Origin of the sequence: Actinomadura formosensis NBRC 14204 (assembly GCF_001552155.1) — a bacterium.
In the GTDB taxonomy this organism is placed as follows: Bacteria; Actinomycetota; Actinomycetes; order Streptosporangiales; family Streptosporangiaceae; genus Spirillospora; species Spirillospora formosensis.
Genome location: NZ_BCQQ01000054.1, coordinates 1 through 42,023, shown reverse-complemented (window position 1 = coordinate 42,023; position 42,023 = coordinate 1). Strand labels below are relative to the sequence as shown.

35 protein-coding genes, 1 tRNA gene, 2 pseudogenes and 1 riboswitch are annotated in these 42,023 nt (G+C 71.8%); of the genes and pseudogenes, 13 read left to right on the top strand and 25 right to left on the bottom strand.

Annotated features, from left to right (window positions below):
* The 3 genes and pseudogenes from AF1_RS35160 to AF1_RS16150 form a co-directional block, all read left to right on the top strand.
* Positions 1 to 547, top strand: a pseudogene (locus tag AF1_RS35160) (hypothetical protein); the annotation flags it as partial.
* Between the two features lie 7 nt (positions 548 to 554).
* Positions 555 to 2,027: a hypothetical protein gene (locus tag AF1_RS16155; RefSeq protein ID WP_067799108.1), complete on the top strand. Its 1,473-nt coding sequence runs from the start codon at positions 555 to 557 to the stop codon at positions 2,025 to 2,027.
* Positions 2,024 to 3,367, top strand: coding sequence for an AAA family ATPase (locus AF1_RS16150; RefSeq protein WP_242608749.1), 1,344 nt, complete (start codon positions 2,024 to 2,026; stop codon positions 3,365 to 3,367). Before AF1_RS16155 ends, AF1_RS16150 begins: the two co-directional genes overlap by 4 nt.
* Here AF1_RS16150 and AF1_RS16145 read toward each other — a convergent pair.
* A complete protein-coding gene (locus tag AF1_RS16145) occupies positions 3,364 to 4,152 on the bottom strand; it encodes an ABC transporter ATP-binding protein (RefSeq protein ID WP_242608750.1) in 789 nt (262 codons plus the stop codon). The genes AF1_RS16150 and AF1_RS16145 overlap by 4 nt on opposite strands.
* A gap of 192 nt (positions 4,153 to 4,344) precedes the next feature.
* Here AF1_RS16145 and AF1_RS16140 point away from each other — a divergent pair, with 192 nt between their 5' ends.
* The 3 genes from AF1_RS16140 to AF1_RS16130 all read left to right on the top strand — a co-directional run bounded on the left by AF1_RS16140 (position 4,345) and on the right by AF1_RS16130 (position 6,062).
* Entirely contained in the window at positions 4,345 to 4,860 is a 516-nt protein-coding gene (locus AF1_RS16140; RefSeq protein WP_067799105.1) for a hypothetical protein, read from the top strand.
* Positions 4,861 to 5,038: 178 nt separating this feature from the next.
* Positions 5,039 to 5,728 carry a hypothetical protein gene (locus AF1_RS16135; RefSeq protein WP_067799102.1) on the top strand — a complete coding sequence of 230 codons (690 nt, stop codon included), beginning with the start codon at positions 5,039 to 5,041 and terminating at the stop codon, positions 5,726 to 5,728.
* A gap of 118 nt (positions 5,729 to 5,846) precedes the next feature.
* Positions 5,847 to 6,062, top strand: a complete 216-nt coding sequence (locus AF1_RS16130; RefSeq protein ID WP_067799100.1) for a hypothetical protein — start codon at positions 5,847 to 5,849, stop codon at positions 6,060 to 6,062.
* Positions 6,063 to 6,096: 34 nt separating this feature from the next.
* On the opposite strand, the gene AF1_RS16125 is transcribed toward AF1_RS16130, so the two are convergent.
* The 5 genes from AF1_RS16125 to AF1_RS16105 form a co-directional block, all read right to left on the bottom strand.
* Entirely contained in the window at positions 6,097 to 7,605 is a 1,509-nt protein-coding gene (locus AF1_RS16125) for a coiled-coil domain-containing protein (RefSeq protein WP_067799095.1), read from the bottom strand.
* Positions 7,606 to 7,680: 75 nt separating this feature from the next.
* Positions 7,681 to 8,634: a prolyl aminopeptidase gene (pip, locus tag AF1_RS16120; protein ID WP_067799092.1), complete on the bottom strand. Its 954-nt coding sequence runs from the start codon at positions 8,632 to 8,634 to the stop codon at positions 7,681 to 7,683.
* Positions 8,635 to 8,679: 45 nt separating this feature from the next.
* Complete coding sequence (gene hrpA, locus AF1_RS16115; protein ID WP_067799089.1) at positions 8,680 to 12,612, bottom strand: ATP-dependent RNA helicase HrpA; 3,933 nt, start codon at positions 12,610 to 12,612, stop codon at positions 8,680 to 8,682.
* 188 nt (positions 12,613 to 12,800) lie between these two features.
* A complete protein-coding gene (locus tag AF1_RS16110; RefSeq protein ID WP_067799086.1) occupies positions 12,801 to 13,709 on the bottom strand; it encodes an SDR family oxidoreductase in 909 nt (302 codons plus the stop codon).
* Positions 13,706 to 14,479 carry an SDR family oxidoreductase gene (locus tag AF1_RS16105; protein WP_067799084.1) on the bottom strand — a complete coding sequence of 258 codons (774 nt, stop codon included), beginning with the start codon at positions 14,477 to 14,479 and terminating at the stop codon, positions 13,706 to 13,708. The genes AF1_RS16110 and AF1_RS16105 overlap by 4 nt, the downstream gene beginning before the upstream one ends.
* Positions 14,480 to 14,543: 64 nt before the next feature.
* On the opposite strand from AF1_RS16105, the gene AF1_RS16100 reads away from it, so the two are divergent.
* On the top strand, positions 14,544 to 15,290 hold the full coding sequence (locus AF1_RS16100; protein ID WP_067799081.1) for an enoyl-CoA hydratase family protein: 747 nt from the start codon (positions 14,544 to 14,546) through the stop codon (positions 15,288 to 15,290).
* Positions 15,291 to 15,301: 11 nt separating this feature from the next.
* Here the strand turns inward: AF1_RS16100 and AF1_RS16095 are convergent.
* A pseudogene (locus AF1_RS16095) lies at positions 15,302 to 16,000 on the bottom strand (RNA-guided endonuclease InsQ/TnpB family protein); the annotation flags it as partial.
* Positions 16,001 to 16,125: 125 nt separating this feature from the next.
* Here AF1_RS16095 and AF1_RS16090 point away from each other — a divergent pair.
* From AF1_RS16090 to AF1_RS16080, 3 genes are read left to right on the top strand one after another with little or no spacing between them, the layout of a single operon-like run.
* Positions 16,126 to 16,995, top strand: coding sequence for a CoA transferase subunit A (locus tag AF1_RS16090; protein WP_067799078.1), 870 nt, complete (start codon positions 16,126 to 16,128; stop codon positions 16,993 to 16,995).
* A complete protein-coding gene (locus AF1_RS16085; RefSeq protein WP_067799075.1) occupies positions 16,992 to 17,723 on the top strand; it encodes a CoA-transferase subunit beta in 732 nt (243 codons plus the stop codon). Before AF1_RS16090 ends, AF1_RS16085 begins: the two co-directional genes overlap by 4 nt.
* Positions 17,723 to 18,784 carry an NAD(P)H-dependent flavin oxidoreductase gene (locus AF1_RS16080; protein ID WP_067799072.1) on the top strand — a complete coding sequence of 354 codons (1,062 nt, stop codon included), beginning with the start codon at positions 17,723 to 17,725 and terminating at the stop codon, positions 18,782 to 18,784. The genes AF1_RS16085 and AF1_RS16080 overlap by 1 nt, the downstream gene beginning before the upstream one ends.
* Here AF1_RS16080 and AF1_RS16075 read toward each other — a convergent pair.
* Complete coding sequence (locus tag AF1_RS16075; RefSeq protein ID WP_067799069.1) at positions 18,781 to 19,401, bottom strand: TetR/AcrR family transcriptional regulator; 621 nt, start codon at positions 19,399 to 19,401, stop codon at positions 18,781 to 18,783. The two genes, AF1_RS16080 and AF1_RS16075, sit on opposite strands and share 4 nt — an antisense overlap.
* Positions 19,402 to 19,468: 67 nt before the next feature.
* Here AF1_RS16075 and AF1_RS16070 point away from each other — a divergent pair, with 67 nt between their 5' ends.
* Positions 19,469 to 20,044 carry a peroxiredoxin-like family protein gene (locus tag AF1_RS16070; protein ID WP_067799066.1) on the top strand — a complete coding sequence of 192 codons (576 nt, stop codon included), beginning with the start codon at positions 19,469 to 19,471 and terminating at the stop codon, positions 20,042 to 20,044.
* A 10-nt stretch (positions 20,045 to 20,054) separates the two neighbouring features.
* On the opposite strand, the gene AF1_RS16065 is transcribed toward AF1_RS16070, so the two are convergent.
* The 4 genes from AF1_RS16065 to AF1_RS16050 all read right to left on the bottom strand — a co-directional run bounded on the left by AF1_RS16065 (position 20,055) and on the right by AF1_RS16050 (position 23,862).
* Positions 20,055 to 21,065: an aldo/keto reductase gene (locus tag AF1_RS16065; protein ID WP_067799063.1), complete on the bottom strand. Its 1,011-nt coding sequence runs from the start codon at positions 21,063 to 21,065 to the stop codon at positions 20,055 to 20,057.
* Positions 21,066 to 21,151: 86 nt separating this feature from the next.
* The gene (locus AF1_RS16060; protein WP_067799061.1) at positions 21,152 to 22,327 is read right to left on the bottom strand and encodes an acyl-CoA dehydrogenase family protein; all 1,176 of its coding nucleotides are present in this window, start codon (positions 22,325 to 22,327) and stop codon (positions 21,152 to 21,154) included.
* Positions 22,328 to 22,346: 19 nt separating this feature from the next.
* Positions 22,347 to 23,123, bottom strand: coding sequence for an enoyl-CoA hydratase/isomerase family protein (locus AF1_RS16055; RefSeq protein ID WP_067799057.1), 777 nt, complete (start codon positions 23,121 to 23,123; stop codon positions 22,347 to 22,349).
* 43 nt (positions 23,124 to 23,166) lie between these two features.
* Positions 23,167 to 23,862 (bottom strand): GntR family transcriptional regulator, encoded by a 696-nt coding sequence (locus AF1_RS16050; RefSeq protein ID WP_067799044.1) that lies wholly within the window; start codon positions 23,860 to 23,862, stop codon positions 23,167 to 23,169.
* Positions 23,863 to 23,949: 87 nt separating this feature from the next.
* Between AF1_RS16050 and AF1_RS16045 the strand changes: the two genes are divergently transcribed.
* Positions 23,950 to 25,101, top strand: coding sequence for an acyl-CoA dehydrogenase family protein (locus tag AF1_RS16045; RefSeq protein ID WP_067799042.1), 1,152 nt, complete (start codon positions 23,950 to 23,952; stop codon positions 25,099 to 25,101).
* A 158-nt stretch (positions 25,102 to 25,259) separates the two neighbouring features.
* On the opposite strand, the gene AF1_RS16040 is transcribed toward AF1_RS16045, so the two are convergent.
* The 9 genes from AF1_RS16040 to AF1_RS16000 form a co-directional block, all read right to left on the bottom strand.
* Positions 25,260 to 26,414 carry an NADH:flavin oxidoreductase gene (locus AF1_RS16040; protein ID WP_275938303.1) on the bottom strand — a complete coding sequence of 385 codons (1,155 nt, stop codon included), beginning with the start codon at positions 26,412 to 26,414 and terminating at the stop codon, positions 25,260 to 25,262.
* A gap of 95 nt (positions 26,415 to 26,509) precedes the next feature.
* A complete protein-coding gene (locus tag AF1_RS16035) occupies positions 26,510 to 27,664 on the bottom strand; it encodes an acetyl-CoA C-acetyltransferase (protein ID WP_067799037.1) in 1,155 nt (384 codons plus the stop codon).
* A 25-nt stretch (positions 27,665 to 27,689) separates the two neighbouring features.
* The gene (locus tag AF1_RS16030) at positions 27,690 to 28,307 is read right to left on the bottom strand and encodes a TetR/AcrR family transcriptional regulator (RefSeq protein ID WP_067799035.1); all 618 of its coding nucleotides are present in this window, start codon (positions 28,305 to 28,307) and stop codon (positions 27,690 to 27,692) included.
* Positions 28,308 to 28,315: 8 nt separating this feature from the next.
* Positions 28,316 to 29,095 carry an SDR family oxidoreductase gene (locus AF1_RS16025; RefSeq protein WP_067799032.1) on the bottom strand — a complete coding sequence of 260 codons (780 nt, stop codon included), beginning with the start codon at positions 29,093 to 29,095 and terminating at the stop codon, positions 28,316 to 28,318.
* The gene (locus tag AF1_RS16020; RefSeq protein ID WP_067799111.1) at positions 29,092 to 30,291 is read right to left on the bottom strand and encodes an acyl-CoA dehydrogenase family protein; all 1,200 of its coding nucleotides are present in this window, start codon (positions 30,289 to 30,291) and stop codon (positions 29,092 to 29,094) included. Before AF1_RS16020 ends, AF1_RS16025 begins: the two co-directional genes overlap by 4 nt.
* Positions 30,292 to 30,315: 24 nt before the next feature.
* Positions 30,316 to 31,605, bottom strand: coding sequence for a glycosyltransferase (locus tag AF1_RS16015; protein WP_084262994.1), 1,290 nt, complete (start codon positions 31,603 to 31,605; stop codon positions 30,316 to 30,318).
* The gene (locus tag AF1_RS16010; RefSeq protein WP_067799029.1) at positions 31,589 to 34,483 is read right to left on the bottom strand and encodes a bifunctional glycosyltransferase/CDP-glycerol:glycerophosphate glycerophosphotransferase; all 2,895 of its coding nucleotides are present in this window, start codon (positions 34,481 to 34,483) and stop codon (positions 31,589 to 31,591) included. Before AF1_RS16010 ends, AF1_RS16015 begins: the two co-directional genes overlap by 17 nt.
* Positions 34,484 to 34,702: 219 nt before the next feature.
* Entirely contained in the window at positions 34,703 to 35,488 is a 786-nt protein-coding gene (locus AF1_RS16005; protein WP_067799026.1) for a CHAP domain-containing protein, read from the bottom strand.
* Between the two features lie 11 nt (positions 35,489 to 35,499).
* A riboswitch (cyclic di-AMP (ydaO/yuaA leader) is annotated at positions 35,500 to 35,639 on the bottom strand.
* A gap of 465 nt (positions 35,640 to 36,104) precedes the next feature.
* Entirely contained in the window at positions 36,105 to 37,958 is a 1,854-nt protein-coding gene (locus AF1_RS16000) for a PP2C family protein-serine/threonine phosphatase (RefSeq protein WP_067799023.1), read from the bottom strand.
* Between the two features lie 365 nt (positions 37,959 to 38,323).
* On the opposite strand from AF1_RS16000, the gene AF1_RS15995 reads away from it, so the two are divergent.
* A tRNA-Pro gene (locus AF1_RS15995) sits at positions 38,324 to 38,400 on the top strand.
* On the opposite strand, the gene AF1_RS33355 is transcribed toward AF1_RS15995, so the two are convergent.
* From AF1_RS33355 to AF1_RS15975, 4 genes are all read right to left on the bottom strand, one after another.
* A complete protein-coding gene (locus tag AF1_RS33355; protein WP_165488358.1) occupies positions 38,363 to 40,186 on the bottom strand; it encodes a recombinase family protein in 1,824 nt (607 codons plus the stop codon). The two genes, AF1_RS15995 and AF1_RS33355, sit on opposite strands and share 38 nt — an antisense overlap.
* A gap of 16 nt (positions 40,187 to 40,202) precedes the next feature.
* Positions 40,203 to 40,634: a recombinase family protein gene (locus AF1_RS15985; RefSeq protein ID WP_084262992.1), complete on the bottom strand. Its 432-nt coding sequence runs from the start codon at positions 40,632 to 40,634 to the stop codon at positions 40,203 to 40,205.
* 25 nt (positions 40,635 to 40,659) lie between these two features.
* A complete protein-coding gene (locus AF1_RS15980) occupies positions 40,660 to 41,313 on the bottom strand; it encodes an ImmA/IrrE family metallo-endopeptidase (protein WP_165488359.1) in 654 nt (217 codons plus the stop codon).
* A gap of 111 nt (positions 41,314 to 41,424) precedes the next feature.
* Positions 41,425 to 42,023: replication-relaxation family protein (locus AF1_RS15975; protein ID WP_067799011.1), on the bottom strand; the 599-nt coding region annotated here is incomplete at its 5' end.

Genomic DNA, 42,023 nt, shown 5'->3' with positions numbered 1-42,023 from the left:
GGAGCAGGTCGCCGCGGCGGCCCGCCAGTCGGCGGTGTACGTGCTGGCGCTGCGCCGGCTGGCGGCGGAGCTGGGGCACGACCCGGCGCGGGTGTCGCACGAGGTGTTCCTGGTCTGCCCGGAGAACTTCTCCAACCGTCCGACGGCGACGCCGCTGGACGTGCGGCCGCAGCTCGCCGTCCTCGAACGGCAGCTCGCCCGCCTCACCCGCGTGGACGCGCTGCTGGCGGAGCTGCCGGGCGGCCTGACGTTCGCGCCGGGCGAGACGCTCGCGGCATCCGTACGCGCGGTCGAGGCACGGTACGCGCCCGAGTGCATGTCGGGCTGCGAGATGGCGCTGTTCTGCCGGGACGAGGCGCGGTCCTGCGGCGCCACGGGCGCGCTGGGCCGGTCCGTCCGCGACGACCTGGGCGGCATCGACACGATCGCGACCGCGCTGGCGCTGGCGGACGGCTCGCTGACGCCGTCCGACGACCTCGCCGAGACGGCCGAGCGGCTGCGCGCCGCCGGCCGCCTGCGCGCCGAGGCCCTGCACGGGGCCGCGTGAGCCGTCGATGAGCGCACTGTCCTCGCTCGCGCGGCTGCAGGCGGCGGCCGCCGGGATCGCGCAGCCGCTCGCGACCGTACGGCACTGTCACCTCGCGGACGCGCCGCTGGTGCTCGTCCCGTTGAAGCTCGCCGGAGAAGCGGCGGCACCGCTGGCCGTCATGGCCGGGAGCACACCGGACGATCCCGCACTGCTGGTCGTGCCGCAGCCGCGCAACCGGGATCTGCGGTTCGCGTTCGCCGCCGCCTTCGCCAAGCTCGTCCTCAACCACATCGAGACGAGCCGGGGCGCGGTGGAGGAGCTGCCGCCCGGCAAGGAGGGCGAGGAGCGGATCCGGTACGGGGACGCGCCGCAGCTGCTCGTCCCGAACCGGGGCGGCGTCGCGTTCCTGCGGCTGATGGGGCGGTCGACGCGGTTCCGCAGCACCGAGGGCCCGTACGCGGTCGGCCCCGCGGTGCCGGTGCTCGGCCGGTGGCTGACCTGGTTCACCGAACGGCACGACCACCCCGGCTCGTCGCTGCTGCAGGCGATGACGGAGACGCTGCGGCTGCACTGGGCGACGGGCCAGAGTTCGCTGGAGGACGGCAACCTCGCGGCGCTGCTGGGCTGGATCGACCCGCCGGACGGCATGGACGGCCCCGCCGCGGCGGCCCGTGCCGAGGACCCGGTGATCTGCCCGCCGGCGGGCCCCGCGACCGACCCGACGTTCGACAACGAGGTCCTCGCGCCCGCGATCGCCGCCTACGACCGGTCGGGGCCGGGCTCCCGCGCCGAGGAGCGCCTCCGGAGCGTCCTCGCCGACCAGCTCACCCCGACGTGGGACCTGATGTGGCGGGCCGTCGCGCTGCTCCGCACGCTGCCGGAGGGCGCGAGCGTGCCGCGCCGCTGGGAACGCGACCGGGACGCCTTCACCTACTACCACCAGACGTTCGGTGAGGCGTATCCGCAGGCGCGCCGCGACCCGCCGGTCCGGGCGGCGCGGCGGCTGCACGACCTCGAACGCGCGCAGGACGCCTACGACGCGCAGCGCGCGTTCGACGACCCGCTGGTCATGGCCGAGCACCGGCTGGCCGGCCAGGCGTTCGGCGGGACGGTCACCGAGTGCGACCCCACCCGCCTGGACGAGACGGGCCGGCGCCCGAAGCTGCGCCCCCTGCTGCGGGTCGGCACGCGGGACCCGGTGCGGCTGGACATCGGGACGGCCGTCTGCGACGCGGCACGGCCCGCGCTCAAGGGGAGGATCGTGGAGATCGGTGACGGGTCGGTGCTGCTGGAGCTGACCGGCGGGATGGGCCGCAGGCTCACCCCCGAGCCGGGTGTCGTCCCGGCGGCGGGCGACCGGGTGTGCTTCACCTCGCTGACCGAGGGCTCGTTCGGCGCGGCGCGGTTCCCCGACCGCGAGGACACGCCGTGGACGCACGGCGGGCCGCCCGGCGAGTACGTGCCGACCGACGAGGACGCCGCGGAGGAATGGTCGTGACCCGGCACGCGGGCCGCCATCTGGTGGCGGCGGAGGCTCCCGGCCCGGCGGAGGCGGCCTCGCGGGTCGTCGGCGACGTCCTCGCCGATCTCGGCGGCGGGCATCGCGGGGTGGTGGTCGACTCGCCGCCGGGCGCGGGCAAGTCGACGCTGGTCGTGCGCGCGGCCGCGCACCTGGCCGGGGCCGGTGAGCGGCTGATGATCGTGGCGCAGACGAACGAGCAGGTCGACGACCTCATCGAGCGGATCGCCGGGAAGCACCCGCGGCTCACCCTCGGGCGGCTGTCGGCGTCGGGGTACGTCCCGTCCGAGCGGGTCCTGGCGCATCCGGCGGTGCGGGTCGCGCAGCAGGCCGGCGACCTGGCCGAGCACGCCATCGTGATCGCGACGGCCGCGAAGTGGGCGACGCTGCAGGACGGGTCGTGGCCGTGGGCGATCGTCGACGAGGCGTACCAGATGCGCTCGGACATGCTGCTGCGGATCGCCGCGCGGTTCGAGCGGGCGCTGTTCGTCGGCGACCCCGGCCAGCTCGACCCGTTCTCCACGGTCGAGGTCGAACGCTGGGCGGGCCTCACCTGGGACCCGATGCGCAGCGCCGTGTCGGTCCTGCTGGCGCACAACCCGGAGCTGCCCGTGCACCGGCTGCCGGTGTCGTGGCGGCTGCCCGCGTCGGCCGCGCCCGTCGTGTCGGACGCGTTCTACCCGTTCACCGGGTTCCGCGCCGGGACGGGGCCGGGCGACCGGCGGCTGGAGTTCGGGGCGCGCGGCATGGGCACCGCCTACGACCACGCGCTCGAAGAGGCCGCCGCCACCGGCTGGGCCCTCTACGAGCTTCCGGCCCGGCACACGCTGCGGACCGACGCCGAAGCCGTCCGCGCGACCGCGGCGCTCGCCGTCCGGCTGCTGCAGCGCGGGCCCGTCGCGCACTCCGAGCAGGGCTCGGCGCCGGTGGACGCGGCACGCGTCGCGATCGGCGCCGCACACCGCGACCAGGTCGCCGCGATCCGCGCCGCGCTCGGCCCGCACGGCGCCGGGATCACCGTCGACACCGCGAACCGGCTGCAGGGCCGCGAGTACGACGTGACGGTCGTCCTGCACCCGCTGTCGGGGCGCCGCGACGCGACCGCCTTCCACCTGGAGTCGGGGCGGCTGTGCGTGCTCACGTCACGGCACCGGCACGCGTGCGTGGTGGTGGCGCGGGCGGGCATTCCCGAACTTCTGGACGCGCACCCGTCCGCCGAGCCGGTGCACCTCGGCGTACCGGTGAAGTTCCCGGACGGGTGGGAGGCGAACCAGTCGGTCCTCGCCCGTCTCGCCGGGCACCGGGTGGCGGCCGGCTAGGCCGGTCCGGCGGTCGCGGCCCAGCGGCCGTTGTGCCGGGTGATCGTGATCGGGTGGTCGAAGCACGCGCTGACGAGCCCGGTCGTGAGGACCTCGCCGGCCGGGCCCGCCGCGAGCACCCGCCCCTCCCGCAGCAGCAGCGCGTGGCTGGTGCTGACCGGCAGCTCCTCCAGATGGTGCGTGACCAGCACGGTCGTCAGATCGGGACGGTCGGTGCGCAGCCGGTCGAGGCTCGCCAGCAGCCGTTCGCGGGCGGCGAGATCCAGGCCGGTCGCGGGCTCGTCGAGCAGCAGCAGCGGCGGATCGGGCATCAGCGCCCGCGCGATCAGCGTCCGTCCCCGCTCCCCCTGCGACAGCGTCGGCCAGCGGGCGTCCGCCCGCGCCGTCAACCCCAGCAGGTCGATCAGCTCGCCGGCGCGGCGCAGGTCGCCGCCGGTGGGCGTCCAGCGCGGGACCAGTTCGATCGTGCCCGTCACGCCCGTCAGGACGATCTCCCGGACGGTCCGCGCCGACTCCAGCGGATGCCGCGGGTTGACCTGCCCGATCAGCGTGCGCAGGTGGTGGACGTCCACCCGGCCGAGCCGCCGCCCGAGGATCTCCGCCGTCCCGCGGGTCGGATGGACGTACGCGCCGAGGATGCCGAGCAGTGTGCTCTTCCCGGCGCCGTTCGGGCCGATCAGCGCCCAGTGCTCGCCGCGCAGCACCGTCATCGTGACGCGGTCGAGCAGGAGCCGCCGCGCACGGACCAGATCGATCTTGTCGGCGTTCAGCACGATGTCGGACACGGGGCCTCCCGTTCGAGAACTCGGCTTGGGGCACGCGGGAGGGTGCGGCATGCGGGGACGCGGAGAACCGGGATCGCCGGGACGGATGCGCCTGTGACGATCTTCAACGTACCGGAGGGCCGGCACCGGGTTCGAGTGCGGCATCCGGACGGATACTGTGAGATCCGGTGCCTCAGCGATCAGGGGAGAGACATGGAGGACATCGGCCTCATGTGCGCTCGCTGCGGCGGCGAGGTGCACGACGTGACGCACAACCGCGAAGGGTCCCTCGACGGCGTCGGCTACCGCCACAACCGGCGGGTGGAGCCGTGGGACCACGAGCTGGAACTGGCGATCGGCGAGCCCGCCCCGCACGAACCGGGCTGCGACTTCTGCGGTGCGACCGGGCCGAGCTGGCTCTACTACCCCACGCTCGACCCCGACGACACCGACATGTTCGAGGTCGAACTCGACACCACCGACCTCTCGGACGACGACACCGCCGTGGCCGTCCTCAACATGCTCTATCCGTGGTACGCGTGCGACACGTGCTCCGTCCTCGTCGCCGACCGCAACATCGACCTCCTCATCACCCGTGCCCTGGCCCACACCCCTGTCCCGGCGGACGGCCCCGTCGACGAGGACACCGCCCGCGCCCGCCTCCAGGGCTCCCTCTCGGTCTTCTTCACCACCCGCCCCGGCCGCCCCCAGCCCTCCCGGGCAGTGTGAGCCCAGGGGGAAGTGTCAGCCCAGGGCTACCCCGCAACTCCCTCCGGACGCCTGGCCCGTGACCGTGGCCGGGCTTTGAACCGTCGGGGGCGGACTACCCCCCGGGGGCAGGATGTCAGTGCGGGTCATTAGGATCGGTCCCGTTTTGTGTGGTGAGTGGGATTACGGGGGAACGCAGGTGATCGTTGACAGACGGTTCCACGGCCCGGACGGGTCGGGGAACGGGGGTTATGTGGCGGGGCGCCTCGCGGGGCGGGTGCCGATCGACACGGTGACGGTGACGCTGCGGCAGCCGCCGCCGCTGGAGACCGAGCTGGTCGTCACGGTGGAGGACGAGCGCGGGCACAGCGTGCGGCTCTGGGACGGGGAACGGCTGATCGCGGAGGCGATCGCGGGGGCGATCGTCGTGCCGCCGATCGCGCCGGTCCCGTTCGAGCGGGCGCTGGAGGCGGCGGAGAAGTACCGGGCGGCGGAGAACCATCCGTTCCCGGGCTGCTTCGTGTGCGGACTCGACCGTGAGCCGGGCGACGGGCTGCGGCTCGAACCGGGGCCGGTCGCCGATGGCACCGTTGCGGCGCCGTGGGTGCCCGAGCAGGTACCCGAGCGGGAGCTGGTGTGGGCGGCGCTCGACTGCCCGGGCGGGTGGTCGTTCGACATAGCGGGCCGCCCGGCGGTGCTCGGCACCATGACCGCGCAGGTCATGGACGTGCCGGAGGCCGGCGAGCAGTGCGTCGTGACGGGGTTCGCGCGCAGCCGCGAAGGTCGCAAGATGCATGCGGCGACGGCCTTGTACGGGGCGGACGGGCGGCTGCTGGGCCGCGCCGAGCAGATCTGGATCGAGGTCGACCCCGCGGCGTTCGGGCGCTGAACCCGGCCGGGCGGCCGTTCCGGCTCCGGGTGGATCGCGGAAATGTGTCGCCCGACGCTGTCGCCCCGGCCGAATCCGCTGTTGAATCTGAGCTTCCGCGAATACGGAGGCAGAACTCATGAGCGGAGACGGATTACTCATCCTCGCGCTCGCGGCCCTCGCGATCTACACGGGGATGCACTGGGAGCGGGCGCGCCGCAACGTCACGGATCTGCGGCTCGGCCGCCGGCGGATCGCCACGCTGCGGCGCGCGGCGGTGCGGGAACGCGGCCACATGCTGGTGGTCACCGGGACGGCGGCGCTGGCGTTCTTCCTGGCCGTCAGGTACGGCTGAGCCCGGGCGGGCGGCCCGCCCGGGCGCGCGGCGATCAGGGGCCGGCGAAGAGGGGGTCCTCCCGGTCCACGCCGTTCACCGGGCGGTCGTGGTTCTGCGCGTCGCCGCCCGGCATGCCCGGCATCTGGTGGCCGCCCGTACCGGAGCCCTGCTTCCCGTTCGGGAGGGGCACTCCGAGCGGCATCGGCGAACCGGGCGGGGCCGGGGCCAGGCCGCCGATCGGCGGCGGTCCGGGGGGCATGCCGGCGGGCTGGGGGCCCGTGCCGTGCGGCATGCCCGGCGGGGGCACCGGGGTGCCACCGCCCGCCATCCGGCCGCCCGGCGGAATGTGGGACGCCAGCGTGTTGTGCGTGAACTGGTCGATCTGGCGGCGGGCGCGGTCGGCTTCGGCGCGGGCGGCGTCGCGCTCCTCGGCGAGGGCTTTGAGCGCGGCCTGCTGCTCGGCGACCGACTGCGCCAGCTGCCGCAGCTGCACCGCCTGATCGCTGAGCTTGCCGGTCAGCTCGTCCCGCTCCGCGGTCGCGGCCTTGGCCTGCACCTGGGCGGCGTCGCGCTCCTTGGCGGCCTCCTCGGCGCGCGCGTTGCCGCGCACGACCTCCGCCTCCGCCTCGGACTGGGCGCGCAGCGCGGCGGTGCGCTCGGCCTCGGCCTTGCTGGCGGCCTGCATGGCGCGCTGCCGCTGCGCCTCGGCGTCGCGCATGGCGTTGCGGAGATCCTCGGCACCCTGCTTGGCGACGGCGGCCTCCACGCGCTGCGCCTCGGCGGCGCCTTCGGCCTCGGCGAGCTTGGCGTGCAGGGCGACGAGCTCGGCCCGCGCCGCCTCCAGCGCGGCGAGCAGCTCGGTCTCGCGCGCGGCGACGCGGTCGCGTTCGCTCTCGGCGGCGAGCTTCGCCGTCATCGACTGCTGCGCGACCTGGTGCGCCTCCTCCCACGCCTGCTGCGCGGCGTCGCGCTTGGCGGTGGCGAGATTGGCCTCCTCCCGGGCGCGGGCGGCGTCCCGCTCGGCGTCCGCCGCGCGTTTGCGGGCCGTGGACGCCTCCTGCCACGCCTCCTCGGCCCGGCGCTGCGAGGCGTCGCGCTCGCTCTGCGCGATGGCGAGCTCACGGGCGGCCTCCGCGCGGACCTCGGCGACGCGCCGCTCGACGCCGGCGACGCTCAGCTCGGAGGTCAGCGAGTCGGCGAGCGCGTCGGCGGCCTTCTCCAGCCGCTCGACCATCTCCCAGGCCGAGGCGACCTGCCCGGTGAGGCCCGGCGCGTCCCGGCCCCGGTCGCGGCGCTCGCGGGCCTCGCGGGCGCAGGCGCCGTCGTTGTCCTGGCAGTACCGGATGGCGCGGACCGCCCCCACGGGCTGCGGGACGGGTCGTCCGCAGTTCGCGCACGGCCACACCGTGACCGGGTCTCCCATGCGGGCGACGGCCGTCTCCCCCGGCCCCGTCCCGCTGTCCCCCGTGATGCCGGCGACCGCGCCCTCGACGACCGCGCCCCCTGGAGCCGCGGCCGTCCCCTCGGGGCCGCTGTTGTCGCGCTCTTCGCTGTTAGGCATGGAATGAACCATACGCACTAGTCCACGTCACTGCAGTGAATTGGGAGGCAGATGTGGGGGTGCCCACGTCGTCGTTCAGCGGGCGGCGAAGCGGTCGGTGGCCTCGATGAGCCGGTCGCGGTTGCCCGGCTCGGAGCCGCCGTGCCCGGCGTCCTCAGCGATGTGGAACTCCGCTTCGGGCCACGCCCGGTGCAGATCCCACGCCTGGTCCGGCGGCGTCTTGATGTCGTAGCGGCCGTTGACGATCACGGCGGGGATGTGGCGGATGCGGTCGACGCCCGCGAGCAGCCCCTCCTCGGGAAGGAAGCCGCGGTTGGAGATGTAGTGGTACGTGATGCGGGCGAACGTGAGGACCGTGGCGTCGTCCAGATCCGGCGGCGGGACGGGCCGGAGCGTGTTCGCGGCCAGCTCCCAGGCGACCCAGGCGCGGGCCGCCGGCATGTGCACCGCCGGGTCGGGGTCCTCGATCCGGCGGCCGTAGGCGGTGAGCAGGTCGTCCTGCTCGGCGGGCGGGATCGCGTCCCGGAACGCCGCCCACTCGGCCGGGAACAGGTGCGCCGCGCCGGCCGGCGTGAACGCCCATGCCTCGTCGGGCGGGCGGACGAGGTAGACGCCGCGCAGCACGATCTCGGTGACACGGTCCGGATGTGCCTGCGCGTAGGCGAGCGCGAGGGTGCTGCCCCAGCTTCCGCCGAACACCAGCCACCGTTCGATGCCGAGGTGCTCGCGCAGCCGCTCGATGTCGTCCACCAGACGCGGGGTGACGTTGTGCTCCAGTGACACCGACGGGTCGCCCGCGTGCGGGAGGCTCCGCCCACAGCCCCGCTGGTCGAACAGCACGATCCGGTACCCGGACGGGTCGAAGAACCGCCGGTTGTCGGGGAGCAGCCCGCCGCCGGGGCCGCCGTGCAGGAACACCGCGGGCTTGCCGTCCGGGTTCCCGCAGGTCTCCCAGTAGATCCGGTTCCCGTCGCCCACGTCGAGCAGGCCGGAGTCGTACGGCTCGATCGGCGGGTAGTACTCCCTCAATGTCATGATCCAGTCATACCAGGCGGCTGATCATGCATTCTCCGGTCAGAGCTGGGCCATCGCCTTGCGAATGCGCTTGTCGGAGACGGGGAAGCGGGTTCCGAGCTGCTGGGCGAAGAGGCTGACGCGCAGCTCCTCCAGCATCCAGCGGATCTGCCGGGCCGGCTCCTCCTCCCGGCGGGCCGGGTGCAGGCGGCGCAGCGTCTGCTCGTACTCCTGCGCCAGGACGTCGACCTGGTGCGCGAGCATCCGGTCACGTCCCGGATTCTCGGGGAGCTTGTCGAGCCTGACCCGCAGGGCGCGCAGGTAGCGGGGCAGGTCGGGCAGCCGCGCCCAGCCCGTCGCGGTGACGAACCCCGGATGGATCAGCGCCGCGAGCCGGCCGCGGATGTCGGTCAGCGCCGGGACGAGCGTGAGGCTCGTGGTGCCGCGCAGCCGCCGGTCGGCCTCGTGCGCCTCGGCCAGGATGCGCTCGACGAGCCCGACGATCTGGGCCGTCGCGTCGTGCAGGTCGGCGCGGACGCGATCATAGAGGGCGCGGAAGCCGTCCTCGTCCCACGCGGGCCCGCCCGCCTCGGCGATGAGCCGGTCGGCGGCGGCGGTGACGCAGTCGTCGAACAGCGCCGCGACGGAGCCGTGCGGGTTGTGGCTGAGCGCGAGCTTGCCCTTGTTGGTCAGGCGGCCCTGGATGAGCTTCACCGGGGACGGCGCGTTCAGCAGGATCAGCCGGCGGGTGCCGAGCCACATGGCGCGGCGCTGCTCGGCCTCCGTCTCGTACATGCGCACGGCGACCGTGTCGCCCTCGTCGGTGAGCGCCGGGTACGCCTTGACGTCGTAGCCGTTCTGCTTCCGCTCATAGGTGCGGGGCAGCTCCCCGACCGTCCACTCGGTGAGGCCGGAGCGTTCGATCGTGGACGCGGCCTTCGCCAGCGTGCCGCGCACCTTGCCGGCGAGGCGGCGTTTCAGCTCGTCCAGGCCGGTGCCCTCGCCGAGGGTGCGGCCCCGGTCGTCCACGACGCGGAACGTGATGCGCAGATGGGCGGGCAGCCGGGACGGGTCCCACGCCTCCCGCGCGACGGGCACGCCGGTCATCGCGGTCAGCTCGCGTTCCAGGGCGTCCAGCAGCGGCTCGGTGCGCGGCGCGACCCGGTCGAGGACCTTGCGGGCGTAGTCGGGCGCCGGGACGAAGTTGACGCGCAGCTGCTTGGGCAGCGACCGGATCAGCTCGGTGACCAGCTCGGCGCGCAGGCCCGGGACCTGCCACTCGAACCCGTCCGGCCGCACCTGGTTGAGGACCTGGACGGGGATGTGCACGGTCACGCCGTCGGCGTCGGCGCCGGGCTCGAACTGGTAGGTGAGGCGCAGGCGCAGCGGGCCCTGCTTCCACACGTCCGGGTAGTCGGACTCGCTGACCCCGCCCGCGGTCTCGTTGATGAGCATCGACTTCTCGAACCCGAGCAGGTCGGGGTCGGTGCGCTGGGCCTTCTTCCACCACGAGTCGAAATGCCGCCCGGACACGACGTCCTCGGGGACACGCTCGTCGTAGAAGTCGAAGAGGGTCTCGTCGTCGACGAGGATGTCGCGGCGCCGGGCGCGGTGCTCCAGCTCCTCCACCTCGTCCAGCAGGGCGCGGTTGTCGTGGAAGAACCGGTGACGGGTCTCCCAGTCGCCCTCGACCAGCGCGTGCCGGATGAACAGCTCGCGGGACAGGACGGGGTCGATGCGGCCGTAGTTGACGCGGCGGTCGGCGACGATCGGCACCCCGTAGAGGGTGACCTTCTCGCGCGCCATGACGGCCGCCTGCTTCTTCGACCAGTGCGGCTCGCTGTAGTTGCGCTTCACCAGGTGCTGCGCCAGCGGCTCGATCCACTCCGGCTCGATCCTGGCGTTGACACGTCCCCACAGCCGGGACGTCTCGACCAGCTCCGCCGACATCACCCAGCGCGGCGGCTTGCGGAACAGTGACGACCCCGGGAACACGGCGAACTTCGCACCTCGCGCGCCCAGGTACTCCTGGCCCCGGCGCTGCCTGTCCTTCTTCTCTGCGTCGATGAGCCCGATGTGGGAGAGAAGGCCGGCGAGCAGCGAGGCGTGGATGCGGTCGGGCGGCGCGTCGGCGGTGTTGAGCGTGACGCCGAGCGACTTGGCGACCTGCTTGAGCTGGCCGTGCAGGTCCTGCCATTCGCGGACGCGCAGGAAGTGCAGGAACTCGTTCTTGCACATGCGGCGGAACGCGCTGCCCGACAGCTCCTGCTGCCGCTCGCGCAGGTAGTTCCACAGGTTCAGGTAGGCCAGGAAGTCGGAGGTGGGGTCGGCGAACCGGCGGTGCTTTTCGTCGGCGGCCTGCTGGTGCTCGGCGGGGCGTTCGCGCGGGTCCTGGATGGACAGCGCCGAGGCGATGATCAGGACCTCGCGCACGCAGCCGTTCTTGTCGGCCTCCAGCACCATGCGGGCCAGCCGCGGGTCGACGGGGAGCTGGGCGAGGCTGCGGCCGAGCGGGGTGAGGCGCTTGCGCGGGTCCTTCTCCACCGGATCGATGGCGCCCAGCTCGTGCAGCAGGTCGACGCCGGCCTTGACGTTGCGGCGGTCCGGCGGCTCCACGAACGGGAACGCGGCGATGTCGCCGAGGCCGAGCGAGGTCATCTGCAGGATGACGGAGGCGAGGTTGGTGCGCAGGATCTCCGGGTCGGTGAACTCGGGGCGGGCCTGGAAGTCCTCCTCGGAGTACAGCCGGACGCAGACCCCCTCCGACACGCGCCCGCAGCGTCCCTTGCGCTGGTTCGCCGACGCCTGAGACACCGGCTCGATCGGGAGCCGCTGCACCTTCAGCCGGTGGCTGTAGCGGGAGATGCGGGCGGTGCCCGGGTCGACGACGTACTTGATGCCGGGGACGGTCAGCGACGTCTCGGCGACGTTGGTCGCAAGGACGATCCGGCGCCCGCGATGCGGCTGGAACACCCGGTGCTGCTCGGCCGACGACAGCCGCGCGTACAGCGGCAGGACATCGGTGGCCTCCCCGCGCCGGGTGAAGTGCTTGGTGAGCGCCTCGGCGGTGTCGCGGATCTCCCGCTCACCGCTGAGGAACACCAGCACGTCGCCGGGCCCCTCGCGGCCCAGCTCGTCCACCGCGTCGAGGATGGCCTGGATCTGGTCGCGGTCGGGGTCGGCGGACGGGTCGTCCGGGTCGACGACGGGCCGGTACCGCACCTCCACCGGATACGTCCGTCCCGACACCTCCACGATGGGCGCGTCGCCGAAGTGCGCGGAGAACCGCTCGGGATCGATCGTCGCCGAGGTGATGATCACTTTGAGGTCGGGCCGGCGCGGCAGGATCTCCTTGACGTACCCGAGCAGGAAGTCGATGTTGAGGCTGCGCTCGTGCGCCTCGTCGATGATCAGCGTGTCGTACCGGCGCAGCAGCCGGTCGGTCTGGATCTCGGCGAGCAGGATGCCGTCGGTCATCAGCTTGACGAGCGTGTCGTCGCCGGAGCGGTCGGTGAAGCGCACCTTGTAGCCGACGGCGTCGCCGAGCTCGGTGCCGAGCTCCTCGGCGATGCGGTCGGCGACCGTCCGCGCCGCCAGCCGCCGCGGCTGGGTGTGCCCGATGGACCCGAGGACGCCACGGCCCAGCTCCAGGCAGATCTTGGGGATCTGGGTGGTCTTGCCGGAGCCCGTCTCCCCCGCGACGATCACGACCTGGTGGTCGCGGACCGCGGCGAGGATGTCGTCCTTCTTCTGCGACACCGGCAGCTCGGCCGGGTACGTGATCGCGGGCACGGCGAGCCGCCGCCGCTCGACCCGCCGCTCGGCGGCCTCGATCTCGGCGGCGATCTCCTCGGCGACCTCGGCCCGGCGGCGGGCGTCGCGCATCTTCTGGACGCCGTCGATCCGGCGGCGCAGCCGGTGCCCGTCACGCAGCATCAGCTCCGGCAGGCGCGCACGCAGGTCGGCGAGCGGCGATCTCACACTCGTCCCCATAACCATCGACAAGGATAGGGTTCCAGGCCCCCCGGGCCCCGCTCACCCCACAGCCTTCGCACCGTAGCCGGAACACCCCATGCGGGGCGATCTCTTTTCCCGCGGATACAACACCGCCCGCCACGACCGCATTCCGTTCGCGGCCGAGCGCGGGCGGCGCCCCCTCGGGCGGGCCTCCTCGGACGGGGTCAGCCGGCGCCGTAGACGGGCTCGGGGGCGGGCGCCTTGGCCAGAAGGTCCTTGACGACGTCGCCGACCTCCGAGGGGTCCCAGCGGGCGCCCTTGTCGGCGGTGGGACCGTGCCGGAAGGCGTCCATCACGCAGATCTTGCCGCCCTCGGCCTCGAAGACCCGTCCGGTCACCTCGCGCGACCCGGCGGAGCCGAGCCAGACGACGAGCGGCGAGACGTTCTCCGGCGCCATGGCGTCGAACTCGCCCTCGGCGGGGGCGGCCATCGTCTGCGCGAAGACCTCCTCGGTCATGCGGGTGCGGGCGGCGGGCGCGATCGCGTTGACGGTGACGCCGTAGCGGCCCAGCTCGGCGGCCGCGACGAGGGTCAGGCCGACGATGCCGGCCTTGGCGGCGGAGTAGTTGCCCTGCCCGACGCTGCCGAGCAGCCCGGCACCGGAGGAGGTGTTGACCACACGGGCGTCCACGGCACGGCCCGCCTTGCTCTCGGCCCGCCAGTACCGCCCGGCGTGCTTGAGCGGCAGGAAGTGCCCCTTGAGGTGGACGCGCATGACGGCGTCCCACTCGTCCTCGCCCAGGTTGACCAGCATGCGGTCGCGGAGGAACCCGGCGTTGTTGACGAGCGTGTCGAGCCGCCCGAACGCGTCGATCGCGGTGGCGACCAGCCCGGCGGCGCCCTCGTCGGTGGCGATGTCGCCGAGGTCGGCGACCGCCTTCCCGCCGAGCGCCTCGATCTCCCGGACGACGTCGTCCGCGGGGCCGCCGGACGCCTCCCCGGTGCCGTCCCGCGCGACGCCCAGGTCGTTCACGACGACGAGCGCGCCCTGGCGGGCGAACTCCAGCGCGTGCGCGCGGCCGAGCCCGCGCCCGGCGCCGGTGACGGCGACCACCCGGTCCTTGCAGATCATCGTGACTCCTCCTTGTTGACGGTGGCGGCGTCCAGGAATGCGGGGCGCTCTCCCCCGCCGTGGACCTGCATCGACGAGCCGGTGACGTAGGACGCCAGGTCCGAGGCCAGGAACACGCAGGCGGCGCCGATGTCGTAGGGGTCGGCGAGGCGGCCGAGCGGCACGGTCCGCCCCACGGCGGCGACGCCCTCCTCGTCGCCGTAGTGCAGATGCGCCAGTTCGGTGCGGACCATCCCGAGGATCAGCGTGTTGACCCGGATGTCCGGCGCCCACTCCACGGCCAGCGACTGGGTGAGGCTGTGGAGACCGGCCTTCGCGGCGCCGTAGGCGGCGGTACCGGGCGAGGGCCGCACCCCGCTGACGCTGCCGATGTTGATGACCGAGCCGCCGCCGCGCTCCAGGATCTTCGGCCGCAGCGCCCGCGACATGATCAGCGCGGAGCTGAGGTTCAGCTCGATGATCTTCAGGTGGGTGCGCAGGTCCCCCTCGGCGACCGGCAGGTACGGCCCGCCGCCGGCGTTGTTGACCAGGACGTCCACGCGGTCGAGCCCGTCGGCGAACGCCTGCGCGGCGTCCGGGTCGCGCACGTCCAGCGAGACGAACCGCGCCGTCCGGCCGTCCGCCTCGGGAAGCGTCTGCGGCGTGCGGCGGGCGACCGCGACGACCTCGGCGCCCGCCGCCAGGAAGGCGCGGCTGATGCCGGCGCCGACCCCGCGCACGCCCCCGGTGACCACGACGGTCCTGCCGCCCAGATCGAGCGTCAGTGACATTCCGCCTCCTTCGTGCGCCTCTGCTACCGTCTGTTCTAACAAATGTTTGGTGGAAAGGTAGCGCATGGGAGTCTCCACCACGACCCTGGACGGGGTCGCCGAGATCGTCGTGGACGCGCCGCCGGTCAACGCGCTGACCGTCGCGGGCTGGTACGAGCTGGCCGACGCGGTGCTCGCGGCGGGCCGCGATCCCGAGGTCGGCGCCGTCGTGCTCCGGGCCGAGGGCCGGGGCTTCAACGCGGGCGTCGACATCAAGGAGATGCAGAACACCGAGGGCCACGCCGCCCTGGTCGGCGCCAACCGCGGCTGTTACGCGGCGTTCGCCGCCGTCTACGACTGCGAGGTCCCGGTCGTCGCCGCGGTGCACGGCTTCTGCCTCGGCGGCGGGATCGGCCTGGCCGGCAACGCCGACATCGTGATCGCCTCGCAGGACGCCTACTTCGGCCTTCCGGAGGTGGACCGGGGCGCCCTCGGCGCCGCCACCCACCTGGCCCGGCTCGTCCCGCAGCACCTGATGCGCGCGATGGTCTACACGTGCCGCAACGTCACGGCGGACGAACTGCACCACCACGGCTCGGTCCTGGAGGTCGTCCCGGCCGGCGAGCTGCGCGCCAAGGCCCTGGAGGTCGCCGCGAACATCGCCGCGAAGGACCGGTACGTCATCCGGCGCGCCAAGGAGTCGCTGAACGGCATCGACCCGGTCGACGTCAAGCGCAGCTACCGCTACGAGCAGGGCTTCACGTTCGAGCTGAACCTCGTCGGCGCGGGCGACGAGCACCGCGACGCCTTCGTCGCCAAGGGGGCCCGGTGAGCGGCCGTGCACCGGTTCTTCGAGCCCTTGGCCTTGCGGGCCAGGTCCTTCTGCGCCTTGGCAAGGCGTTCGCGGTCACGGCGCTCGTGCCGGGGGTTGGTGACCTTCTCCCCGGTCGACAGCGTCACCAGCGACGTGATCCCGGCGTCGATCCCCACCGCCCGGTCGGTCGGGTCGAGACGGGCGATGGCGTCCTCGCACAGCAGGGACACGAACCAGCGCCCGGCCGCGTCCCGGCTGACGGTGACCGTGGACGGCACGGCATCCTCGGGCAGCGGCCGGGACCACACGATCGCCAGCGGCTCGGACATCTTCGCCAGCGTCAGGCGGCCGCCACGCCACTTGAACGCGCTGCGGGTGTACTCCGCAGACTGCCGGGACTTCTTCCGCGACTTGAAACGCGGGTAGGCGGCGCGTTCGGCGAAGAAGTTCGTGAACGCCGTCTGCAGGTGCCGCAGCGCCTGCTGCAACGGCACCGAGGACACCTCGCCCAGGAACGCCAGTTCCCCGGTCTTCTTCCATTCGGTGAGGAGCGCGGAGGTCTCCACGTAGGACACGCGGCGCTGCTCGGTGTACCAGGCGCGGGTGCGTTCCTCCAGCGCCCGGTTGTAGACCAGGCGCGCGCAGCCGAACGTGCGCGACAACTCCGCCGCCTGCTCGCCTGTGGGATGGAAGCGGTACCGAAACGCCCGTTTCACCTGCCGCGCCATGCCTCACATCCTATGGCCCCGCCTGTGATGTTCGCCCGCATGTTCGAGGAACGGCGCGGCACCGTGCGGGGGCGTGTTTCCTCCCCAGGGCTAAAGCCCGGGGTCTCCACACTCAGGAGTTCTCGATGAATCCGGGTTCCAAGGTCATGTCGGCCGACGAGGTCGCCGGGTCGCTGGAGAGCGGCATGACGGTCGGGATCGGCGGCTGGGGGTCGCGGCGCAAGCCGATGGCGCTGGTCCGGGCGATCCTCCGCTCCCCCGTCACCGACCTGACGGTGGTGGCCTACGGGGGGCCGGACGTGGGGCTGCTGTGCGCGGCCGGCAAGATCCGCAGGCTGGTCACCGCGTTCGTGACGATGGACTCGATCCCGCTGGAGCCGCACTTCCGGCAGGCCCGGCAGTCCGGGTCGATCGAGCTGACCGAGTACGACGAGGGCATGTTCATGTTCGGGCTGTACGCGGCGGCGCACCGGCTGCCGTTCCTGCCCACGCCGGTCGGCCTCGGCTCGGACGTGCTGAGGGTCAACCCCGAGCTGAAGACGATCCGCTCCCCGTACGAGGACGGAACCGAACTGGTCGCCGTCCCCGCCCTGACGATGGACGTGGCGCTGATCCACATGAACCGCGCCGACGCCCGCGGCAACGCCCAGTACCTCGGCCCCGACCCGTACATGGACGACCTGTTCGCCAAGGCCGCCGGCCGCACCTACGTGTCGTGCGAGCGGCTCGTCGACACCGCGGACTTCGCCAAGGAGGGCCCGGTGCAGTCGATGCTGATCAGCCGGTCGCACGTGGCGGGCGTGGTGGAGACGCCGAACGGGGCGCACTTCACCGACTGCGTGCCCGACTTCGGGCGGGACGAGAAGTTCCAGCGGCTCTACGCGCAGGCGGCGGCCGACCCGGAGAAGTGGGCCGGGTTCCGCGAGCGTTTCCTGTCCGGCGACGAGGCCGCCTACCAGGACGCCGTCCGGGTGTGGCGGGAGGAGAACCGATGAGCGATGTGACGCGCGCGGAGGTGTGCGCCGCGGCGTGCGCGGACCTGTTCCGGGGCGACGGGGAGATCGTCGCGGCGGCGGTCGCCGGGTTCGTGCCGATGCTGGGGTCCCGGCTGGCGCGGGCGACGTTCGCGCCCGGCCTGCTCACGACGGACGGCGGGCCGTCGCTGAGCGCCGAGCCCGTCCCGCTGGGCGCCCAGGCGGCGACGGCCGAGGGGTGGCTGCCGTTCCGCGACCACCTGTGGCTCGTCCTCAACGGACGGCGGCACGTGGTGATGGGGCCGAGCCAGATCGACGCGCACGGCAACACCAACATCTCGTGCATCGGCGACTGGGAGCGTCCGTCCCGGCAGCTCCTGGGCGTGCGCGGCGGGCCGGGCAACACGCTGCTGAACCCGACGAGCTACTGGGTGCCCAAGCACTCGACGCGGGTGTTCACCGAGAAGGTCGACATGGTGAGCGGCGTCGGCTGGGACCGGGGCGCGCACGAGATCCGCGCCGTGGTGACCAACCTCGCGGTGCTCGACTTCGAGACCCCGGACCGGCGGATGCGGCTGCGCTCGGTCCATCCCGGCGTGCGCGCCGACGATGTGCGCGCGGCGACGGGCTTCGAGCTGGCCGTCCCGGACGAGGTGCCCGAGACGCGGCTGCCGGACGGCGAGGAGCTGCGGATCATGCGCGAGGTCCTCGACCCGAAGGGCCTGCGCGAAAGAGAGGTTCCCGCCTGATGGAGCAGGTGCTCGACACTCCGCTGACCCGGCTGACGGGCGTGCGGCACCCGGTCGTCCAGACCGGCATGGGGTGGGTGGCCGGGCCGCGGCTCGTCACGGCCGTGGCGAACGCGGGCGGGCTCGGCGTCCTGGCGTCGGCGACGATGACGCCGGCCCAGCTCGCGGACGCGATCCGCGAGGTGAAGGAGCGCACGGACGCGCCGTTCGGCGTCAACCTGCGGGCGGACGCGGGCGACGCGGGCGACCGCATCGACCTCCTGATCAAGGAGGGCGTGAAGGTCGCCTCGTTCGCGCTCGCGCCCAGGAAGGAGCTGATCGCCAAGCTGAAGGACGCCGGGGTCGTGGTGATCCCCTCGGTCGGCGCGCGGCGGCACGCGGAGAAGGTCGCCGGCTGGGGCGCGGACGCCGTGCTCGTCCAGGGCGGCGAGGGCGGCGGCCACACCGGCGCCGTCGCCACGACGCTGCTGCTGCCGCAGGTGGTGGACGCGGTGGACATCCCGGTCATCGCGGCCGGCGGCTTCTTCGACGGCCGCGGGCTCGCCGCCGCGCTCGCCTACGGGGCGGCGGGCGTGGCGATGGGCACGCGGTTCCTGCTGACCTCCGACAGCTCGGTGCCGGACGCGGTCAAGCAGGTGTACCTGAAGACCGGCGAGACCGTGGTGACGCGGCAGGTGGACGGGATGCCGCACCGGGTGCTGCGCAGCGAGCTGGTCAACACCCTGGAGAGGTCCGGACGCGTGGGCGGGCTCGTCCGGGCGGTGCGCAACGGCGCCCGGTTCAAGAAGCTGTCCGGGATGTCGTGGCGCGCGATGATCGCCGACGGGAAGGCGATGAAGCACGGCAAGGACCTGTCGTGGTCGCAGGTGCTGATGGCCGCGAACACGCCGATGCTGCTGAAGGCGGCCATGGTGGACGGGCGTCCCGACCTGGGCGTGATGGCGTCCGGCCAGGTCGTCGGCGTCATCGACGATCTTCCGAGCTGCGGTGAGCTGATCGACGGGATCGTGCGGCGGGCCGCCGAGGTGATCGCCGCCCAGCAGTCGCTCCTGGTGCGCTAGGGCGCGCCCGCGCCGAGGCCGCGCAGCACGGCCGCCAGTCCCCCGCGGAACTCCTCGTCGGGGCCGATGTGGCGGGCGTGCCGCGCGGTCTCCGCCATGTGGGGGAACTCGCCGGCGGGCAGGGCGGCGATGACGGCGGTCCCCTCCCCCGACAGCGGGCCGAGGTGCTCCAGCTGGATCGCGCCGACGATGTAGGCGATCAGCGTGCGCAGCGCGATGGCCGCGGGCGGCCCGGTGATGCCCGCGTCCGCGAGGATGCCGGTGACCGCCTCGCCCCAGCGCAGCGACCCCGCCGAGGCGTGCCGGTGGGTGAGCGTCAGCGGCACGATCGCCGCGTGGGCGCCGAACGCGTCGCGCATCCGCAGGGCCATGGTCTCGATCCGCGCGTCCCACGGGCCCTCGGGCGGCGGCGTCGGATCGACCCCGCCGTAGACGAGGTCGAGGACGAGCCCTTCCAGCTCCTCCCGGTCGCGCACGTACCGGTAGAGCGCCATGGTGCTCATGCCGAGCTCCTTGGCGACGGCGCGCATGGACAGCCCGGCGAGGCCGTCCCGGTCGATGACGGCGAGCGCCGCCGCGGCGAGCTTCCCGGTGCTGAGCGAGCGTGGTCGAGGCATGGCGCTTGACAGCGTACGACATGCACCTACGATCGTAAGCGTACGCCTTACGCTTAAAGGAGCAGCCATGCGTCTCGCGCCCGGTTCCGACGTCCCCGCGCGGCGGTTGACCCCGGTCAACGGCCCGGCGCTCACCGTCCCCGACCCCGGCCGCCTCGTCCATCTGCAGTTCCGCCGGTTCGCGGGCTGCCCGATCTGCAACCTGCACCTGCGCTCGTTCACCGGCCGGCACGCCGAGATCGAGGCGGCGGGCATCCGCGAGGTGGTCGTCTTCCACTCCTCCGCCGAGGAACTGCGCGAGCACGTCCCCGGTCTCCCGTTCGCCGTGATCGGCGATCCGGAGAAGCGGCTGTACGCCGAGTTCGGCGTGGAGTCCGCCCGCCGCGCGCTGCTCGACCCGCGCGCGTGGTGGACGATCGCGCGCTCGGTCGCCGCCGGCACCCGGGAGGTCGCCCGGGGCCGGGCGCGGACGCCGAAGTCCCGCCCGGACGGCGGGCGCCTCGGCCTGCCCGCCGACTTCCTGATCGGCCCCGGCGGCCGGCTCGTGGCCGCCAAGTACGGCGAGCACGCCGCCGACCACTGGAGCGTCGATGACCTGCTGGCCCTGGCCGCTCAGGCGCCCGCCCCGTCCGGGCGGCGATGACCCCGGACGGTCAGTAGCGTCCGCCGACGGCCGCCGGGAGCTCGTCCAGGTCGGCCAGATCGGCTTCGGTGAGCTCCAGGTCGGCGGCGCCCGCGTTGTCGTGCAGGTAGCGGCGCTTCTTGGTGCCGGGGATCGGGATGACGTGGTCGCCCTGCGCGAGCGTCCAGGCGATCGCCACCTGCGCCGGGGTCGCGCCGTGCCGCTCGGCGACCGCCTTGACCACCTCCACGATGCGCAGGTTGGCCTTGAGCGCGTCCTCCTGGAAGCGCGGGTTGCCGACCCGCAGGTCGGTGCTCTCGAAGTCGGCGGAGGTGACCGTCCCGGTGAGGAAGCCCCGGCCGAGCGGTGAGAACGGCACGAACGCGACACCGTTGGCGGCACACCAGCCGACCACGTCGCCCGGTCCCCGGCCGGGGCTCACGCTGTCGCCCGGCAGGGTGCCGGCGAGCCCGCCGGGCGCGCCCATCGCGTCACGCGTCCACAGCGACAGCTCCGACTGGATCGCCGCGACCGGGTGGATCGCGTGCGCCTCGGCGGCCTGCCCGACGCTGACCTCCGACAGGCCCAGCCTGCGGACCTTCCCCGCCTCGACCAGCTCCGCCATCGCGCCCCAGGTGTCGGCCAGCGGCACCTCCGGGTCGACCCGGTGCAGGTAGTACAGGTCGATCACGTCGGTGCCGAGGCGGCGCAGGCTGTCTTCGGCGGAGGCCCTGACGTGCTCCGGCCGGCCGTTCCGGACGATCCTCCTGGTGGCCATCGACTCCACCACCAGGCCCGTCTTGGTCGCGACGACCGCCTCGTCCCGGCGTCCCGCCAGCGCCCGGCCGACGAGCGACTCGTTGTGGCCGTCACCGTAGGGCTGCGCGGTGTCCAGGAACGTCACGCCCAGGTCGAGCGCCTCCCGGATCAGCGCGATCGACGCCTCGTCGTCCCGTTCCGACTCGCCGTAGGCCCAGCTCATGCCCATGCAGCCCAGCCCCACGGCACCGACCGGGGTGCCCGCGAACTCACGGTTCCTCATAGTGATCGCTCCTCTCGTTGCGGGTTCGGGCGCCGCCGCCCGCGCCGGTACGGCGACCGCGATCCCTTCGAGGGGCAGTATCCCGGTCAGTCCTCCAGGAGGCGGCGGCCGATGATCATTTTCTGTATGTCGGCGGTGCCCTCGCCGATCAGCAGCATCGGGGCCTCCCGGTAGAGGCGCTCGATCTCGTACTCCTTGGAGTAGGCGTAGCCGCCGTGGATGCGGAACGCGTCCTCGACCACCTCCTTGCAGTACTCGCTGGCCAGGTACTTCGCCATGCCGGCCTCCAGGTCGTTGCGGTCGCCGGAGTCCTTGCGCCGCGCCGCCATCACCATCATCTGGTGCGCGGCCTCGACCTTGGTCGCCATCTCGGCGAGCCGGAACAGCACGGCCTGATGCCCGGCGATGGGCCTGCCGAACGTCTCACGCTGCCGGGCGTAGCCGAGGGCCAGTTCGTAGGCGCGTTTCGCGACACCGCAGCCGCGGGCGGCCACGTTGACGCGGCCGACCTCCACGCCGTCCATCATCTGGTAGAAGCCGCGGCCGGGCGCCCCGCCGAGGATCCGGTCGGCCGGGACGCGGTACGCGTCGAAGATCAGCTCGGTGGTGTCGACGCCCCGGTAGCCCATCTTCTCGATCTTGCCGGGGACGGTCAGGCCGGGCGCCACCTCCCCGAAGCCGGGCGTCTTGTCGATGAGGAAGGTGGTCATGCCGCGGTGGCCCGCCTCCGGGTCGGTCTTGACGAGCGTGGCGACGAGGTTGGCCGAGGCGCCGTTGGTCAGCCACATCTTCTGCCCGTCGATCACGTAGTCGCCGCCGTCGGGGACGGCACGGGTCGTGATGGCCGAGACGTCCGAGCCGCAGCCGGGCTCCGACATCGAGAACGCGCCCCGGATCTCGCCCGCCGCCATCTTCGGCAGGTAGTGCGCCTTCTGCTCGGCGGTCCCGTGGTGGGTGATCATCCAGGCGACGATGAAGTGGGTGTTGACGATGCCGGACACGCTCATCCAGCCCCGCGACAGCTCCTCCACGACCAGCGCGTAGGTGAGCAGCGACTCCCCGAGCCCGCCGTGCTCCTCATCGATCATCAGGCCGAAGAGCCCGAGTTCCCGCATGCCGTCCACGATCGCCTGCGGGTATTCGTCGGCGTGCTCCAGGGCGGTGGCGACCGGGAGGATCTCCTTGTCGACGAACGCCCGGACGGTCGCGATGATCTCCCGCTGCTCGTCCGACAGCCCGTGGGTCTGCTGCAGCCTGCTCATGCCCGTTCCTCCTGCGATGTCAGCGGCCCTGGAAGCGCGGCGGGCGGCGCCCGGCGAACGCGGCCCGGCCCTCGGCGAAGTCGGCGCTGCCGAACAGCGCGGTCTGCTCCTCGCGCTCGGACTCCAGCAGCCGCGTCAGGTCGGGGTCGGCGCGGGCCAGCAGCCGCTTCGCGGCGGCGACCGACAGCGGGGCGAGCGCGGCGGCCTCCGCGGCCAGGCCGAGCGCGGCGTCCAGGGCCTTGCCGGACGGCGCGAGGGAGTCGGCGAGGCCGATCTCGTGGGCGCGGAGCGCGGGGACCGTCCGGCCGAACACGAGCATCTCCTTGGCGCGGCCCATGCCGACGCGCTGCGGGAGCGTCCAGAGCAGGCCGCCGTCCGCGATGAGGCCGACCTTGCCGAACGCGGCGACGAACCGGGCGTCCTCGGCGGCGACCACGTGGTCGCAGACGGCGGCGAGGGACACCCCGAGCCCGGCCGCGGCGCCCTCGACGGCCGCGATCACCGGCGTCCCGCAGGTCGCGATGAGCCGGACGGCCCGGTGCACGGGCGCGAGCCGGGCGTCGACCGCGTCCGGGCCGGCGCCCTCCATCGACGTGACGTCGCCGCCCGCCGAGAACGTCCCGCCGGCACCGGTCAGCACGATCGCCCGGACGCCGGGGTCGTCCACGGCACGGAGCAGTTCCTCCAGGAGCAGCTCGCGCATCGGGATGTCGATCGCGTTGCGCGCCTCGGGCCGGTTCAGCGTGATCACGCGAGTCGCGTCACGATCCGCGACCACGACCACCCGGTCGTCCATCCATCCTCCCGGAGATTTCCTATACGGTATTCCGTCTCGCGCGTCACTCGGGCTGGGCGTCCCAGAACCCCTGCGCCTCCAGATGGACGACCAGCAGCGTGCCCGCGTGCCGGATGTGGGCGCGCATCGCCTGCCGTGCGGCGTCGGCGTCCCCGGCCCGCAGCGCGGCGAGGACGAGACGGTGGTCGTCGGCCGACGCCCTCGTCCAGCCCTCGATGCCGGCGTAGAAGCGGCGCGGCGCGTACCGGGCGACGAGCTGCAGCAGCCAGGCCGTCTTCGGCGATCCGGCGCACAGGTTGATCAGCCGGTGGAACTGGTGGTTGGCGCGTTCGACGCCGCCCGCGTCCCCGGCCTCGAAAGCCCGCTCCAACTGCGCCTGCGTCCGGTCGAGCGATGCCAGCTCGGTCTCGGTGATCTTCCCGGCGGCGCGGGCGGCCAGTTCGCCGGCGAAGTACGCCTGCGCCTCGAACAGGTCCTGGACGTCCTGCCGGGTCAGCGGCGCCGGCATGAACCCGCGGCGCGGCTCCAGCGTCACGAAGCCCTCGCCGCGCAGCGACAGCAGGGCCTCCCGGACGGGCGTGACGCTGATCCCGAGGTCCTCGGCGATCCGCTCCAGGCGGAGGAACTCCCCGTGCCCGACCTGGCCCGACATGATGAGGTCGCGGACGTAGGCGGCCACCTCGTCGCTCAGCTGGCGGCGCCGGCCGAGGGCTCGGTCACCGGAAAGGGCCACAGTCATCGTCTCCCGTGCGCCTGCCAGGTGGGGTGTATCGTCAAACAAAATATATGAGAGCTCGGACCAGCGCGGAAGGGAGACCGAGGCGCCGTGTTCACGCTCAGCGACGAGGAGCGCGCCATCGTCGAGGTCGTCGCCGACTTCGTCGACAGGGAGGTCCGCCCGGTCGCCCGGGACCTGGAGCACGCGGGCACCTATCCCGCCCGCCTCATCGACCGGATGAAGGAGCTGGGCGTCTACGGGCTGACGGTGCCGGAGCCGTACGGCGACGTCAGCGTGTCCAAAGCGTGCTACGCGCTCGTCACCGAGGAGGTGGCGCGCGGCTGGATGGCCCTGGCCGGCGCGTTCGGCGGGCACACGGTCGTCTCCCACCTGCTGGCCGTGTTCGGCACCGAGGAGCAGAAGGCCCGCTACCTGCCGAGAATGGCGACCGGCGAGCTGCGCGCGACGATGGCGCTCACCGAGCCGTCCGGCGGCTCGGACCTGCAGGCGATGGCCACGACCGCGCGGCGGGACGGCGGCCGGTACATCATCGACGGCGCCAAGATGTGGATCACCAACGCGCGGATGTCGGGCCTCATCGCACTGATGTGCAAGACCGACCCTCACGCGTCCCCGCGGCACAGGGGCATCAGCATCCTGCTGGTGGAGCCGGGCCCCGGCCTGACCATATCCCGTGACCTGCCGAAGCTCGGCTACAAGGGCGTGGAGAGCTGCGAGCTGTCGTTCGAGGGCCACGAGGCGCCGCTCGACGCGGTGCTCGGCGGCGAGGAGGGCCGCGGCTTCACCCAGATGATGCGCGGTCTCGAAGTGGGCCGTATCCAGGTCGCGGCACGCGCGCTGGGCGTCGGCCGCGCCGCCCTGGAGGACTCCCTGCGTTACGCCCAGGAGCGGGAGGCGTTCGGCAGGCCGATCTGGCAGCACCAGTCCATCGGCAACTACCTCGCCGACATGGCCACGCAGCTCCGGGCCGCCCGGCTGCTCACCCTCGACGCCGCCGGGCGCCTGGACGCGGGCGAGCGCTGCGACATGGAGGCGGGCATGGCGAAGCTGCACGCGTCGGAGACGGCGATGCAGATCGCGCTGAACGCGCTCCGCATCCACGGCGCGGCCGGCTACTCGACCGAGTTCGACATCGAGCGCTACTTCCGCGACGCCCCGCTGATGATCGTCGGCGAGGGCACCAACGAGATCCAGCGCAACGTGATCGTCAAGCAGCTCATCGAGCGGCACCGGATCTAGGGCGCGGCGGCCGGGTCCTCGCCGGCGCGGATCCAGCCGGACGTCCGCTCCACCGCGCGTTTCCAGTCGCCGTACTCGGCGGTGACAACCCCGGTCATCTCCTGCGGCTCGGGAAGCCCAGCCCGCGAGATCGACCATCGCCCCATCGCCCAGGAACGTCAGGACGGGATGAGGGGGCAGTGGGTGCCCTGGTAGACGGTGGGGACGCAGCGGTTGCAGTGGACGCACAGGGACGGGGTGGACGAGTCGGCCGCGATGCGGTTCACCAGGTCGGGCTCACGCAGGAGGGCCCGGGCCATGGCGACGAACTGGAAGCCCTCCGACATCGCCTTGTCCATGCTCTCCCGGTCGGTGATGCCGCCCAGCAGGATCAGCGGGAGGTCGAGTTCGGCGCGGAACTTGCGGGCGTGTTCCAGCAGGTAGGCGTCCTTGTAGGGATAGGTGCGCAGAAACTTCTTGCCGAACATGCGCAGGCCGACGCGCATGGGCAGCTTGTAGCTGGCCGCGAATTCGGGGATGGGCATTTCGCCGCGGAACAGGTACATCGGGTTGAGCAGTGAGCTGCCCGCGGTCAGCTCCAGCGCGTCGACCGTGCCCTCCTCCTGGAGCCGGCGGGCCACGTACAGGCTGTCGTCGATCTCCAGGCCGCCGCGCACGCCGTCGCGCATGTTGAGCTTGCCGGTGATCGCGATACGGTCGCCGACCTCGTCCCGGACGGCGCGGGCGATGCCGAGCGCGACCTTGGCGCGGTTCTCGATCGGCCCGCCGTAGCCGTCCTTGCGCCGGTTGAGCCGCGGGCTGAGGAACGAGCTGGCCAGGTAGTTGTGGCCCATGTGGATCTCGACGGCGTCGAACCCGGACTCGACCGCCAACCGGGCCGCCTCGGCGTGCGCGCGGGTGATGCGCTCGATGTCCCCTTCCGTGGCGACCTTGGTGAAGGCCATCCCCAGGGGGTTGAAGAAGCGTCCGGCCGAGATGGCGGGCAGCTTGGTGGAGCTGGCGTCGGCGACGGGCCCCGCGTGCCCGATCTGGGCGGACGCGGCGGCCCCCTCGGCGTGCACGGCGTCGGTGAGGCGGCGCAGCCCGGGGACGGCTTCGGGCCGCATCCAGATCTGCCCCCGCTCCGTGCGGCCCTCGGGCGCGACCGCGCAGTAGGCGACGGTCGTCATGCCCACTCCCCCGGCGGCGGGCCGCCGGTGGTACTCGATGAGGTCGCCGGTCACGACCGCCTCGGGCGTCATCCCCTCGAACGTCGCGGCCTTGATCACCCGGTTGCGCAGCGTCAGCGGCCCGAGGCGGGCTGGTTCGAACACGTCCACAGCAGACTCCGTTTCGCCCTCTTGAGTTCCAACCTCGGCACCCGACCCGCCGGGGGTTCCAGGGGGTCGCCCCCTGGGCTAACAGGGAGTCACAGCTTCTCGATGATGGTCACGTTGGCCTGGCCGCCGCCCTCGCACATGGTCTGGAGGCCGTAGCGGCCGCCGGTGCGGTCCAGTTCGTGGAGCAGGGTGGTCATGAGGCGGGCGCCGGTGGCGCCGAGGGGGTGGCCGAGGGCGATGGCGCCGCCGTTCGGGTTGACCTTCGCGGGGTCGGCGCCGGTCTCCTTCAGCCAGGCGAGGACGACGGACGCGAACGCCTCGTTGATCTCGACGGCGTCGATGTCGCCGATCGTCATGCCGGTCTTCTTCAGCGCGTACGCGGTGGCGGGGATCGGCGCGGACAGCATCCGGATCGGGTCCTCGCCGCGCGCCGAGATGTGGTGGATGCGGGCGCGCGGGGTGAGGCCGTGCTCCCTGACGGCCCGCTCGGACGCGATGAGCAGGGCGGCGGCGCCGTCGGAGATCTGGGACGAGAGGGCGGCGGTGAGGCGTCCGCCGTCCACGAGGGTCTTCAGGCCGGCCATCTTCTCCAGTGTGGTGTCGCGGCGCGGGCCCTCGTCGGTGGTGACGTCCTCGTAGGGGGCGATCTCGCGGGTGAAGCGCCCCTCGTCGATGGCGCGGATGGCGCGCTGGTGCGACTCGTAGGCGAACTCCTCCATGTCCTCGCGGGACAGGTCCCAGTCGCGGGCGATCATCTCGGCGCCGTGGAACTGGGAGACCTCCCGGTCGCCGTAGCGGCGCCGCCAGCCCTTGGAGCCGGCGAAGGGGCCTTCGGTGAAGCCGAGCGGCGCGGCGGCGGTCATCGCGGACCCGATCGGGATCTGCGACATGTTCTGCACGCCGCCCGCCACGACCAGGTCGGACGTCCCGGACAGGACGGCCTGCGCGGCGAAGTGGACGGCCTGCTGCGAGGAGCCGCACTGCCGGTCGACGGTGACGCCGGGGACCTCCTCGGGCAGCCCGGCGGCGAGCCAGCAGGTGCGGGCGATGTCGCCGGCCTGCGGCCCGAGGGTGTCGACGCAGCCGAACACGACGTCCTCGACGGCGGACGGGTCGGCCTTCGTGCGGTCCATCAGCGCGGTGAGCGCGTGCGCGCCGAGGTCGGCGGGGTGCGCGCCGGCGAGCCCGCCGCCCCGGCGTCCGACGGGGGTGCGGACGGCGTCGACGATGTATGCCTCGGCCATGGGGTCTCTCCTTCGTACAGGGGTCCTAGCTCGCCTGGATGCCTTCGAGGAACATGGCGAGGTACTGCTTGGCGATGTCGTCGGCGGACAGCCGCCCGCCGTGCTGGTACCAGTTCGCCGCGAGCCAGACGGTGTCGCGGATGAACCGGTACACCAGGGTCCGGTCGAGGTCGGCGCGGAACGCGCCCTCCTTGACGCCCCGGTCCAGCAGGGACAGCCACATCTCCTCGAACCGGCGCTGCGAGTCGAGCAGGTAGTGGAACCGTTCGCTGGTCGCGAGGTGCTTGGACTCGTTCTGGTAGAGGACGACGGCGGGCCGGTGCCGGTCGATCGAGCGGAACGACTCGACGACGATGGCCTCCAGGGTCTCGCGGGCGCTGAGCCCGGCGTCCAGGACGCGGCCGTACCCGGCCCACATCTCGTCCAGGAACGTCCGGAGGATCTCGTCGGCCATCGACTCCTTGGAGTCGAAGTGGTAGTAGAGGCTGCCGCCGAGGATGCCGGCGGCGTCGGCCACCTTCCGGACGGTGGTGGCGGAGTAGCCCTGGGAGGCGAACACCTCGGCGGCCGTGGCGAGCAGTTCGGCTCGCCGTTCCGCGCGGGCGGTGGCGGTGCCCTCGGCGTCGCGCCGTCGTGGACTCATCGTGGTTCCTAGGGGTGCTGGGAGGAGACGGAGACGACCTCGCCCGTCATGTACGAGGAGTAGTCGCTGGCCAGGAAGACGATAACGTTGGCCACCTCCCACGGCTCGGCGTAGCGTCCGAACGCCTCGCGGCGCGTCAGTTCGTCCAGCAGTTCCCCCGACGTCACCTTCACCAGGTGCGGGTGCATGGCGAGGGACGGCGAGACGGCGTTGACGCGGACGCCGTAGTCCGCGGCCTCCAGCGCGGAGCAGCGGGTGAGCGCCATGACGCCGGCCTTCGCGGCGGCGTAGTGCGACTGGCCTTTCTGGGCCCGCCAGCCGATCACCGAGGCGTTGTTGACGATGACGCCCGCCCCCTGGCCGCGCATGATCCGCAGGGCGGCGCGGGTGCAGCGCATGGTGCCGGTGAGCGTGATGTCGAGGACGCGCCCCCACTGCTCGTCGGTCATGTCGACGAGGTCGGCCGTCCCGCCGAGCCCGGCGTTGTTGACGGCGGCGTCGACGCGTCCGAAGCGCTCCACGGCCAGGCCGTAGAGGGCCTGCACCTGCTCCTCGGACGTCACGTCGCAGACCAGGGAGGCGACGCGGTCGGCGCCGAACTCCTTCTCCAGTTCCCGCGCGGACGCGGTGAGCCGCCGCTCGTGGGTGTCGGAGATGAGGACGCGGGCGCCCTCCTCCAGGCAGCGGCGGGCGGTGGCGCCTCCGATCCCGGCGCCCGCCGCGGCGGTGATCACGACGGCGCGGTCCTTGAGCAGGCCGTGCCCGGGGACGTACGGCGGCGGGGTCATCCGCGTGCCTCTCTGCTTGCGGCGGGTTCACGGGGCAGGCCGAGCACGCGCTCGGCGATGATGTTGCGCTGGATCTCGTTCGACCCGGCGTAGATCGTGTCGGAGCGGGAGAACAGGAACAGCCGCTGCCAGTCGTTCAGGTCATAGGGTTCGCCGTCGGCGACGAGCCCGGCGGTGCCGAGGACGTCCATGGCCAGTTCACCCAGTTCCCGGTGCCAGGTGCCCCAGACGAGCTTGGAGATCGACGACTCGGGCCCCGGCGCGCCGGCGGCGACGCCCGCCATCGTCCGGACGGCGTTCAGCCGCATGATCTCCAGGCCCATGTACGCCCTGGTCAGCCGGTCGCGCAGCAGCGGATCGGCGATGGCTCCGGTGCGCCGGGCGAGGTCGGCGACGTCCTCGAACTCGCGGCGGAACCCGACCTGCTGGCCGAGCGTCGCGACGCCGCGCTCGAACCCGAGCGTGGCCATCGCGATCTTCCAGCCCTCGCCGGGCGCGCCGACGATGTTGCCGGCGCCGGTGCGGGCGCCGTCGAAGAAGACCTCGTTGAACTCGGAGGTGCCGGTGAGCTGGATGATCGGCCGGATGTCCACGCCGTCCTGCTTCATCGGCACGAGCAGATACGACAGCCCCCTGTGCCGGGACGAGCCGGGCTCGGTGCGGCAGACGACGAAGCACCAGTCCGCTTCGAGGGCCAGCGACGTCCACACCTTCTGCCCGTTGACCAGCCAGTGGTCGCCGGAGAATTCGGCGCGGGTCTGGACGTTGGCGAGGTCGGAGCCGGCGTCGGGCTCGGAGTAGCCCTGGCACCACAGTTCCTCGACGCCGACGATCGGCGGCAGGAAGCGGGCGCGCTGCTCGTCGGTGCCGAACGCGATGATCGTGGGGCCGAGCAGGTTCTCGCCGATGTGGTTGACCCGGGCGGGGCCGTCGGCGAGCGCGTACTCCTCGTGGAAGATGACCTGCTGCTCGACGGTGGCGCCGCGTCCGCCGTACTCCCGCGGCCAGCCGACGCACGTCCAGCCGGCGGCGGCCATGTGCCGCTCCCAGGCCAGCCGCTCCTCGAACGCCTCGTGCTCGCGGCCGGGCCCGCCGAGCCCGCGGGCGTGCGCGAACTCGCCCGACAGGTTCGCCCGCAGCCAGTCGCGGACCTCGGCGCGGAAGGCGCGGTCCTCCGGCGACTCGTTCTGGTTCACGCCGCGCACTCTACCAAACAGTTGTTAGAAAGAATCACCCCCCAGGGCGGGTTCGGCCTCCCGTCCCGCCCTCGGCTCCAGAGCCGGCGCGGCCGGACGCTCCGGCACGGCCGGCGGCGGGCCCCGGTGGTGCAGATCGCGGTGGTGCAGGTCCCGGTGGTCCAGGCCGCGGTGGAACAGGTCGAACAGCCGGTCCCAGCGGGCGAGGACGGCGTCCGGATGGAACCGCAGCACCGACGCGCGGGCCGCGGCACCGAGGGCGCGGCGCAGGTCCCGGTCCACGATGAGGCGTTCCAGCGCCGCCGCGAACGCGGCCGTGTCGCCGGGCGGCACCAGCACGCCGTCCCGGCCGTCCTCGATCAGCACCCGGACACCCGGCGCGCAGTCGAACGCGACCGTGGGCAGCCCGTAGGCCATCGCCTCCAGCACCGACATCGGGAAGCCCTCCGCCCGCGACGGCAGCGCGAAGATCGACGCCTCGACGAGCGCCTCCTCCACATCGGCGACCACGCCCCGGAACTCCACCGAACCGGATATTCCTGCCGCCTGCGCGCGCAGTTCCTCCTCGTCCGGGCCGCCGCCGTAGACGTGCAGCCGCCAGCCCGGGTGAGCCGCCGAGACCCGTTCCCACACCTCCAGCATCAGGTCCATGCCCTTCTCCTGGGAGAGGCGCCCGACACAGGCGACGACGGGAAGATCCAGCGTGGGATGGACGGTCGGCGTGACGTGCAGGGCGTTCGGGATGTGGTCGACGTTGGTCATGCCGTCCCTGGCCCAGGCGTCGGCGTCCTCGGCGGTCAGCACCAGCATCCGGTCGGCGTCCGCGTAGTGCTCCCTGACCCGCCGGTACCGCGAGGACATGCGGGTCGCCTTGTACGACTCGTGGCTCATCGCCACGACGCGCAGCCCGGAGGTGTCGGCCAGCCGTACCCACTCCATCGCCCACACCTGCGCCACGATCACCACCGCCCCGGGCCCGGCGGCGGCGAACAGCTCCGACAGCCGGGCCGCCCCGCGCCGCTGGGCCGCCGACCGCCACAGCTCGCGTCCGCGCGCCACCGCGTTCAGGTGCTCCAGCGGCTTCGCCGGCCGCCACGCCATCGCCGGCGCACGCCACTCCCGGTGCAGCACCTCGACGGCGTAGGACCCGTCGCGGCCGTGGTGGTACGGCTCCGGGCCCCGGGTGATCCCGACGAGGGTCACCCGGTCGCCGCGGCCGGCCAGCAGCCGCGCCATGTGGTGCGCCCAGCGCTGGAGCCCGCCCATCTCGTCGGCGTTGTTGCACACGATGAAGACCTCACGCGGTGCGGCCATTGCGTTTCCCCCTGTGGCTCGGCCGTGCGGCTGGGAAGTGGCGGTCCACCACCGTGCGGGCGGCGGTGCCCCGGTCGTGCTCGCCGAACCGCGCCGCGAACGCGCGGCGCCGGGCGGCGTGGACGGCCTCGGCCGCGTCCAGCCCGGCGAGCGCGGCGACGAGCTCGTCCTCGGTGCGGGTGATCGGCCCGGGGCCGTGCCGCTCCAGGTCGAAGTAGCCGGTGGTGAGATCACGGCCGTCCGGGAGGTGCAGGACGATCGGCCGGTCCAGCAGCGCGAAGTCGAACATGATGGAGGAGTGGTCGGTGATCAGCGCGTCCGCGAGCAGCAGCAGCGGGGTGACGTCGGGCACCGCGCCGACGTCCCGCATGACCGCGCGGGCGCCCGGCGGGACGTTGGCCCGGCACAGGTAGTGCGGCCGGACGAGCAGGACGTACCGCTCGCCCAGCTCACGCGCGAACCTCTCCGGGTCGACGGGCGGGTCCAGCAGCCCGACCGGGCGTCCCCCCGGCCCGGTGGCGAACGTCGGCGCGTACAGGACGGCGCGGCGCCCGTCGGCAAGGCCGAGCGACGCCCGCAGGGCGGCGGCCTCGGCGGCCGGCTCCGGGTCGCCGTCCACCCCGTTGACCAGCGGATCGTTGCGCGGGTAGCCGGAGGGGAGCAGCTCGGCGCGGACGCCGAGCCCGCGGCACAGCGTCTCGGCGTCGTGCCGGGAGCGCACCAGGAAGCAGTCGTAGCGCTCCGCCATCCGCCGCAGCCGCGCCCTGTCGGCGGCGGGGCCGCTCTTGAGGCGCGGCCGGTCGAGGCCCATCAGCTTGAACGCCGACCCGTGCCAGGTCTGGACATAGGTGGTCTCCGGGCGTTTGCGAAGACCATCCGGATAGCCCTGGTTGTCGATCCAGAACTGCGCCCGCGCCAGCGCCAGGAAGTACGCCCACGAGCCGCGCCGGACCAGCGTCGCGTCGCCCGGGAACCCCTCCGGTGACGACGCGTACGACCAGACCGCCGTCACGGGACGGCCCGTCCGGCGCAACTCCCGGTAGATGTACTTCGGATTATCCGAATAGTCGCGGCCGAGGTGGCTTTCGAAGACGACCAGGCCGGGCCGGACGGGCAGCCGGCTCAGCACCCGGTTGAACACGGCGATCTTGGTCTCGCGGGCGGTCAGCCTCCCCCGGACGGCCTCCCCCAGCGAGCGCGCGCCACGCCGGGCGAGCCGCCCGGCCGGGGAGCGGGCGGCGCACCGCGCGGCGGCCCCCGCGAGCCGCCCCCACGGGCCCGCCGCCTCCAGCGCGAACGCCAGATGCCCGCCCTCGGTGACGTACGAGCGGAGCCGGTCGGCGGCGAGCCTGGTCAGCCGGGGCCGGACGGGCAGCGCGACCCCGCTCAGCGGCGGTGACCCGCGCCCTTCACCGGGACGGGTGACCACGTCCTCACCATCGACCCGGATGCGGAGCCGCACGTCCCAGACCGGATCGACGAATCCGACCGGCCTGATCCGCTCGGCCGGGGCGAACTGCGACCGCCAGGCCAGCCGGTCGCCCTCGTGCCGGACGGTGGCGCGAGCCCGCGCCCGGCGGGACCGGCGGCGCCGGTCGCGGAACTCCAGCGTCCCGGCCAGTTCCGCGTCCGGGGGGATCCGATCCAGCGGGTTCAGCACGTGCCCGGCCATGAGGACGCGGTCGCCGCGCATCTCCAGCCGCGTCACCGTGTTGGCCGGACGCAGTTCCCTCAGCGGGCGGACATGGAACCCGAGGCCCGTCACGTCCAGGATCCGGCGGCCGAGCCTCCCGCGCGGACGGCCCGCGCCCCAGAACACCCGCCCGTCCCGCTCCACCAGCCGGGCCCGCAGTTCGGGCCGCTCGTCCGGCCGGTACCCGGCGGCGGCGAGCGCCCCCTCGTGGTCGCCCTCGCGGATCAGGTACGCGGCGATCGCGGGCAGCGGGCGCGCCAGCTCGAACGCGCACGGGTCCAGCTCCGCCAGGTACGCGGCCGCCAGGTCGAGGAAACGCTCCCGGCGGCCCGGATCGCGGTCGCGCAGCTCCCGCAGGTAGAGCCCCAGGTCATGGTTGATGAACTTGACGTCCTTGGCGCGCCGCAGGTCGTGGGCGCCGCGCAGCGCGAACATCATGTCGATGCGCCGGTGGATCTCCAGCCGGTCGGCGAAGTTGGCCGGTTCGGCGCGCCGGTTCGAGATCGACGGTGTCGGCGTCCGCTCCTGAACGAACCAGTTGTAGACGCGGGGCGGGATCAGCGCGGTCCGTTCGGCCGCCAGGTACGCCTCCGCGGTGAACAGCAGGTCCTCGTAGTGCAGCCGTTCGACGAACCGGAGCCCGTGCTCGTCCAGGAAGCCCCGCCGGTACGCCTTGTTGGTCGAGAGGGTGTCGTAGAGGAGACGGGGGTTCTCGCTCAGCGACCCGTACACGGCGCTGCGCCGGTAGAGCCAGGAATACCAGGGGCGGACACGTCCCTTCGCGCCCTCGGGCACGTCCAGGAAGATCCGGTCGCACCGCCCGGACACCAGGTCGGCGCCGGTGTCCTCGGCGGCGGCGAGCAGGTTGAGGCAGGCGTGCCGGTCCAGCAGGTCGTCGCTGTCGAGGAACATCAGGTACCGGCCGGCCGACGCCTCGATCCCGGCGTTGCGGGGACGTCCGCAGCCGCCCGAGTTGGACGGCAGGCGCACGGCGCGGACCCGTCCCGGATGCGCGGCGGCGAGCCGGTCGGCGATCTCCCCGGTGCCGTCGGTGCTCGCGTCGTCGACGATGACCGTCTCGACGCCGCCCAGCGACTGCGCCAGCGACGAGGCGACCGCCCGCGGAAGCCGCCGGGCGTCGTTGTAGGCGATAACCACCACACTGACATCCGGGCGCAGCCGCATGGGCGTCCCCCTTCACCCTTCCTCTGGGGACGGCCCCCAGGCGCCGGTCGGACGGTCGCCAGTGATTCCTATCCAGGAACGCCTTATCGAGGTCCAATGAGGATCAAAGGCTGTCAATGCTTCCCATTACCCGACTTCGCCGCAGACCTGGGGACCGTCACCGGGGGACGCCAGAAGGCGCCCGGCCGGAACCGGGCGCCCGCTGGAGGGGAGGACGGGTCAGGACGCGTAGTCGGGGTAGCCGTAGCCGACGACCGTGGACTTGGCGCGGACCTTCTTGTTCACCGCGTTCTCGGTGTTGCCCTCAATGGTGCTGATGGTGCCGTTGCCGTTGTCCTTGACGACGATGCCGACGTGGTCGATGTCGCCGATGCGGCCCTTGGAGCCCTTCTTCCAGTCGAAGAACACGATGGAGCCCGGCTTGGCCTTGTGACCCCAGCGGTCGGTCTTCTTGAACCAGGAGGCGTGCTGGACGGTGTAGGCGTCCCAGCCCATGTTCTTCACGCCTGTCTGGGCGCCGAGCCACGAGACGAACATGTCGCACCACTGGGCGCCGTTGTACGCCTTGGTGGAGAAGCCGCCGTCGCGCTTGGCGGTGGCCTTGGCGTGCGAGGTCGAGACGTACCAGTCGTGGTACTTGGTCTGGCCGCGCTTGCCCTCCTTGACGCCGACCTGCTTCTTCGCCAGCTTCAGCACCTCGGCGGGCTTGACCGCGCGCGGCGGCACCTTGTACCCCGCCTTGCGTGCCTCGTCGGCGATGGAGGAGGTGGAATCCTTCGACGCGGTGCCCTTCTCGGCGACCGCCGCCGCCTGGGCCGGGGCCGGAGCCGCGGCCGTGGCCGCGGCGGCCTGCGCCGGGGTCTCGGCCGCGGCGCGGCCACCGGCGAGGGGGTTCAGGACCGCGAGCCCGACGGCTCCGGCGAGGACGGTGCTGACGGCGACGCCGACGGCCTTGTCCTCGGGGGTGAAGGCGCTCAGGGAAAGTCGATTGAAACGACCGGTCATGCAGGGAATCTCCTTGTCTTCCATGACGCCTGCCGGGTTAGCTGACGGATTCGGGCATGGAAGCAGCCCTACGGCGCGGCTCTCGGACGCGCCGATTCACCCCTGGAACATTGGGTCCCCGGCTCCGTGCCGGTCGTGGCGACCGGAACGGACTCGGCCTCGCACCGCGGACGCGGTGCTCTATTCGGATTTATCTCAGCGACTGATCTCGGTGAGGTGGCGCGCATCGTCTGGCGCGCATCGCGTGCGAATACCGCTCCGCGATCCTCGGCCGTATGGCGAACGGCCGGCGGCAACGCATGGGGTGCGTTGCGTGATTCGAATAGAAGGTACCAACCTTCTCAAGAAAAGCAAACCCGGCACAAAGCTCGATCTTGCCTGCTCAAAGCCGTTCCAAGGAACACCCAACACCGCCGGCCCGCCGGGCCTTCCCGATCTTTCTCTGACCGGCCCTCAACCCCTTGCAGGCAAGGCTTACCGCAAGATCAGAAAAAGGTAAAGAAACCAGGAAAGCAGCGGCCGGAAAGTGATCGTCCGTCACACGCCCACCATCAGCACCCGCCCAAGTGAGGTCTACATCACACTGGGTGATCTTCGCAGGTCCGAGTGTGCTTCGTCACTCCACGCGCAGGGCGAAGAGCGTGGTGTCATCCGCAGCCCGGTCGTGCTCCATGCGCGCCAGCACCTCGTCCAGCACGCGTTCGGGGCGTTCCGAGCAGTCCCGCAGGATCCCGGTGAGGCGTTCGGTGCGCTCGTCCATGTCCGCGTCCCGGCGCTCGACCAGGCCGTCGGTGTACAGGAACAGCAGGTCCCCGGGGTGCAGATCCGTGGTGATCGTCGTGTAGCGCCAGCCCGGCATCGCACCGAGCATCGGGTCCCGGACGGCGTCCAGCGGCACCGCCCGCCCGTCCCGGACCAGGATCGGCGGCGGATGCCCCGCGCACGTCCACTCCAGCAGCCGGCGGGACGGGTTGAAATGCGCGACGATCGCGGTCCCCGTCGCGGGCGGGTCCATGTTCCCGACCAGCTCGTTCAGCCAGCCGACCAGCCGTCCCGCCGGCTCGCCCGTGCAGGCGAGGCCCAGCAGCCCGTTCCGGGTCCGCGCCATCGCGGCCGCCGCCGGCAGCCCGTGCCCGGCCGCGTCCCCGATGGCGAACATCGCCCGCCCGTCCGGCAGCACCCGGGTCGCGAACCAGTCCCCGCCGATGCGGGCGGTGCTCTCCGCCGCCAGGCTGCGGACCGCCATGGAGAGGCCGGGCAGCTGCTCCACCTGGTCCTCGTCCGGCAGGATCGCGCGGCGCAGCGTCACCGCCACCTTCCGCTCCTGCGCCGTCCGCGCCTGCTGCCTCAGCATCTGCCGCCGGGTCTCGGCGAGCGCCCGCTCCACGCCGCGCCGGCGGGTGATGTCCTGCGAGACGATGTTGATCGAGATCGGCAGCCCGGAGTCGCCCAGCACCGGCTCGGCGAACACCCACAGGTGCCGCGGCGTCCCGTCCTTGCCGATCACGCGGTGCTCGGCCTCCACCGGCTCCCGCCGCGAGAACATCGTCTGGACGGCCTCCTCCACGAGCGGAAGATCGTCCTCCGCCACGACCTTCGGCAGGTCGTGCGGCATCGGCGGCACCTCGTCGGAGGAAAGGCCGTAGTTGGCCAGCATCTGCGGCGTCCAGTCCGCCTCGCCGGTCGCGAGGTCCCACTCGCCGAAGCCGATCAGCGCGAGCCGCTCGACCCGCTCCAGCCGGCGTGCGACCCGGTCCTCGGCGAAGTGGTAGCGCCAGGTGACGCACACGCCGGTCGGCACCGGGACGCACCGCGCGCTCATCCGGGACGCACGGGACAGGCCGCGCTGCGCGGTGGAGTAGGGGAACGAGTCCCGCTCCAGCCGCGTCCCGGTCTCCAGCACCTCGACGTACTCGTCGAACAGGCCGCTGAGCACGGCGCCCGGGTCCGTGCGCAGCAACCGGAGACCGGTCAGCTCATCCCTGCCGCGCCCGAACATGTCCCGCGCGACGCCGTTGAGCTCCGCGAAAAGGAAGTCCGTCACATCCCCGTCGGGGTCCCGGACCGGCACCAGGTGGGCACACGAGTCGAGCGCCCCGTCCAGCACCGCACGCGCCACCGGATCGTCCGGCAACCCGGCGAGGGTCCCGGCGTCCGCCGAGGTGTCCTCGTCCGCCAGCCGGCGCAGAACGTCCTCGGCCTCCGACAGGACGGCCTTGCGCTCCGCCGTGACACCCTCCGCACGCGGCGCCCGCCGCCCGGCGACCACGGCTCCCACGGGCCCGCCGCCCCCGTCCTTGACCAGCACGGACGCCGCCTCGGCAAGGTCCATGTCGAGGTCGCGCGCGAGCCAGATCAGGTGCTGCAGGGCCTCACCGGGCGGGACGCCGAGCCGACGGGCCAGCACGACCCGCGCCTCAGCCAGCACCGCACGGTCGTGCGCGGCGTCCCGAAGGTCCGCAACGTCCATCCCGGGCTGGGTGCCCTCCGCTTCCGCCAACCCTGTCCCCCGTTCGGCGTCACCTGACCCTGGGAGAAAAAAGCTACATACGTCAGCGACGGACTATTCGCCCATAACCTGGCAAACAACCCAAATCTTTGCCCGAGTTTTCCGTTCACACCCGAACTCGACCACTTCCGCTGACCCTCTCCGGAGAGAACCCTTCCCAACCATGTGACCCCGGTCACAAAGCTCACCGCCCCTCCGCGGCCACCTCATGACCGGCACCGCCACCCGCGCCCTCCGGCCCGCCCACCAGAGATCATCGGGCCGCAATCCGGTACGCACGACCCCCGGGACTGCGCTACAGTAATCAAGCCCGCTCCAACGGGCACCGGGACGTGGCGCAGTTTGGTAGCGCACTTGACTGGGGGTCAAGGGGTCGTGGGTTCAAATCCCGCCGTCCCGACCAGAAGAACGACATCTGAACCCCTCCGCCACCCGGCGGAGGGGTTCTTCGTGTCTACGGGCAACACGCCCCGTGGCCGCTCTACCTGGAGGTACGGCCATGTCCCCTCCAAGCCACCCAGCAGGGCGGCTAGATCTCGCGCGCGGCGGTAGTAGACCTTCGCCCCCTCTCCGGCCACAGGGCCATCCTCGGTCGGCTGCGGGTTGCTCTGATCCTGGAGGGCCAGCCGGGCCTCCACCGTCAGTACCTCGGCCAGCGGTTGTGCCAGTTCCGCCCCGGCCACCTCGCTGTCCAAGATCCAGATCTTCTCGAACACCGTCTGCGCCAGCATCAGGTTGATGCCCTCCGGCGCTTCCTCGTACAGCCTGACGGGGTCGGCTACCAGGCTGAGCACCTCATCGAGGCACCGGATGATCTGATCAAGCTCCACCGTCCACCGCTCGATGATCCTCTCCGCCGCCTTGGTCTCGTACCCGATGCGCTCCTGCTCGATCTTGAACTCGTCCAGGCTGAGTACATCGGCGTAGTACGCCTCGCGTGCTTTGTCGCGCTGCCGCTTGAGCGAAGCAATGCGTTCCTGTTGTCGCTGCACTTCCTCTTGCCCTTCGGCGTGCCGCCCTGCAAAGTCGCTGAGGATTGTCTCGCGTACGGCCTGGATGCGTTCGGCAGGCAGCTTGACCTTGCGCCAGTAGTCGCGCACCGCCCCCTCGATCGTGGCGACCGGTACATACCCCTGCGCGCAGTTGTTCTTGTCGGTCTGCCGTCCCAGGCAGTAGAAGTAGGCGTAGGTCTTGCCGTGCCGGTTAGTCGGCGCGGTGATTCCGAGCCGCCTACCGCAACGGGCACAATGCAGGGTGCCCTTCAAATGGTGGGGACGGAGCTTGTTCTTGTCTTTGTTCAGGTTGCGGGCTTCGAGAATCGCCTGCACGGTGTCAAAGGTCTGCTCATCCACCAGCGGCTCATGTTCGCCCTGGTACTCAACCCCGTGGAAGGTGACTACCCCTTGGTAATACTGGTTCCGCAGGATGCGGTGCATTTGCTGGGGGCGCAGGGGGCGTTCGGGCAGGCGCTTGTCCTCCGGCAGCCGCAGGCCCATGTGGTTGGCCTCATCCACCACGTCTTTCGCGGTGTAGAGGCCGGTGGCGTACAGCTCGAAGCAGTGCCGGATGATCGGCCCCTTTACCGGGTCAACCACCACGATGCCGATGTCTTTCCCGCCGCGCTTGTCGCGCTGGTTGAGGTAGCCGAGCGGTGCACGACCGGGCGTACCACCGATCTCCACCTTTTTACGAATCCCTTTGCGGGCCTCCTCGCTGAGGTTGCCCGAGTACCACTCGGCAATCGTGGCCATGATGCCATGCACCAGTTTGCCGGATGGGGTTTCATCGATGTTCTCGGTCGCCGATACCAGCTTGACGCCGTGCTTGGCGAAGTAGAGGCCGAGCTGCACGTCGTCTTCACGGTTGCGGGCCAGCCGGTCGAGCTTGTGCACGATGACATACTTGACGTTCGGGTCGTCGGCAATGCGCCCCAGCAGCTTTTTCAGCTCCGGCCGGTTGGCGGTGCGGGCGCTCTTGCCCTTGTCGACGTAATCGTTTTCTTTCCGGATGGTCGTACCCAGGTCGCGCGCCTTCCGTTTACAGTATTCCCGCTGCGCTTGGATCGAGAAGCCCTCGTCGTCGTAACTGGTGTTGGCTTGCTCGCTCGTGGATACACGGTAGTAAGCGAGGGCATAGCCCTCGTCACCGTGTTCGCTGTGTTCGTGTTCGTTGCTTACCCGGTAAGCCATGATGGTTCTCCTTTCGCTACTTACTGACGGTGAACGTGACGCCGTTGACGACGCGCTGGCCAGCGGACAGTGCATGCCCATCCGCTATGACCAGCTCCGCCCCCGACGTCTCCAGTTCAAGCTGCAAGGCAGCCGTGTCTGCGCTGCTATGTACCAGTCGGTCGAGGCTGGCCGTAATCATGTAATCCACGTCACGCAAAGCCAGCAGTTCGTCAAGCATCTGCCGCAGCACGGGCCGCCGTTCAATCGCCCCCGTACCGCCGTACTCGGCGTAATCGCGTACTACGGTGGCCGACAGTTGCTCGGCTACCTGCTCGCAGGCTTGGCGCTGCATGGCGATCTGCTGCTCTTCCAGGGCTCGGTCACGCTCGGATTCGCCGAGCCAACGGGCGCGCATGAATATCACGGCTCGTTTTGGTTGTTGGTCTTGCATGGTTCCTCTTTTCATTGTCCTGCCTCCCTTCGTTGTCTCGTCAGAACGTCACTGCTCCGTGGGCATCGAAGCGTAGCTTCGTACGGCGAAAATAGATCTCCGTAGGACGCACCTTGCCAATAAATCCCAAGGCTTCCAGTCGGATACGCATGGCCGCCCCGGACACTTCAAACAGTCCGGCAAGGGCGTAGGCATCCTGAATGCCGCTCGTCCAAGCGCGCTTCACGAGCGCGGCCGGCATGAGCAGATATGCGGCGAAGTAGTTGGCAATGCTCTCTATTTGGGCGTCATGCCGTTCAGCATCCCCGTGGCCTAAGCGGGCATAGATCAGGGAAACATACGGATAGGTAATAACGTGATACAGCTCATGGGCGAGGGTGAAGCGACGGTGGCCGTAGCTGTTATTGCGATTGACTAGGACGAGGTAGCGCCCGTTCTTGCGGGCGGTCATGCCGCTCATGCCCTCTTCAAACGCGTGCGCGGGTACGGTCCGGACTTCAACATCGTGCAGTCCGCCAACCAGCCAGCGCAGCGGCATCGCCGCTGTTGTCACCGCCAGCAACTTCCGCAAGCGGGCGGCTTGCACTCGCGTGACACTGAGCGATTCGGCATATGTGAGCGGCCGCTTCGGTATCAGCCGCCGCAGTTGCTCCAGCAAGTCAGGCGGTATGCTGTTGTTATTATTCTTGGTCATATTCATCTCCTCTTATTCGTGGCCCACCGCCTTATTTCGCTTCTTTCGTTTCAAGCATAGCTCGCTCGGACGGAATAAATCCCGTGAAATATACAACAATTCCAGCTCAATTCATTGCCGCAGTACGTCCCGTAGGTAACGGGCCGACTCCTTAGCGTATTCAACCGCGAACAACTCCCCAGCCGGAGGCGGCAACTGCCGCACTTCCAGCCGGATGTCATCCCGCCGTTTTTCGGTAATCGCCGAAATCAGGACCCGGGGCATAACCCCGCCCGGCCCGATCTGCCCTCGCCGCAAGAAGTCCAGATACACCAGCAGCTTCCGCTGAATGGTCGGCAGGCCTTCACTGGCGTTGTCCACCTCGGCCCACCAATGGTCACGGACGGCACCGGTCGTCAGACACAGATAGGCGTCGGGCTTCACGTAGCCGCCCAAGCCGCTCGGCCACCAACAGGCGGGCTCGGTCAGGTAGTCAGCTACCGCGAAACCCTCGGCGCGCCCCAGCGCAACCAGATCGACAAACAACTGGGCTACCGCCGTCATGTGCCGCACCGTGCGTTCGCCGGGCGTACCAGGCCGCCGCACGCGCACCGCGTTGCCAGCCGCCGCCTGTCGCTGCGCCAGAACGCGCTGTCCGGCAGTGTCCAGGGCGTAGAGCTGGACAGTGGAACCGCCCCGCCCTGTGCCGCCCACGCGCCGCTCCAGCGGCA

Bases quoted from the DNA above. Each gene is read 5' to 3' on its own strand.
- AF1_RS16155 (WP_067799108.1), top strand. From the start codon at position 555: ATGAGCGCACTGTCCTCGCTCGCGCGGCTGCAGGCGGCGGCCGCCGGG.
- AF1_RS16140 (WP_067799105.1), top strand. From the start codon at position 4,345: ATGGAGGACATCGGCCTCATGTGCGCTCGCTGCGGCGGCGAGGTGCAC.
- AF1_RS16130 (WP_067799100.1), top strand. From the start codon at position 5,847: ATGAGCGGAGACGGATTACTCATCCTCGCGCTCGCGGCCCTCGCGATC.
- AF1_RS16125 (WP_067799095.1), bottom strand. From the start codon at position 7,605: ATGCCTAACAGCGAAGAGCGCGACAACAGCGGCCCCGAGGGGACGGCC.
- hrpA (WP_067799089.1), bottom strand. From the start codon at position 12,612: ATGGGGACGAGTGTGAGATCGCCGCTCGCCGACCTGCGTGCGCGCCTG.
- AF1_RS16110 (WP_067799086.1), bottom strand. From the start codon at position 13,709: ATGATCTGCAAGGACCGGGTGGTCGCCGTCACCGGCGCCGGGCGCGGG.
- AF1_RS16105 (WP_067799084.1), bottom strand. From the start codon at position 14,479: ATGTCACTGACGCTCGATCTGGGCGGCAGGACCGTCGTGGTCACCGGG.
- AF1_RS16100 (WP_067799081.1), top strand. From the start codon at position 14,544: ATGGGAGTCTCCACCACGACCCTGGACGGGGTCGCCGAGATCGTCGTG.
- AF1_RS16090 (WP_067799078.1), top strand. From the start codon at position 16,126: ATGAATCCGGGTTCCAAGGTCATGTCGGCCGACGAGGTCGCCGGGTCG.
- AF1_RS16085 (WP_067799075.1), top strand. From the start codon at position 16,992: ATGAGCGATGTGACGCGCGCGGAGGTGTGCGCCGCGGCGTGCGCGGAC.
- AF1_RS16080 (WP_067799072.1), top strand. From the start codon at position 17,723: ATGGAGCAGGTGCTCGACACTCCGCTGACCCGGCTGACGGGCGTGCGG.
- AF1_RS16075 (WP_067799069.1), bottom strand. From the start codon at position 19,401: ATGCCTCGACCACGCTCGCTCAGCACCGGGAAGCTCGCCGCGGCGGCG.
- AF1_RS16070 (WP_067799066.1), top strand. From the start codon at position 19,469: ATGCGTCTCGCGCCCGGTTCCGACGTCCCCGCGCGGCGGTTGACCCCG.
- AF1_RS16065 (WP_067799063.1), bottom strand. From the start codon at position 21,065: ATGAGGAACCGTGAGTTCGCGGGCACCCCGGTCGGTGCCGTGGGGCTG.
- AF1_RS16060 (WP_067799061.1), bottom strand. From the start codon at position 22,327: ATGAGCAGGCTGCAGCAGACCCACGGGCTGTCGGACGAGCAGCGGGAG.
- AF1_RS16055 (WP_067799057.1), bottom strand. From the start codon at position 23,123: ATGGACGACCGGGTGGTCGTGGTCGCGGATCGTGACGCGACTCGCGTG.
- AF1_RS16050 (WP_067799044.1), bottom strand. From the start codon at position 23,862: ATGACTGTGGCCCTTTCCGGTGACCGAGCCCTCGGCCGGCGCCGCCAG.
- AF1_RS16035 (WP_067799037.1), bottom strand. From the start codon at position 27,664: ATGGCCGAGGCATACATCGTCGACGCCGTCCGCACCCCCGTCGGACGC.
- AF1_RS16030 (WP_067799035.1), bottom strand. From the start codon at position 28,307: ATGAGTCCACGACGGCGCGACGCCGAGGGCACCGCCACCGCCCGCGCG.
- AF1_RS16025 (WP_067799032.1), bottom strand. From the start codon at position 29,095: ATGACCCCGCCGCCGTACGTCCCCGGGCACGGCCTGCTCAAGGACCGC.
- AF1_RS16015 (WP_084262994.1), bottom strand. From the start codon at position 31,605: ATGGCCGCACCGCGTGAGGTCTTCATCGTGTGCAACAACGCCGACGAG.
- AF1_RS16010 (WP_067799029.1), bottom strand. From the start codon at position 34,483: ATGCGGCTGCGCCCGGATGTCAGTGTGGTGGTTATCGCCTACAACGAC.
- AF1_RS16005 (WP_067799026.1), bottom strand. From the start codon at position 35,488: ATGACCGGTCGTTTCAATCGACTTTCCCTGAGCGCCTTCACCCCCGAG.
- AF1_RS16000 (WP_067799023.1), bottom strand. From the start codon at position 37,958: ATGGACGTTGCGGACCTTCGGGACGCCGCGCACGACCGTGCGGTGCTG.
- AF1_RS33355 (WP_165488358.1), bottom strand. From the start codon at position 40,186: ATGGCTTACCGGGTAAGCAACGAACACGAACACAGCGAACACGGTGAC.
- AF1_RS15985 (WP_084262992.1), bottom strand. From the start codon at position 40,634: ATGAAAAGAGGAACCATGCAAGACCAACAACCAAAACGAGCCGTGATA.
- AF1_RS15980 (WP_165488359.1), bottom strand. From the start codon at position 41,313: ATGACCAAGAATAATAACAACAGCATACCGCCTGACTTGCTGGAGCAA.